Origin of the sequence: Pseudomonas sp. PH1b, assembly GCF_000633395.1 — a bacterium.
Taxonomy (GTDB): Bacteria; Pseudomonadota; Gammaproteobacteria; order Pseudomonadales; family Pseudomonadaceae; genus Aquipseudomonas.
Genome location: NZ_AYMU01000010.1, coordinates 283817 through 332694, shown reverse-complemented (window position 1 = coordinate 332694; position 48878 = coordinate 283817). Strand labels below are relative to the sequence as shown.

Genomic DNA, 48878 nt, shown 5'->3' with positions numbered 1-48878 from the left:
TTCCGCCACCTTCGCCGCCGACGGCTACGACCACACCGGTTCCGCTACTGTTGCTGAAGACGGCTATGACCGTACCGGTTCTGCCACCTTCGCTGCCGACGGCTACGACCGCACCGGTTCCGCTACTGTTGCTGAAGACGGCTACGACCGCACCGGCTCTGCCACCATCAGTTGATCGACCCACGCGACATCACAGCCCGGCTTCGGCCGGGCTTAGTCTTTTCGGGCGGGTGAACCTCTCTTCACCCCGGTGGCAGAGGCTGGAATTCAACGCTCGAGCACTGCACTATGGCGCCCTTCAATCGCCGCCCCCAGCAGGAACCTTGAGCCATGCCTGACGATATCCACTTTTACGAACCTGCCCTGGGCCACGGTCTGCCCCACGACCCGTTCAATGCCATCGTCGGCCCGCGTCCTATCGGCTGGATCTCATCCCAAGACAGTGAAGGCCGCCTGAACCTTGCGCCCTACAGTTTCTTCAATGCCTTCAACTACATTCCGCCGATCATTGGTTTCTCCAGCGTCGGGCGCAAAGACAGCCTGAACAACATCGAACAGACCGGCGAGTTCGCCTGGAACCTGGCCACCCGCCCTCTGGCCGAGCAGATGAACCAGAGTTGCGCCGCCGTGCCCGCCGAAGTCGACGAGTTCGTCTTGGCCGGCCTGACGCCGCTGGCTTCAAAAGTCATCAGCGTGCCCCGGGTCGCCGAGAGCCCGGTGTCCTTCGAGTGCAAGGTCACTCAGATCATTCAACTGCAGCGGGCGGACCAGGCATTGGTGCCAAGCTGGCTGATCCTCGGCGAAGTAGTGGCCGTGCATATTGCCAAGTGGCTGCTCAAGGACGGGATCTACGACACCGCCGCGGCAGAACCCATTCTGCGCGGCGGCGGACCGGCGGATTACTTCCAGTTGGGCCCCGAGGCCCTGTTCAAGATGCACCGCCCGGGGGCGGTCAAATAGTCTTCCAGCTCAACTCGCCGTCCTGGTCGACGTCGTCCAACTGTTCGAGTTGCTGCTCGGCAGCCAGGTCGGCGTCATGAGCGGTCTTGAACTTCTGCTCAGCGAGGACTTTGTGAAAGCGCGGAGCCCCTGAGGCGCCGAGGGCCTTGACGGCGATGGCGGCGCTGTATCCCCCCTCCCCTGGAACCACAGCGGAAACTGCTTCGTAGTGTGCGAATTCTTTGCGTGCCATGTTGCGGGTCCTGGCCTATGGAAAGTCGGCCATTCTAAACCCTCAGCTGGCCAGCTTGTGCAGCGGTGCGCACTGCAGTTGTGCATATTCGCCATGGGCCTCGAGTGCCGACACGGTGTTGAAGGTGTGGAAGTCCAGGCTGTTGACCACCAGGTCCTGGACCAGCTCGGCGAAGATTGCCATGGCCGGCGAGCTGAAATAGGCGGTCATCGCCTGCTGGCTGCTCCAGTAGCCCGACACCAGCCACAGGTCGGCATCGCATTGCGAATGCTGCAGGGCGAAGTGCAGGCAGCCGGCGGCCTGGCGCGAGGGTTCGATCAGGCAGCTCAAGCGCGCTCCAAGCTCGGTGGAGCGCCCGGCCCGGGCCCGGACAAAAGCCATGTGACTGACAGGTATAGGCGTGGACATGTGCAACCCTCCCAGGGTGTTGTCGTGGCAGCCGGGGGACGGGCTGCGACAGGATCAACGATACGGGGGGCGGGTGGGCTGACGTTAGTCGATTCCTGCTGCAGCTTTGCCCAATCCTGCGATCCCGCACCTCGCACCACCACCGATGCTGCGTCATCGGCAGAAGAATCACAGCGGTGTTTCAAGCAAGTGAAACGCCCGACCATCGGCCCGTGTTGTCTATCGCGCGCGCAAGCAGCAGGATCAGGCAAGTTTTACGCAGGAATCGCCTACCCGCCCCGCTTGCACAAACTTAAGCTGTGCCAATCGAAAACACCCGGAGGCTGCCCCCATGTCATCACTGCAGAACCTGCAGGCTCCCCTGGATCCGGAGATGGAACGGCAGCGCGTGGAACTGGCCGCGATCATCGATCGCAACACCGCCGAGGACGGCAGCTACGCCACGGCCATCGACTCGCTGTTCGTCTCCCGCCACAGCAGTTCCCACCAGTTCGCCCCGGTGCTGGCACAACCTGCGCTGTGCATCATGGCCCAGGGCCGCAAGGAAGTGCGCCTGGCCGATGAAACCTACAATTACGACCCGTTGAACTACCTGGTGGTCTCGGTTTCCGTGCCCCTGAGCGGCAAGGTGGCGATGGTTTCTCCGGAGGAGCCGATCCTGGCCCTGCGCCTGGACATCGACCCCGGCGAGATCAACGCACTGATCGCCGATGCCGGCCCCCTGGGCGTGCCCGCCAGGCCCACCGGGCGCGGGCTGTACGTGGAACGCCTGGACCCGGCGATGCTGGACGCGGTGCTGCGCCTGACTCGCCTGCTGGACACCCCGAAAGACATCAACATGCTCGCGCCCCTGGTGCGCCGGGAGATTCTCTATCGCCTGCTACGCAGCCCCCAGGGCCATCGCTTGTATGAAATTGCCACCACCAACAGCCAGAGCCATCGGGTCAACCAGGCGATCAAATGGCTCAACGGCAACTACGTACAGCCATTGCGCATCGATGACCTGGCGCGGGAAGTGAATCTCAGCGTCTCGACCCTGCACCACCGCTTCAAGTCGATGACCGCCATGAGCCCGTTGCAGTACCAGAAGCAGTTGCGCCTGCAGGAAGCCCGGCGGCTGATGCTGGCCGAAGGGCTGGAAGCCTCGGCGGCGGGGTACCGGGTCGGCTATGAAAGCCCCTCGCAGTTCAGCCGCGAGTACAGCCGGCTGTTCGGCGCGCCGCCCTTGCGGGACATGGCGCGCCTGCGGGTAGGCATGTGATGGCCGGCGCCCCTACCGGGCGCGGACCACATGCTTGATTTCCTGAAACGCCTGTAGCCCCCAAGGGCCCAGCTCACGACCGATACTGCTCTGCTTGTAGCCACCCCAGGCAGTCTGGGGAAAGATCACCTGGGGCGCATTGATCCACACCAGGCCGGCCTGCAAGGCGTTGGCCACACGCTCGGCATTGGCGACATCGGCCCCGACCACGCTGGCCACCAGGCCGAACTCGCTGTCATTGGCCAGCTCGATGGCCTGCTGCTCGCTGCTGACGCTACGCACGCACAGCACTGGACCAAAGATCTCCTCGCGCCACAGTGCACTGTCCAGCGGCACCTCGGTGAATACCGTGGGTTGAATGAAGTAACCCTGTTGCAAGGCGGCGGGACGGGAACCACCACAGACCAGCTTGGCGCCGCTGTTCACTCCTCGATCGATGTGCCCCAGCACCCGCTGGTATTGCGCCTGGTTGACCAGCGCGCCCATCTCCACCTCGGGGTCGAAGGGCTCGGCCACGCGTATGGCTTCGGCCCGGGCCTTGAGACGCAGGAGGAACTCATCCGCCAGTTCGTCGGCCACCAGCACCCGGCTGGTGGCGGAACACATTTGCCCGGCATTGAAGAAACCTCCGCCGCAGGCCAGCTCCACCGCCAGGTCCAGGTCGGCGTCCGCCAGCACCAGCAAGGACGACTTGCCTCCCAGTTCCAGGCTCACCCCCTTGACGGTTTCCGCCGCGCGCTGCATCACCTGCACCCCTACCGCGTTGCTGCCGGTGAAGGAAATCTTCGCCACCCGCGGATCGCTCGCCAAGGGCGCGCCCACGGCCAGGCCGGTGCCGCAGACCAGGTTGAACACCCCCTGGGGCAAGCCGCTCTCGGCAATGATCGCCGCCAGTTCCAGCTCGGGCAGCGGCGTGACCTCGGACGGCTTGAGCACCACGCTGCATCCCGCAGCCAGGGCCGGCGCCAGCTTCCAGGCGGTGGTGACCATGGGGAAGTTCCACGGCACGATCAGCCCGACAATGCCCACCGGCTCGCGCCGCAGGCGTGCACAAAAATCTGCGCTGGGCAAGGCAACATTCGCGTCCTGGGCAGCATCCAGCCCCTCGGCCAAACCGGCGTAGTAGTCGAAGGTGGCGATCACATCGTCCACATCCAGGGCGGCTTCGAACTGCGGCTTGCCGTTGTTGCTCGACTGCAAGTGCATCAGCCGTTCACGGCGCTCGGCCACCCCTGCCGCAATCTTGCGCAGCACCTGGGCCCGCTCGGCCCCGGTGCTGCGCGCCCAGCGCCCAAGGCCGGCGCTGGCGGCACGCAGTGCCTGGTCCACCGCCTCGGCACCACCGCCTGCCACCTGGGCCAAGAGGGCCTCGGTGGACGGGTTGATCACTGGCAGGAGTGCGTCGCCGGCGCTCCAGTGGCCGTCGATGTACAGGCCGTTCAACGGTTGCAGCGCGCTCATGCCGGTACTCCCTGGGTCCAGCGGTTCTGGTCGATTTCAATCAGGGTCGGCCCCTGGCGATCCGCAGCCAGGCGCAACGCCGCACGCAATTGCTCGATATCGTCGATGCGCTCGGCGGCGCAACCCAGGCCCTTGGCCACCGCGATGAAGTCCGGGGTGTAGATGTCGACGCCTACCGGCTCGATGGCACGATTGACCATGTACTTCTTGATCTCTTCATAGCCCTGGTTATTCCACAGCAGGACGATGACCGGCGTCTGCGCTTCCACCGCGCAAGCCAGCTCGGACAGGGTGAACTGCAAGCCGCCGTCGCCGATCAGGCAGGCCACCGGCCGGCGCTGGCGGGGCGTCGAGCCGCCACCGAGCCAGGCGCCAATGGCTGCCGGCAAGGCATAGCCCAGGGTGCCGTACCCGGTGGAGGAGTTGAACCAGCGGCGCGGCTGCTCAGGGTTGAAGGTGAGGTTGCCGCTGTACACCGGCTGGGTGGAATCGCCGACCAGGACGATCTCCGGCAGCTCGTCGACCACGGTTTCCAGGAACAGCGTCTGAGCCCGGGTCGGGGCATCCCACAAGGCGTCGAGTTCACTGCGCAGGAGCGCCGCACGGGGCGCCCCCCAGTCGCTGCAGCGCTCGGCCAGCGGCTCGCGGGACAGCTCGCTCAACAGTGCCTGGGCAGCGATCCGGGCATCGGCCACCAGGGCCACTTTCGGCGGGTAGTTGCGCACGGTCTGGTCGGCATCGATATCAATGCGCAGCAGGGTGCCGGGAAGCTCGAACCCACCGGCGAAGGTCACGTCGTAGTCGGTTTCCGCCAGCTCGGTGCCGATGGCCAATACCACGTCGGCCTCCGCCACCAGGGCCCGGGTCGCCACCATCGACTGGGTGGAACCGATCAGCAGCGGGTGCGCCGAGGGCAGCATGCCCTTGGCGTTGATGGTCAGGGCCACCGGCGCCTGCAGCCGTTCCGCCAACAGGGTCAAGGGCTCGGCGGCATCGATGGCCCCGCCACCGGCAAGAATCAGCGGGCGCTTGGCGCCTGCCAGCCACTGGCTCATCTGGACCACCGCGGCCGGTGCGGCACCGGCCCGGGCAACCTCGACCGGCTCGCTGACCAGCAGGTGGTCGGCTTCCTGAACCAGCACGTCGAGGGGAATCTCGATATGCACCGGGCGTGGACGACCGGCCTGGAACAGGGCGAAGGCCCGGGCCAGCACCGCCGGTAGTTCATCAGCACACATCAGAGTGTGGGAAAACGCCGCGACGCCACTGACCAGGGCATTCTGGTTGGGCAACTCGTGGAGCTTGCCGCGCCCGCCGCCCAACTGGCTGCGAGTCTGCACGCTGGAGATCACCAGCATGGGAATCGAATCGGCGTAGGCCTGGCCCATGGCGGTGGTGATGTTGGTCATGCCGGGACCGGTGATGATGAAGCATACGCCCGGCTTGCCGCTGGTCCGGGCATAGCCGTCGGCCATGAAGCCGGCGCCTTGCTCATGGCGCGGGGTGACATGGTTGATGGGCGAGCGGGCCAGGCCGCGATACAACTCGACGGTGTGCACCCCGGGAATGCCGAACACCTGCTCGACCCCATAACCTTCGAGTAACTTGACCAGCACTTCGCCGCACGTCGCCATCTCATCGCCCTTCTTATTGGTTGAAATCCGCACGCTTGAGCACTGGCCGAAAACCGCCATCAAGCGCCGAGAAGGGGGTATTGGAACGGGGGGCCTGTAGCCGGAACAATGGATAAAAAGTCATACTAGCCATGTCCTCACGTCATGCCTTGGCTCCCCATGAAACGCTTGCCTCCCCTGCCCGCGCTGCACACGTTCCTGATCACCGCCCAGTGCTGCAATTTCACCCGGGCCGCCGAACAGCTGCACATCACCCAAGGCGCGGTGAGCCGGCAGATTGCCGGGCTGGAAAGTCACCTGGGCTACCCCCTGTTCCAGCGTCAGGCCCGGGGCCTGAGCCTCACCGCCGAAGGGCTGCAATGGCTGCCCCGGGTGCAGCAGGTATTCGAGCTGATCAATGGCGCCGTGGACGAGATCGGCGGCCAGAATCGCAACCTGCGCCTCAAGGCCCCGACCTGTGTGATGCGCTGGCTATTGCCCCGGCTGCTGCGATGGCAGAAGGAGCGCCCGGACGTCCCGGTGCAACTGACCACGACCATTCAGCATGGCGTGGACTTCAGCCGCGAGCCCTTCGACGCCGCAGTCATGTACGGTGCCCCGCCCCCCCCGACCCTGGGCTCGCGCTACCTGTTCAACGAGCAACTGACGCCGGTCTGCTCGCGACCGCTGCTTGAGGGGCCGATCCCTCTCAAGGTCCCGGCGGACCTGCAACAACACCTGCTGTTGCACCCCTCCCATGACCAGCGCGACTGGCAGACCTGGCTCAAGGCCGCAGGCACGCCGCTCAATACCCTGGGCAAGGGCCAGCACTTCGAGACCCTGGACCTGGCGATGTCCGTGGCCTCCCAGGGGACCGGGGTGGCGATTGGTGATTGGGCGTTGATTGGCGACGACCTGAGTGCCGGGCGGCTGGTCATGCCCTTTGAATTGAAGGTCCCGACGGGGCAGGCGTATTACCTGGTGTACCCGGAGCAATCGGGGCCCTCGGTGCAATTGCAGCAATTGCTGGACTGGCTGGTGGAGCAGGCGCAGGAGCGCTGAGCGAAGGCTGCGCGGTACGCCGATGAGTCGGCAGTACCGCGGCCCGAGGGTCTATCAGTAACCGACGGTGAAACGCTGGCGAATGTGGGCCGGTTTTTCCACTTCATCGATCAAGGCAATGGCGTAGTCGGCGAAGGTGATCCAGCTGCGCCCTTCTGCGCTGACCAGCAAGTCGTCCTGGCCCAGGCGGAAGTGCCCGGTGCGCTCACCCTCGACGAACTCCGCCGAGGGCGAGAGGAAGGTCCAATCCAGATCCTGCTCCTTGCGCAGGGTGTCCAGGTAGACGCCACCGGCGCTGGCTTCGGCCTTGTATTCCTCGGGGAAACCGGGGCTGTCGATGACCTTGGTGCCACCGGGCAACAGCAGCGAACCGGCACCGCCCACCACCAGCAGGCGTTTGACCCCGGCCTTTTTCACCGGATCGATGATGGCGCTGGCAGGGATGGTGGAAAAGTGCGCGGCGCTGATCACCACATCGTGACCGGCCACCGCGGCGTGCAGCGCGGCACTGTCGGCCACATCCACCTCGCGGCTGACCACGCCGGCACGGGAACCGATCTTCGCCGTGTTGCGGGCGATGGCGGTCACGCTGTGGCCGCGACGCAGGGCTTCTTCGAGCAATTGGCTACCGGCCCGGCCGGTGGCACCAATGATTGCGATCTTGCTCATGACAATTCTCCAGTTGGCTAAGAGAGTACAGAGACGCCCGCTCCCGGTACGGGAGCGGGTCAAACCGGTTTCACCACTTCATTTCGCCCTTGGCGACCTTGGCGCTCAGCTCCAGGGAGCTGTCTTCGCCCAGGTCCGGGTAACGCTTTTTCATGGCCGCGATCAGTTCGGCAGAATCCTTGGCCTTGGCGGTTTCCTCGTCGAAGGCCTTGATGTAATCCGCGGTGAAGTGCACCGGGGCCAGGGTACGGACGCTGTCGCCGAGGAAATGCCCCGGGATCACGGTCTTGGGTTTCAGGCCCTCGATGGTCTTCAGGGTGCTCAACCAGTCCTGGTGGGACTGTGGGGTCTGGGTATCGGCCATCCACACGTGGATGTTCTCCGCCACGACCACACCGCCGACCACCGCCTTGATCGACGGGATCCAGACGAAGCTGCGGTCCGGCTGCTTGCCATCCAGGCCGATGACCTCGAGCTTCTGCCCTTCCAAGGTCAGGCTGTGGCCCTTGAGTGCGCTGGGAACGATGGTCTTGGCCGGTACGTCAGCGCCCATTTTCGGGCCCCAGAAGGCCAGCTTGCCGTCCACGGTGGACTTGATGTGATCGATCGTCGGCTGCGAGGCCACGACCTTGGCGTCGGGGAACGCGGTGGTCAGGGTGTCGAGGCCGAAGTAGTAGTCCGGGTCACCGTGGCTGATGTAGATGGTGGTCAGGCGCTTGCCGCTGGCGCGGATCTTGTCCACCAATTGCTGGGCCTGGGACTTGCCGAACTGGGCATCCACCAGGATCGCGTCCTGCTTGCCGCTGACCAGTACCGAGGTCACCGGGAAGATGGCGTTGGCGCCCGGGTTGTAGACGTCCAGCTTGAGGCTGGGCTCGGCGGCCGCGGCATGGGCGGCAAAACCCAGGGTGGCAGTGGCCAGCAGCAGGCGTTTGAGTGAAGTAAGTCCGATCATGAAGGCAGCTCCAGCATCTGTTGGCTTGGTTGGGAATGGACAAAGCTTAGTTGCCAGACTCGTTACAAAAAATGCGATGCTTGAACATAGTTTGTTTCTGAAAGCGGGCAAATCATGGATCGTCTCCAAGCAATGCAGGTCTTCGTCACTGTCGTCGACCTGGGCAGCCAATCGGCCGCCGCTGACCACCTGGACCTGTCACGACCGGTGGTGTCCCGGTATCTGGCGGAGCTGGAAGATTGGGTCGGCGCGCGCCTGATGCACCGCACCACCCGCAAGCTCAGCCTGACCGCCGCCGGTGGCGAGCTCCTGCCGCGCTGCCGGCAGATGCTGGAACTGTCCAACGACATGCAAGCCGCCGTCGGCGAACCGGATGACGCGCCCCGCGGACTGCTGCGCATCAGCGTCAGTACCTCGTTCGGCCAGTCGCAACTGGCCGATGCCATGGCCGACTACGTCAAGCGCTATCCGGGGGTCAGCATCGACCTGCAAATGCTCGACCGCACAGTGAACCTGGTGGACGAGCGCATCGACCTGGCGATCCGCACCAGCAACGATCTGGACCCGAACCTGATCGCCCGGCGCCTGACCGTCTGCCGCTCGGTGATCTGCGCGTCACCGGCGTACCTGCTGGAGCACCCGGCGCCCCAGCGGGTGGAAGAGCTGAGCCGGCACAACTGCCTGACCCACTCCTACTTCGGCAAGAGCTTGTGGCATTTCGAACAGGATGGCGAACAGGTGGCGGTTCCGGTGCAGGGCAACATCAGTGCCAACGAAGCCAGCACCTTGTTGCGTACCACCATGGCCGGGGCCGGCATCGCCATGCTGCCCAGCTATCAGGCCGGGGAATACATCAAGCGCGGAGAGCTGGTACGCCTGCTGGCCAACGCCGAGCCACGGAAAATGAACATGTACGCCGTCTATGCCTCGCGCAAGCACATGCCCGCCACCTTGCGCAGCATGCTGGATTTCCTGGTCCTCAGGTTTCCCCAGGCGCCCGACTGGGACCGCGGTCTATAGAGCGTGCAACGCCGTTGCTCAGGCCTCGATCCAACTGCTGAATACCCTGTCAAACAGCTTGGGGCACAACCTGGCAAGCCCCGGTAACTGACCTATGCTAAAGACAGTACCCATTGAAACCAAGGGGGTATTGTTCAGAGGTCATTGCCATGAACGTCAAGACAAGAAGGTACCTAGCCATTTTCATGACCTGCACCGTGACCCTGGCGCTTTACGGGACCGCGGCCTACCGCGTCGAGCAGGCCCGCATGCAACCGCGCAACTACGCCAGTTGCAACCTGGAGCGCTGCATTCCCCACAATGCCAGTCTGAATGCCCTCAGGTGAACGACGAAGCCCCGCGATCCCCGGTCTGATCGGCTTTGAGCCGGTCCCGGAATACCTTGGGCGACACACCTTCCCGGCGCCGAAACAGCCGGGTGAAGTTGGTGGGATCGGAAAACCCCAGGTCACCGGAAATCTCGTAGATGGTCATCCCGGTGTAGGTCAGCAGCCGCTTGGCTTCCAGCAACTGGCGGTCGTGGATGATCTGCAGTGCCGGCTGCCCCGCCAGCTCACGGCAAGTGCCATTGAGGTGTGACACGGAAATGCCCAGCTTATGGGCCAGATCCTCCACCTTCACATGCTCGCGATAGTGGGCCTCGACCAACTGCATGAAACCGTTGAAGTATTCCCGGGCACGCTGGGGCCGCTGGCTGGCGCTGCTGCGTTGCAACGCCTGGCGACCGAGCCAGACCACGATCATGCTGACCAGCGCATGCATGAGCATTTCCCGGGCCGGCTGCTGTCCCTGGTATTCGTTCTGCAAGGCCTCGAACAAACTGTTCAGGTGCTCCTCATCGCTCCGTGCCGGATAGCTTGCGGACTTCGCCAGCATCCGTTCCGAATGCCCCAGTTGAGCTTGCAGGTGGCTGACCAGGGGAGCCGCCAGGGTCACCACATACCCTTCGATGTCTTCGGAAAAACGAAAGCCATGGACCGATAACGCCGGCAGCACCTGGACCGCCGGCTCGCCCAGCAGCGTTCGCCGGCCTTCGACCTCGAGCTCGGCCTGCCCACGACGAATAAACAGCAATTGGCACAGGTCGGCGTGTCGATGGGGCTTGATTTCCCAGTGGTGCTCGCGGCTGCGCTGGCTGATGGGCTCACAATGGAGCAAATCCGGGGTGGGCCACTCCAGGCTTTCACCATAAAGCTTGAACACGGGGATGGCAGCGAGGGCGGGCTTGTTCATCGCGACAGTCCAGGTCTCAAAGTGGCGGGCAATAGGGGTGGCTGTGGCTGAATGACCGGGCAACCGCAGCGCTTCATCCCTCAGTTGACGGGTTCCTGCAGAAACAATTCAAGCACCGGCAACATGAATCAGCACTCGTTCGGCTGGTTTTCCGAGCGTCGGTACAGGTAGCCACTATACAGAATGCGTCCCATTACTAATCAATAGCCGATGTCACAATCTGTTTCACCTTGCCGCCCACGAGACTTTGGGGCCCTCATAAAAAGTCCCCATGGACTTGCTTGTTTAGCTATCTGATAGGTCCCTATCCAGTACACTGGAGCGCATTCCCGCCGGCCTTGCCCCGGCCGGTCAATCACTGCCCACAGGTTTTTCCGTGACTCACCTCCAACAGCCTGCCCCGCCCAAACCGGCCATCCGCAGCGTGCTGATCGCCCTGATGCTGGCGATCTTTCTCGGCGCCCTGGACCAGACCATCGTCGCCGTCTCCATGCCGGCCATTTCCGCCCAGTTCAAGGATGTCAGCCTGTTGGCCTGGGTCATCTCCGGCTACATGGTGGCGATGACCGTGGCTGTCCCGATCTACGGCAAGCTGGGCGATCTCTACGGTCGTCGCCGGCTGATGCTGTTCGGCATGGGCCTGTTCACCCTGGCCTCCCTGTTTTGCGGCCTGGCACAGAACATGGAGCAACTGGTGCTGGCGCGGATTGTCCAGGGCATCGGTGCCGGCGGCATGATCTCGGTCAGCCAGGCGATCATCGGCGACATCGTCCCGCCCCGGGAGCGCGGCCGCTACCAGGGCTACTTCAGCAGCATGTATGCGGTGGCCAGCGTCGCCGGGCCGGTACTAGGCGGCTACATGACCGAGTTCCTGTCCTGGCGCTGGGTATTTTTGATCAACCTGCCCCTGGGCCTGGGCGCCTGGTGGGTGGCCCACCGCACCCTGGTGGGCCTGCCCGTGCCACAGCGCAAGCCGATCATCGACTACCTCGGCACCCTGCTGCTGATTGTTGGCTTGAGCGCCCTGCTGCTGGGCATTACCCAAGTGGGCCAGGGGCATTCCTGGCGCAGTGCCGAAGTGCTCGACCTGCTGGCCATCGCCGTGATTGTCCTGGCGCTGTTCGTCTGGCATGAACGCCGGACCCGTGAACCCCTGCTACCGATGCACCTGTTCGCTAATCGCAATGCGCTGCTGTGCTGGTGCACGATCTTCTTCACCAGCTTCCAGGCCATCTCGCTGATCGTGCTGATGCCCTTGCGCTTCCAGAGCATCACTGGCGCCGGTGCCGACAGCGCCGCCCTGCATTTGTTGCCGCTGGCCATGGGCTTGCCCATGGGCGCCTACTGTGCCGGACGCCTGACCTCGGTGACCGGACGCTACAAGCCGATGATCCTCGGTGGTGCGCTGCTGATGCCCCTGGCGATTCTCGGCATGGCCCTGGCCCCACCTCAGGCGCAGTGGCTCAGCGGCTTGTTCATGCTGCTCTGCGGGATCGCCGGTGGCATGCAGTTCCCCACCTCGCTGGTGGGTACCCAGAACTCGGTGGAGCAACGGGACATCGGCGTCGCCACCAGCACCACCAACCTGTTTCGCGCCCTGGGTGGCGCGGTGGGCGTGGCCCTGATGTCGGCGCTGTTGCTGGCCTTGCTGCAGGACTCGAGCCTGGCGCACTTGAGCGCCGCTGGGCTGATGGGCGAAGGACAATCCAACGCTCTGCTGGAAGGATTGAACGCGGCTCCCGGCCCTGCTCGGGACGCCTTGCGGGGCGAACTGCTGCTGACCTTCCGCCACTTGCTGCTGGTCAGCGCCGGGGTTTCCCTGCTGGGATTGGCCGCGGCGATTGCCATGCCCAATCGCCTGCTGCGTGGCCGTGAAGACAAGGCTCGCTGATCGCCGCCCCCTATCCTCCCTCCACGGACGATAGGGGGGTGCTCGAGCTTGCAGCCCGCGGCCATGACGAGGGGCCTGGATCCAGGCCCGGTACTCAGGGGCTGTAGTAACCCACTGCAACCAGCAGCTTGCCTGCCTTGCGCAGATAAGCGTGCTTGTCTTCGACCTTGCCGGTTACCGGGTTCTTCCAGCGGTACTCGTATTCCCCCTGGTCTTGCTGGGCCATGAGTTCCAGTATCGGCTCACCAACCGGTTTGCCTTCGGGATCCTTGATCTTGCTGAAGTCGGTATTGATCAAGCGCAGGTTGGTGCCGTGGGCCAGGTAGCGCCGGCTATCGAGATCCACCACGAACACGTACAGATCATCTTCGAGATACCCGCCCTGCAAATCGTTGATGGCCTTGAGCGTACCCGCCTGGTCCGTACTCAGGGCCGTGGCCGCCCGTTCCAGCAGCGCCTTGGCCTGCTCGGCGGACGCTCGGGGCAAGTAGTACCCCACCGCCAGGATGCGTTCACCGATGCGCTGGAAGTACACACGCTTGCGCTCGATCTTGCCGTCGGCCCAGTTCTGCCAGCGGTACTCGGCCTGCTGTATGCCATTGCCTTCCGGAATCTTCAGGGCGTCCTTGAACGCCTTGCGCAGGTCCGGCCCCAGGACCTCGGACACATCGCGACCGATCAGCGCCGAGGACGGGCCGCCACTGGCCAGCATCACCCCCCGGGTATCCACAACGAACACATAACGGTCGCGGTCGACAAACTCGCCCTGGCGACTGAAGGCGGCAAACGCCTTGTCGCCCTGATCGTGGTAATAGCGCAGGGCCTTTTCCAGCAGTGCCCGGGCCGCCGCGCCATCGTCCACTGCCGGCACTGCCCCATGCAGCGGACCGATACAGAGCAACAGCAGCCAGCCCAGCCAGGTGTTCCTATGCAACAGCTTCATCGCCCGCTCCTTGTTCTTGTTGGCGTTTGAAGAGCGTAGACGGCTGCAGGAGATGGGTGAACATTCAGCGGGCTTTGGCCGGGGCGCCCTCCCTTACAGCAGGCGGGAGGGCGTGCCCCATCAAGGGCGGGCGTTGAGTTGCTGCTGCAGGTTCTGGATCTGGCTTTGCAGCGTGTTGATGTTGCGAGTGACCTGACCGCGGAACGCATCGAACTCGGCGGTGCTGGCACCGTTCTGCGCACCAGTGGGGCGATTGTCCTGCTGGCTCTTGAGCACGATCATGTCCTGTTCCAGGCGCTCGATGGCGGCGCCCGGATTGCCCTGTTTTTTCAACGCGGCGAGGTCGGCGCTCAGGCTCTTGAGCTGGGCATCGACCTTGCCGCCCTCGGCCTGGGTCGACTTGAGGCTTGCCAACTCGCCGCTCAAGGCCTTCACCTGAGCTTGCAGTAGGGCGTTGGCAGCCTGTTGCTCGGTGGCTTGTGCAGTCATCTGCTCCAGGCGCTTGTCCAGGTCCGTGGCCTGCCCTGCCACCCCCTGCTGCTGCCGGCTCTGGTCCTGCAGGCGGCTTTCCAGCTGTTTGATCTGCAGCTTCAATGCCTCGCTGTCGGTCGTGACATTGGTCTGGCTGGCCACCACCTTGCCGGAGATGTCCTGCAGGCGCCCGGCAGCTTCCTCGCTGATCCTGGCAAAGCTTTCCTGGGTCGCCACCAGCTGCTGCTCCATCAGCGAAATCTGCTGGAAGCTCCACCAGGCAAGGCCGATGAAGGCAAAGAACAAGGCGCCAACCAGCGCCCACAGCGGGCCGGTGCCAGGGCCCTTGGCCTTGACCCGCGGTGTGCTGCGCGAATGCACCGTGGTGCGTTCGCGCGCCGCGCTGCTGGTGGGGAAGACATCGTCGTCGAGGGGATCGGCGCGCAGACTGGGAACGTCATCGAAGTCATCGTTTGCATCGTTACGCATGGGGCAACCCTTCTGGACCGCGGTGATGGCTGAGTGCGGCGAGTATAAACCGCTAATTCACCCAGCCAATGCAGAGCACCGGGCAAACTCGCTTCAGTCTTTGGTTTCAGCGGATGTCCTGGGCCTTCCACCAACTGCAGAATTCATCCAGGGCCGTCCACAGGCTGACCTTGGGCTCATAGCCGAGGTAATGCCGGGCACGGCTGATGTCGAGGGTGAAATTCTTGTGCATGACCTGCATGCCCAGGCGCGACAGGGTCGGTTCCGGACGTCCCGGCCAGAGCTTGCAGAAACCTTCGTTGAGCGCCGCCACGCTGTAGGCCAGGCCGTAGGAGCGGTAACGGGTGACTTGCGGCACCTGCATCTGGCGCATCACGTAATTGACCACATCCCACAGCGGCACCGGCGCACCGTTACTGATGTTGTAGACCTTGCCCAGGGCCGAGCCGCTGGCGTGCAGGCTGGCAAACAGGGCGTCGTTGAGGTTGTGCACACTGGTGAAGTCGACCTTGTTCAAGCCATTGCCGACGATGGCCAGGCGTCCCTTGCGCTGCATCCTCAACAGCCGTGGGAAGATGCTCATGTCGCCGGCGCCGGTGACGAAGCGCGGGCGCAATGCAATCACTTCAAGGCCGAACTCCTGGGCACCAAAGACCTTCTGCTCGGCCAGGTACTTGGTGGCGGCATAAGGGTGCTTGAAACGCTTGGGCACTTGTTCTTCGGTCAACCCCAAATGATCCCGGCCATCGAAGTAGATCGACGGCGAGGACAGGTGCACCAGGCGCTGCACCCGCTGTTTGAGGCAGGCCTCGACCACATTCTCGGTGACCAGCACATTGCCCTGGTGGAAGTCCTGATAGCGGCCCCACAGGCCCACGGCGCCGGCGCAATGCACCACGCTGTCGACGTCGCGGCAGAGCTCGCGCACCAGGCCGGCATCGCTCAAGTCGCCCGGGACAAATTCGGCGCCACGGCGCACCAGATGCTCCACGGCTTCGGCACGACGTCCGTTGACCCGCACCTCCAGGCCCTGCTCAAGGGCAAAACGAGCGAAACGCCCGCCGATGAAGCCGCTTGCGCCGGTAACCAGAATTTTCATGAATATTCCTAAGAAAGCAGTGACGAGCTACGCGCTACAAGCTGCAAGTTAAAAATCAGTGCGCAAGCTGTCTAGTTGCAGCTTGTGGCTTGACGCTTACGGCTGCCCCCAGGGCACCAGCCATTGTGCAGATAAACGTGCCAGGTGCTCGGTCAACAGGCCCAGCAATTGTCCGCCATTGCGCCAATGATGCCAGTACAGCGGCACATCGATGGGTTTATCCGGTAAAAGCTCCACCAGCAAGCCCCGCTGCAACTGCTCGCGAACCTGCAGTTCGGGCACCAGTCCCCAGCCCAGGCCGGCTTCGGTCAGGCGGATGAAGCCTTCGGAGGACGGGCACAGATGATGCTCGAACCCGCCATCAACTCCCAGGGACGCCAGGTAGCGATGCTGCAGAAAATCATCGGGGCCGAACACCAGGGCCGGCGTCCGGGCCAATTGCTCGGCACGCACGCCCTGGGGGAAATGCCGGGCAATGAACGCTGGGCTGGCCAGGGCCCTGTAGCGCATGGCCCCCAGCAGCAGGCTGCGAGCGCCGGCCACGGGACGCTCGCTGGCACAGACACAGGCCGCCACCTCCCCGGCACGCATGCGTTTGAGACCTACCGTCTGGTCCTCGACTACCAGGTCCAGGAGCAACTGATGCTCGGCGCAGAAGTCGCCCACGGCCTGGGCCCACCAGGTGGCCAGGCTGTCGGCGTTGAGGGCGATGCGCAGGCGCTCCGGCAAGCCCTCCTCATCCAGGGCCGGCACCAGGCTTTGCAGGTCCCGCTCCAGCAGGCGCACCTGCTGCACATGGTTGAGCAGGCGCCGGCCGATTTCGGTGGGCGCCGGCGGCGTCACCCGCACCAGCACCGGCTGGCCGACCCGGGCCTCCAGCAGTTTGATGCGCTGGGAAATCGCCGATTGCGACAACCCCAGCACCTGGGCCGCGCGTTCGAATCCTGCCTGCTCGATCACTGCGGCCAGCGCCGAGAGCAACTTGTAGTCGAACATCAGTTTTCCTAATGAGTGATCAGCACTATTGGTTTTTCTTATACCGCCTGAAACCTGAAAATAGCCAGCATCAAGCGTTCGTTCATGCCTCTTCGTTCAAGGATTTTCTTCATGGCTGGTGAAACCTCCCTCGCAACCCTGCTGCGCAGCATGAGCCCGCAGCTCAATGACGGCGAGTATGTGTTCTGCTCCATCACCGACCGCAGTCTGCTGCGCGATTGCGATGTGCTGGGCAGCTTTCACGAGCGCGAGGGGCTGACCGTGATCATCCTGCGCGAACAGGCCGAGCGCCTGGGGCTGAGCTACGACTACGTCGCCGCCTGGATCACCCTCAACGTGCATTCGGCCCTGGAAGCCGTGGGCCTGACCGCGGCCTTTGCCGGGGCCCTGGGCCAGGCCGGGATCAGCTGCAACGTGATCGCCGGCTACTACCACGACCACCTGTTTGTCGGCCAGGCGGATGCCGCGCGAGCCATGCAGGTGCTGCAACAACTGGCCGCCGGCGAGGAGCAGTGATCATGTGGCAAAGCTATGTAAACGGCCTGTTGGTGGCCGCCGGCCTGATCATGGCGATCGGCACTCAGAATGCCTTCGTCCTGGCCCAGAGCCTGCGCCGTGAACATCATTTGCCGGTGGCGGCGCTGTGCGTCACCTGCGATGCGCTGCTGGTGGCCGCCGGGGTGTTCGGCCTGGCCACCGTGCTGACCCAGAGCCCGATGCTGCTGGCGGTGGCACGCTGGGGAGGCGCCGCGTTCCTGATCTGGTACGGCGCCCAGGCCTTGCGTCGGGCCTGCTCCAGACAGAGCCTGCAGCAGGGCGAGGGACAGGCCGTGCGCTCCCTGCGTGCGGTGATGCTCAGCGCCCTGGCGGTGACCCTGCTCAACCCTCACGTGTACCTGGACACCGTGCTGCTGATCGGCTCGCTGGGGGCGCAGCAGACCGAGCCCGGCGCCTACGTGGTGGGGGCTGCCAGCGCTTCGCTGCTGTGGTTCTTCACCCTGGCCCTGGGGGCCGCGTGGCTGGCTCCGTGGCTGGCACGCCCGAGTACCTGGCGGATCCTCGACCTGCTGGTGGCGGTGATGATGTTCAGCGTCGCCTGGCAGTTGATCAGCGCCGCGTAACTTATTCCAAAAGGCTCTGGAACCTCTATCCCACACAGTTGTTGCGTGGTTATGCCGCACCCCCGGTGCTATGATCCGAACCCTGCGCCGCAAAGAGTACAAACTCCCCGGCGCTTGTCTGGCCGCCCGTGATTGGCCTTGCGCTCACCGCAACTGACCTGATTAGGAGAATCATCATGGCTTTCGAATTGCCGCCGCTGCCCTATGCACACGACGCTCTGCAGCCGCACATTTCCAAGGAAACCCTGGAATACCACCACGACAAGCACCACAACACCTACGTCGTGAACCTGAACAACCTGGTGCCAGGCACCGAGTTCGAAGGCAAGACTCTGGAAGAGATCGTCAAGACTTCGTCGGGCGGCATCTTCAACAACGCGGCACAGGTCTGGAACCACACCTTCTACTGGAACTGCCTGGCGCCAAACGCCGGCGGCCAACCTACCGGTGCACTGGCTGAAGCCATCAACGCAGCCTTCGGTTCGTTCGACAAGTTCAAAGAAGAATTCACCAAGACTTCGGTTGGCACCTTCGGTTCCGGCTGGGGCTGGCTGGTGAAAAAGGCTGACGGCTCCCTGGCCCTGGCCAGCACCATCGGCGCCGGCAACCCGCTGACCAGCGGCGACACTCCGCTGCTGACCTGCGACGTCTGGGAACACGCCTACTACATCGACTACCGCAACGTTCGTCCTAAGTACGTCGAAGCGTTCTGGAACCTGGTCAACTGGAAATTCGTGGCCGAGCAGTTCGAAGGCAAGAACTTCGTCGCTTAAGCCCGTTTGCAGTACAAAAAACCCGGCCTGGCCGGGTTTTTTTTGCCTGAAGCAAAGCCGGGATCTTGTCCCGCCCACCTGACGCGCTAAGATTCATTGCAGGTAAAAACAACGCCGCCCCTCAAGTTGCAAGGCGTCGCTACCGACACACTATCCACAGCTGACGCAATCCTGATTCTGATCACCCGGGCCTGGCCCGCAGACGTCCTGTCCTCGGCATTAATGTCACTTTGACGGCCATCACGGGATTGCCAATACTCATGGCAACTTGACGCTACACGCACGGAACAAGGAATAGCCCTTTGAAGCTGGAACTCAAAAACAGCTTGTCGGTGAAGTTGCTCCGGGTTGTGCTGCTGTCGGCACTCATAGTGGGCGTGGTTCTGAGCTGCGCCCAGATCGTCTTCGATGCCTACAAGACTCGGCAGGCGGTCGCTAACGATGCCCAGCGCATTCTCGATATGTTTCGCGACCCATCGACACAGGCGGTCTACAGCCTGGACCGGGAAATGGGCATGCAAGTCATCGAAGGCCTGTTCCAGGATGATGCGGTGCGCATGGCCTCCATTGGCCATCCCAATGAAACCATGCTCGCGGAGAAATCCCGCGACCTGCAAAAATCCTCCAGCCGCTGGCTGACCGACCTGATCCTCGGCCAGGAACGCACCTTCACCACGCAACTGGTGGGGAGGGGCCCCTACAGCGAGTATTACGGCGACCTGAGCATCACGCTCGACACCGCCACCTACGGCCAGGGATTCATCGTCAGTTCGGTGATCATCTTCGTTTCCGGAGTCCTGCGCGCCCTGGCCATGGGCCTGGTGCTGTACCTGGTCTATCACTGGCTGCTGACCAAGCCGCTGTCACGGATCATCGAACACCTGACCACCATCAACCCCGACCGCCCCAGCGAGCACCAACTGCCCCTGCTCAAGGGCCACGAGAAGAACGAACTGGGGATCTGGATCAATACCGCCAACCAGTTGCTGGCCTCCATCGAGCGCAACACCCATCTGCGTCATGAAGCGGAGAACAGCCTGCTGCGCATGGCCCAGTACGACTTTCTGACCGGCCTGCCGAACCGCCAGCAACTGCAACAGCAACTGGACAAGATCCTGGTGGACGCCGGGCGCCTGCAGCGTCGGGTCGCGGTGCTGTGTGTCGGTCTGGATGATTTCAAGGGCATCAACGAACAATTCAGCTATCAGACCGGCGACCAGTTGCTGCTGGCCCTGGCCGACCGCCTGCGTGGCCACAGCGGCCGCCTCGGTGCCCTGGCACGCCTGGGGGGCGATCAGTTCGCCCTGGTCCAGGCCGATATCGAACAGCCTTATGAGGCCGCGGAACTGGCCCAGAGCATTCTCGATGACCTGGAGGCCACCTTCGCCCTCGACCACCAGGAAATCCGCCTGCGCGCCACCATCGGCATCACCCTGTTCCCGGAAGACGGCGACAGCACGGAAAAACTCCTGCAGAAAGCCGAGCAGACCATGACCCTGGCCAAGAGCCGATCGCGCAATCGCTATCAGTTCTACATCGCCAGCGTCGACAGTGAGATGCGCCGCCGCCGGGAACTGGAAAAGGACCTGCGCGAGGCCCTGGCCCGGGAACAGTTCTTCCTCGTCTACCAGCCACAGATCAGCTACCGCGACCACCGGGTGGTGGGTGTCGAGGCGCTGCTGCGCTGGCAGCACCCGGAACACGGCCTGGTGCCGCCGGACCTGTTCATACCGCTGGCGGAGCAGAACGGCACCATCATCGCCATCGGCGAATGGGTGCTGGACCAGGCCTGCCGTCAATTGCGCGAATGGCACGACATGGGCTTCAGCGACCTGCGCATGGCCGTCAACCTGTCCACCGTGCAGTTGCACCACGCCGAACTGCCGCGGGTGGTCAACAACCTGCTGCAGATCTACCGCCTGCCACCGCGCAGCCTGGAGCTGGAGGTCACCGAGACCGGCCTGATGGAAGACATCAGCACCGCTGCCCAGCACCTGCTGAGCCTGCGTCGCTCCGGTGCGCTGATCGCCATCGACGACTTCGGCACCGGCTATTCGTCCCTGAGCTACCTGAAAAGCCTGCCCCTGGACAAGATCAAGATCGACAAAAGCTTCGTCCAGGACCTGCTCGACGACGATGACGATGCAACCATCGTGCGGGCCATTATCCAACTGGGTAAAAGCCTGGGCATGCAGGTGATCGCCGAGGGCGTGGAAACCGTCGAGCAGGAGGCCTACATCATCGCCGAAGGCTGCCATGAAGGTCAGGGCTACCACTACAGCAAACCCCTGCCTGCACGGGAGCTGAGCGCCTACTTGAAACAGGCGCAGCGCAGCAATGCAGCGATCCTCTGACAGTGGCCTTGCGCTGATCGCCTTGACCCAGCGCAGCCCCCTGTTGAATAAGAAATATTTACAAGCACAACCCTTTACACATAATGCAAATCTTTCGCATTATGTCGCAGTTTTTGCGCGCCCCCGCGCCGTCCACTCCCCTCTCGAAGCAGGATGTTCGCCATGATTCGTATGCCTCTGGCTACCGCCAGTCTGTTGGCCATCGCTATTTCCCTCGCCGGCTGTGGCGAAGGCAAAGACGACAAGGCTGCCGCTCAAGCGCCGACCCCGGCTGCCAGCACTGCCACCCCAGCCACTGACGCTGCCGGCAAGGTCGACGAAACCGCGGCCAAGGCCGTAGTCGCGCATTACGCCGACATGGTATTCGCCGTTTACAGCGACTCCGAATCCACCGCGAAAACCCTGCAAACCGCCATCGATGCCTTCCTCGCCAAGCCCAACGACGACACCCTGAAGGCCGCCAAGGCCGCCTGGGTCGCCGCTCGTGTGCCTTACCTGCAGAGTGAAGTGTTCCGCTTCGGCAACACCATCATCGACGACTGGGAAGGCCAGGTGAACTCCTGGCCCCTGGACGAAGGCCTGATCGACTACGTCGACAAGAGCTACGAGCATGCCCTGGGCAACCCCGGCGCCACCGCCAACATCATCGCCAACACCGAGATCCAGGTCGGCGAAGACAAGGTCGACGTGAAAGACATCACCCCGGAAAAACTCGCCAGCCTCAATGAGCTGGGCGGTGCCGAGGCCAACGTCGCCACGGGCTACCACGCCATCGAATTCCTGCTCTGGGGCCAGGACCTCAACGGTACCGGTCCTGGTGCCGGCGCCCGTCCGGCGTCCGACTACCTGGAAGGCGCCGGCGCCACCGGCGGCCACAACGATCGTCGTCGTGCCTACTTGAAGGCGGTGACTCAACTGCTGGTCAACGACCTGGAAGAAATGGTCGGCAACTGGAAGCCCGACGTGGCCGACAACTATCGCGCCACCCTGGAAGCCGAACCGGCTGAAACCGGCCTGCGCAAGATGCTGTTCGGCATGGGCAGCCTGTCCCTGGGCGAACTGGCGGGCGAGCGGATGAAGGTGTCCCTGGAAGCCAACTCCCCAGAAGACGAGCAGGACTGCTTCAGCGACAACACCCACAACTCGCACTTCTACGATGCCAAGGGCATTCGCAACGTCTACCTGGGCGAATACACCCGTACCGACGGCAGCAAGATGACCGGCGCCAGCCTGTCGTCCCTGGTGGCCAAGGCCGACCCGGCCGCCGATGCCGCCCTGAAAGCCGATCTGGCCGCTACCGAAGCCAAGATCCAGGTCATGGTCGACCACGCCAACAAGGGTGAGCACTACGACCAGCTGATCGCCGCCGGCAACGAATCGGGCAACCAGATCGTGCGCGACGCCATCGCCGCCCTGGTCAAGCAGACCGGTTCGATCGAACAGGCCGCAGGCAAGCTGGGCATCAGCGACCTGAACCCGGACAACGCCGATCACGAGTTCTGATCCCCATCGCTGCACTTGAAAAGGCGACCTTCGGGTCGCCTTTTTCATGGCCGGCGCACTCCTTTCCCGGGGCTGGGAAACGCCCTCGCGCTTGAAAATACCAGCCAACTGCCGCTGTCAAAGCGCCTGGCCCGGCCATCGCGCCACGGTCGATTGGACCTGTGACTCAAGGCCCGTCGAAAGCCCTTGTCGCCGCCGCCACAAACCACCACAGGCACTGTCAGGGAGCATCATGACCACCGCGGCAAGCTTGTCCTGGGTCAAACCAAACGATAATTCCTCTTATTCAATCCAGGCCGCCCTGTTAGACTTTGCGCCCTTGTTTTGCTCGTCTTGCAGGATGTCCGATGCCTTCGTTGCCGCTGCGCTGGTCCGCTCTGTTCATGGCCCTGGGCCTGAGTGCCTGCGATGACGCTCCGCGCTTTACCCAGGCCGAACCTGGAGAAGCCCGCGCAGGTGGCGCAACCACGGTCAACAAGACCGACCGCAATGCCTTTTCCCTGCCCTCGGCCAACCTGGCGCCCACTCGCCGCCTGGATTTCAGCGTCGGCAACAGTTTCTTTCGCAATCCCTGGGTGATCGCCCCGTCCACCACCACTGCCCGTGACGGCCTCGGCCCGCTGTTCAACACCAACGCCTGCCAGAACTGCCATATCAAGGACGGTCGCGGCCATCCGCCCGCGCCAGATGCGTTGAATGCAGTGTCGATGCTGGTTCGCCTGTCGATCCCCGATACGCCGGACTACGCCCGGCTCATCGAACAGGTCGGCGTGGTACCGGAGCCGGTGTACGGCGGCCAGTTGCAAGACATGGCGGTACCCGGGGTCGCTCCCGAAGGCCGGGTACGGGTGGACTACCAGCCGGTGCCGGTGCAGTTCAAGGACGGCACCCGGGTGGAATTGCGCAAGCCCATACTGCAGATCACCGACCTGGGCTACGGCCCGATGCACCCGGACACCCGCTTCTCGGCCCGAATAGCCCCGCCGATGATCGGCCTGGGCCTGCTGGAGGCCATCCCCGAAGAGGCGATCCTGGCCAACGCCCAGCCCGCCGCCGGGGCCGCAAATCCCATTGCCGGACGCCCCAACTGGGTCTGGGACGACGCCCAGCAAAAGACTGTACTCGGGCGTTTTGGCTGGAAAGCCGGGCAACCCAACCTCAATCAACAAAATGTTCACGCGTTTTCTGGTGATATGGGCCTGACCACCAGCCTGAGGCCCTTCGATGACTGCACCGACGCACAAACCGCCTGCAAGCAGGCCCCCAACGGCAATGGCCCGGACGGTGAGCCTGAGGTCAGCGACAACATCCTGCGCCTGGTGCTGTTCTATACCCGTAACCTGGCCGTTCCTGCGCGCCGCGACGTCGATTCGCCCCAGGTCCTGGCCGGCAAGAACCTGTTTTTCCAGGCCGGCTGCCAGTCTTGCCACACCCCAAGCTTCACCACCGCGGCCAACGCCGCCGAACCCGAGCAGGCCAATCAAGTGATCCGCCCCTACAGCGACCTGCTGCTGCACGACATGGGCGAAGGCCTGGCCGACCAGCGCAGCGAATTCAAGGCCAGCGGCCGCGACTGGCGCACGGCGCCGCTGTGGGGCATCGGCCTGACCGAAACGGTCAGCGGCCATACCCAGTTCCTGCATGACGGCCGTGCCCGCAACCTGATGGAAGCGGTGCTCTGGCACGGCGGTGAAGCCGAAGGCGCGAAACAGCAGGTGCTGGCCTTCAATGCCGAGCAGCGTGCTGCGCTGCTGGCATTCCTGAATTCTCTCTAAACCTCGACTCACACGCTTCTCCACAATAAAGGGAGCCCGAACATGTTCCGCCCCAAACTGCTATTCACCAGCCTTGCCGCACTCGCCCTGGGCGCCTGCTCGCCCCAGGACCCACAAGCCGTGACCTCGGCCGCCATCGCCACGCAGGTGATCCTGCCGACCTACAGCCGCTGGGTCGAGGCCGACCGCCAACTGGCCGTCAGCGCCCTGGCCTTCTGTGAAGGCAAGGAGAGCCTGGACACTGCCCGCGCCGACTTCCTCCATGCACAAAAAGCCTGGGCTGAACTGCAGCCGCTGCTGATCGGCCCGCTGGCCGAGGGCAACCGCTCCTGGCAGGTGCAGTTCTGGCCGGACAAGAAGAACCTGGTGGGCCGTCAGGTTGAGCAACTGGTCACTGCCAACCCGCAGATCGATGCCGCTGCGCTGGCCAAGTCCAGTGTCGTGGTCCAGGGCCTGTCGGCCTACGAATACATCCTCTTCGACAGCAAGATCGACATGGCCGACAGCGCGCAGAAAGCCCGCTATTGCCCGCTGCTGACCGCCATCGGCGAACGCCAGAAGCAACTGGCGGAAGAGATCCTCGCCGGCTGGAATACCACCGACGGCATGCTGGCGCAGATGAGCAAGTTCCCCAACCAGCGCTACGCCGACTCCCACGAGGCCATCGCCGACCTGCTACGGGTCCAGGTCACCGCTCTGGATACCCTGAAGAAAAAGCTCGGCACCCCGATGGGTCGCCAGACCAAGGGCATTCCCCAGCCATTCCAGGCCGATGCCTGGCGTAGCCAGTCCTCCCTGCAGGGCCTGGAAGCCAGCCTCAGCGCGGCCCAGACCGTATGGGCCGGGGTCGACAACAAGGGCCTGCGCGGCCTGCTGCCAGCCGACCAGAAACCATTGGCCGACAAGATCGACGCGGCCTACGCGGCCTCGTTGAAACTCTTTGCCAGCACCCAGCGCTCGCTGAGTGAAATGCTCGGTGACGATGCCGGTCGCCAGCAACTCAACGACCTGTACGACAGCCTCAACGTGGTCCATCGCCTGCACGAAGGCGAGCTGGCCAAGGCGCTGGGGATCCAACTGGGCTTCAACGCCAACGACGGTGACTGATGATGCTGCGACGTCAGGCTTTGGCGCTGGGCAGCCTGCTGCTCAGCGCGGTGACCTTGGGCGGCTGGACGCTGTTCAGGCAAAAGGGCAAGCAGCCCTTGCTGCTTTCGGCCAGGGACGATGGTGACGGCAAGCATTACGCCGTCGGTTATCAGTTGGACGGTAAACAGGTGTTTGCCACCCAGGTCGGCCAGCGTTGCCATGACATCATCAATCACCCGCAGTTGCCGATCGCCCTGTTCGTGGCCCGGCGCCCGGGCACCGAGAGCTACCTGATCGACCTGCGCAACGGCACCCTGCTGCAGACCGTCACCTCGCAAGCCGACCGGCATTTCTACGGGCATGCGGTGATCCACAAAGACGGCGAATGGCTGTACGCCACCGAGAACGATACCCGGGACCCGGGCCGCGGCCTGCTGGGTGTCTATCGCTTTGAAGGCGAGCGCCTGGTGCACAGCGGCGAGTTGTCGACCCACGGCATCGGCCCCCACCAGGTGTCATGGATGCCTGACGGTGAAACCCTGGTGGTGGCCAACGGTGGTATCCGTACCGAAGCAGAAAGCCGGGTGGAGATGAACCTCGATGCCATGGAACCGAGCCTGGTACTGATGCAGCGCGACGGCACCCTGCTGAGCAAGGAAACCCTGGCCCAGCAGATGAACAGCGTGCGCCACATGGGCATCGCCAGCGACGGCACCATCGTCACCGGCCAGCAGTTCATGGGCGCCGCCCACGAATCCTCGGAGCTCTTGGCGATCAAGCGCCCGGGGCAACCTTTCACCGCCTTCCCGGTGCCCGAGCAGCAGTTGCAGGCCATGGGGCACTACACCGCCAGCGTGGCAGTGCACAGCGACCTGCGGCTGGTGGCGCTGACCGCCCCACGGGGCAACCGCTTCTTCATCTGGGACCTGGACAGCGGCGCCGTGCGAGTCGACGCGCCACTGCCGGACTGTGCCGGGGTCGGCGCCGTGGCCGACGGCTTTGTGGTGACCTCGGGACAAGGTCGCTGCCGCTTCTACGATTGCCGCCAGGCACAGATTGCAGCCCAGCCTCTGGACCTGCCCGCCGGCCTCTGGGACAACCACCTGCACCTGATCTGAAGTCGGCGGCTCTTCACCCTGCCGGTATCGTGACCCTGCCGGGCAAAGTGGACAGCCGCACTGCGGACAAGCAAAAGGCCTCGCAGTGCGAGGCCTTCGGATGGTGGAGCATGCAATTCAACTCTGAGGTTTCAACCCCTGGGTCAGGCCGAACATGAACAACAGCAGGTCATGATCGGGCTTGGCCGCCGCCGAGACTTTCGCCACTCGTGGCAGCGGGCAATGCTCGCCCTCAGCAGCGCTGAGAACCTGCGTTCGCGGTTGCTCCCAGACAACCAGGGCCAAGGAAGCAACTGCCAAGGCTCCTGCCAGGAATAAACCTCGTGCAATTTCTAGCTTCATAGCTATAAACCTTTGATAGAGCTGCCAAACGCCGTTTTGTAAAAGTAGTAGAGCTTTTGCCAGTCCGTGTCATTCCACGACGAATGGCGACGCAGTTGCTTGAGGTCATGGGCGGCTGCGCGGCGACGGCTCAAACGCTGCCGGCACTTCTCGAAATCCAGCAAGGCAATCTTCACCTGGGCCTGCTCACCCTCGCCGTCCACCCGCACGAACACATGCTTGGCGTACAGGCAGCCATGCTGCCAACGACCTCTGTGCATGCGTGCCAGCGTCTCGGCCAAGGCCTGCAGTACTTTCTGGTGAAACGCCTCACCGTGGCGCTCGCGCCCACCGGCGGCATACCAGTTGTCGATCTCGGTGTAGCCCTCAAGCGCAGCCGTGACCAGCAGCGCCTGCCATTGATTCTCGGGGCCGCGCCGGGCACCGCAGAACACCAGTTCCGGGACCTTGATCTCCAACAGGCGCAGGCCCTGCAGCGCAGCATGCTCGCGCAGAACTGTCGGTCGCCCAAACGGATGCAGCCAACTGCGGTGAATATGCCCCACCTGACGCTTGGCATAGAGCAGTTGCCCTTTGCTGTTCAGAATGCGTTGTACGCCGCTCTCCCCGCCTCGACGCTGATTGGGTTCCTCGACCCATTCACCCTGTTTGTTCCAGAAGTATTCGAAGCAATCTGTGGGCGCGGCGTCCATTTCCGAAGCACATTCAACAGCCATCCTCTTACCTCTTACGTAGTACGTACACTCGCCACATGGCGTAGAGCGGAAAGAAGTCCAGGTGCTCCTGGACACGAAAACCGGCTTGCCTGAATTCTTCTTCAACCGTAGCCGCCGGTAACACGAAACGATTCTGGTAACCCTCCTGCCCAACCTCGGACAATCGCTTGCGCTCCATGCGCTTGCGTTTCCAGGCCTTGAAGTTGCCATCGACCCACAACGAGATGATCACACTGTCCCGGGTAACCCGCTGGAACTCCCGTAACAGGGCCACCCGGTGTTCGGCCTTGCCGATGTGGTGCAACAAGCGCATGGAAAAAATGCAGTCCACTGCGTTATCCGGCAAATCAATGGCAAACGCGGACGTTTGCAAAGGTTGTACCCGTTTCACCACGTCGGAAGGTTGCGCCACCGTGGCGGTGCTCAGCATAGCTGCTGAATTGTCGGCGCCAATGATCACCCGATTGGTTTTTTCCGCCAGCAGCGGCCAGAAGCGCCCGGCACCGCATGGAAGGTCCAGGACCAGCCCTGGTTCTCCCGCCAGGTTCAGCGCAGTGCGGGCCAGCTGTTCATCTCGTTTGTGGGACAACTGGCGTGCCAGGCCATCCTGGTGCTTGAGCAGGTATTCCTGCGCGTGCTGGGCATCGTACTTGTCGGAAAATTCCAGCTTGATCGGGGTCGCCATCATCAAAGTCTCCTGTATCTGATGGCGCCACCTTAGGCAGCGGCGTGTCAGCGACAGGTCATCCCTTTGTGAAAACTTCGTACCGTCCAACGAGGAAATATTTCAGAGTTTTACAGGGCACCGACAGTGGCCTGGGGCCACTTCAGAAGAGAAATCGACAAGCAGCAGGCCCCGAAGAACAGGGCCCGGAAAGAATAATCAGGCCTTGGCCGGTTGCAACTGGACGTAAAAACGACAGCCATTGGGCGCCATGGTGCTGAGGCTGACACTCCAGCCCTGGTTCTCGCAGATCCGCTGGACCAGGGACAAGCCCAGCCCCAATCCTTCACCACGCTTTTCGTCACCGCGCACAAAGGGTTGGAACATCGCCTCGCGCTTTTCTTCGGGAATCCCTACGCCGCTGTCCTCTACCACAAAACCATCGGTTGTCAGGCTGAGCCGGATAAACCCCTGCTCGGTGTAGTGCAGGGCATTGCGCAACAGGTTGCCCATGACCGCGTGCAGGAAGGTTGCGTTATAACGCGTATCGCCGGGTTGACCGGGCTCAAAGATCAGCTGGATACCCTTGTCCTGTATCGGTCCACTCCACACCCCCAGCAGATCGTTGGCGACCTGGGTCAAGGTCAGTTGTGGCGACATGCTCGCGTCTTCGCGCTGGGCTCTGGCCAGCATCAGGAAGGTCTGCACCAGCTCGCGCATCTCCTCGCAGGCCCGGGCAATACGCTCGACCTGGGCTCGCCCGCGCGGGTCCAGCCCGGGATTCTCCAGCAGCAGTTCGCAGGAAGTGGCCAGGACCATCAACGGCGTGCGCAACTCGTGGCTGACATCGCTGGTGAACAACCGCTCGCGGCTCAAGGCCTGGCGCAGGCGTCCCAAGGTCGCATCGAAGGCAATGGCCAGCTCACCCACTTCATCGGCGGCGTAATCCGGAGCCAGGGGCGGCGCCAACCCCAACAACTGGTCACGGTGACGCACCTGGCGCGCCAGGCGCACCACCGGAGCCATCACACGTCGCGCCAGGACCCAGCCGAGGAATACCGCCAGGGCCAGGCTGAGGACGAACCCCACCAGCACCACGGCAAACAGGATGCGCTCGCGCTCCTCGAAATCGCTCTGGTCCTGCAGCAACACATAGCGCCGGCCATCCACGACCTCGACCATGGCGTGGTAGGACAACTGTTCGCGGAACACTTCGTGGAAGCCCGGATCCAGGTGACGCAGGTCCTTGGGCAGTTCGAAATCGCCGCGTCCGCCACTGAAATAGAACAGTTGATCCGGCTCGGGGCGGTGATTCCAATCGTTGACGTCGTCCATCAGCAACAGACGCTGAAGATCGCCCCCCAACCCGGCGGAAATGAGTTTTTCCTCCACCAGGTGCACGGTCGCCACAATGCCCATGGCGAAGGCACCTGCCACCAATGCGCTCATCAAGGCAAAGGCGATGATGATGCGCTGGGCAAGGCTCTGCTTAAACTCCATCACGGCCCTCGGCCAGGCGGTAGCCGACACCATGCACGGTGTGCAGCAACGGCTTGGCGAACGGTTTGTCGATCACCTGGCGCAGTTGGTGGACGTGGCTGCGCAGGCTGTCGCTGTCCGGGCAGTCATCGCCCCACAAGGCTTCTTCGAGGATCTCCCGCCGCAGGACATGGGGGCTTTTCTGCATCAATACCGCCAGCAGCTTGAGGCCCACCGGGTTGAGCTTGAGCAGGCGCCCTTCGCGGGTGACCTCCAGGGTATCGAGGTCGTAAGCCAAGTCGCCGACCTGCAGCGATCGCCGGCCACCGCCCTGGGTGCGGCGCATCACCGCTTCGATCCGTGCAGCCAGCTCCGAGAGGGCGAAAGGCTTGAGCAGGTAGTCATCGGCACCGGACTTGAAGCCCTGCAGCCGATCATCCAACTGATCGCGAGCCGTGAGCATGATCACCGGGGTGTCACGCCGGGCGTCTTCGCGCAGGCGCTTGCACAGGGTATAGCCGTCGATCCCTGGCAGCATGATGTCGAGCACGATCAGGTCGTAATGCTCGGTGGCGGCCAGGTGCAACCCAGACAGGCCATCCTGGGCACAGTCCACGGTGTAGCCCTTGAGCCCCAGGTAGTCAGCCAGGTTGGCGAGAATATCGCGGTTGTCTTCAACCAGTAGAATTCGCATCGGCACTCTCTCCGTACACAGTTACGGCCGTCTTGGCTCGCGCAGCTTAAGGCCAAGTCCGGCTCGCCGCCAGCCTTGTCGGGGGGGTCCGGGAGTACTTGTCGCACCTTCCCGGGCTTAACAAGTTTTTCACCAGAGGTTCACAACCTGACTACAGGGACAAGCTCAGACTGCCGGCCGTTTGCCCACAAGGAACACCCCCCGATGGATCTTCTCAAGACCGCGCCAGCACGCTTCGTGCTGCTGCTGACCAGCACCTGGCTGGCGATTTTCCTGCTGACCCGCAGCCTCCTGCTGATCACCCACCTCGACGAAGCCGGCAGCGGCTGGCTGCCGGTGTTTGGCGTCGGCCTGCTCTATGACCTCGGCTTTCTGGCCTACGCGGCCCTGCCCCTGGGCCTCGGCCTGCTGCTCTGCCCCCCGGCCCTGTGGCATCGGCGCGGGTTTCGCTGGCTGCTGCAGGGCCTGTTCAGCCTGAGCCTGTTCGCCATGCTCTTCACTGCCGTGGCCGAGTGGCTGTTCTGGGATGAGTTCGGTGTGCGCTTCAACTTCATCGCCGTGGACTACCTGGTGTATTCGGACGAGGTGCTCAACAACATTCTCGAGTCCTACCCCATCGCTCTGCTGATGAGCCTGCTGGCCCTGGCGGCCATTCTTCTCAGCCTGGTGCTGCGCAAACCGCTCAAAGCGGCCCTGGATGCCCCGCTGCCGACGCTGAGCAGCCGCCTGGTCAGTGCCTTGGGACTGTTGCTGGTAACCGGCGCCAGCCTGCAATTGCTCAGCCAGGACAGCCCGCACAGCCAGGGCGGCAACGCCTATCAGAATGAACTGGCGAGCAATGGCCCGTACCAGTTCTTTGCCGCCTTTCGCAATAACGAGCTGGACTACCAGCAGTTCTACCGCAGCCTGCCCGCCGAGGTGGTGGCCCGTCAGATGCGTGCCGAGCTGAATGAGCCCAACGCCCGCTTCATCGGCAAGGACCCGCTGGACATCCGTCGCGCCATCGACAACCCGGGCATTGCGCGCACACCGAATATCGTCCTGGTGACCATAGAAAGCTTCAGCGCCAAATACATGGGCAGCAACGGCGATGATCGCAACCTGACCCCCAACCTGGATGCATTGCGCCAGCAGAGCCTGTACTTCAACAACTTCTATGCCACCGGCACCCGTACCGACCGCGGCCTGGAAGCCATCACCCTGGCGATCCCGCCAACGCCGGGACGTTCGATCGTCAAGCGCATTGGCCGTGAAAGCGGCTTTGCCAGCCTCGGCCAGCAACTGCGCGCCGTCGGCTATGACAGCGTGTTCGTCTATGGCGGGCGCGGTTACTTCGACAACATGAACGCCTTCTTCAGCGGCAACGGCTACCGGGTGGTGGACCAGAGCAGCGTCGAAGAATCCGAGATCCACTTCAAGAATGCCTGGGGCATGGCCGACGAGGACCTCTATACCCAGACCCTGAAGCTGGCGGACGCCGACTACGCCCAACAGCGCCCTTTCCTGCTGCAGTTGATGACCACGTCCAACCATCGCCCTTACACCTATCCCCAGGGTCGAATCGACATCAAGTCCGGTAATGGTCGCGACGGCGCGGTGAAGTACACCGACTACGCCATTGGCGAGTTCCTCAAGGCCGCGCGCCAGAAGCCCTGGTTCGACAACACCATTTTCGTGTTTGTCGCCGACCACACGGCCGGCAGCGCGGGCAAGGAAGACCTGCCCATCAGCAACTACCAGATTCCACTGTTCATCTATGCGCCCAAGCTGATCCCGGCACGAGAAACTGCCCAGCTGGCCAGCCAGATCGACCTGGCGCCGACCCTCCTGGGCTTGCTGAACCTGGACTACGAATCGACCTTCTTCGGCCGCAACCTGTTGCAGGACAACCCGCTGCCGCCGCGGGTGCTGGTGGGCAACTATCAGCACCTGGGGCTGTTCGATGGCCAGGACCTGGCGATTCTCAGCCCGCGCCAGGGCTTGCGCCGGCACGACCAGGCGCTGGGGGCCAGCCAGGAATCCCGGGTACAGGACAGCGACCCCTTGATTCAGCGCGGCATCAGCTACTACCAGAGCGCCAGTTATGGCTTCAAGCAACAGTTGCTGGGCTGGAAGGCTCCCAAGGCCTCGGCTGCCGAGCTGAGCCAGCGCTGAGGCCTTTCGCGGGCAAGCCCGCTCCTACACCAGTTGCATCGCTGTAGGAGCGGGCTTGCCCGCGAAGGAGCTGCCCCCATATCCCAGGCATAAAAAAGCCCCGCCGGTTTTCACCGGCGGGGCTTTTTCAGTACGGGGGTAAGGCTGGCTTACATCATGCCGCCCATGCCACCCATGCCGCCCATGTCTGGCATGCCGCCAGCTGCAGGCTTGTCTTCCACGATTTCAGCAACAGCCGCTTCGGTGGTCAGGATCAGGCCGCCGATGGAGGATGCTGCTTGCAGCGCGGAACGGGTTACCTTGGTTGGATCCAGGATGCCCATTTCGATCATGTCGCCGTATTCGCTGGTGGCAGCGTTGTAACCGAAGTTACCGGAACCCTGCTTGACCTTGTCCACAACCACGCTTGGCTCGTCACCGGAGTTGGCAACGATCTGGCGCAGTGGGGCTTCGATAGCGCGACGCAGTACAGCGATACCCACGTCCTGGTCGGCGTTGTCGCCTTTCAGGTCGTTGATGCCTTGCAGAGCACGGATCAGGGCTACGCCACCGCCAGGTACCACGCCTTCTTCAACGGCTGCACGGGTAGCGTGCAGGGCGTCTTCAACGCGGGCTTTCTTCTCTTTCATTTCAACTTCGGAGCCAGCGCCAACCTTGATCACTGCAACGCCGCCGGACAGCTTGGCCAGACGCTCTTGCAGTTTTTCACGGTCGTAGTCGGACGAAGTGTCGGCCACTTGTTGACGGATCTGGGTCACACGAGCCTGGATGTCCGCTTCAACGCCAGCACCGTCGATGATGGTGGTGTTTTCTTTGGACAGGATCACGCGCTTGGCGTTACCCAGGTGCTCCAGGGTGGTGCTTTCCAGGCTCAGGCCGATCTCTTCGGAGATCACGGTACCGCCGGTCAGAACGGCGATGTCCTGCAGCATGGCCTTGCGACGGTCGCCGAAGCCCGGTGCCTTGACGGCAGCGACTTTGACGATGCCACGCATGTTGTTCACAACCAGAGTCGCCAGGGCTTCGCCTTCAACGTCTTCAGCCACGATCAGCAGTGGGCGGCCGGCTTTGGCAACGGCTTCCAGCACTGGCAGCATTTCGCGGATGTTGGAGATCTTCTTGTCCACCAGCAGGATCAGCGGGCCGTCGAGTTCGGCGACCATGGTGTCCGGCTTGTTGATGAAGTAAGGGGACAGGTAGCCACGGTCGAACTGCATGCCTTCAACAACCGACAGTTCGTTTTCCAGGCCCGAGCCTTCTTCAACGGTGATCACGCCTTCTTTACCGACTTTTTCCATGGCTTCGGCAATGATGTCGCCGATGGAGTTGTCGGAGTTGGCGGAGATGGTGCCGACCTGAGCGATGGCTTTGGAATCAGCGCATGGCTTGGACAGACCTTTCAGCTCTTTGACGATGGCGATGGTGGCCTTGTCGATGCCGCGTTTCAGGTCCATCGGGTTCATGCCGGCAGCGACGGCTTTCAGGCCTTCGTTGACGATCGACTGAGCCAGAACGGTGGCGGTGGTGGTGCCGTCGCCAGCGTCATCGTTGGCACGGGAGGCAACGTCTTTGACCAGCTGCGCGCCCATGTTTTCGAAGCGATCTTTGAGCTCGATTTCTTTGGCTACGGATACGCCGTCCTTGGTGATGGTCGGAGCGCCGAAGCTCTTCTCGATGATCACGTTACGGCCTTTCGGGCCCAGGGTCGCTTTTACTGCGTCAGCCAGGACGTTGACACCGGTGAGCATTTTCTTGCGGGCGGAATCGCCGAATTTAACTTCTTTAGCAGCCATGATCGATATTCCTTAAATACTTTGTAGTAACGGGAAAATGAGCGGGAAATCAGCCTTCGATAACAGCGAGAATCTCGTTCTCAGCCATTACCAGCAGGTCTTCGCCGTCTACTTTCACAGTGTTGCTGCCGGAGTACGGGCCAAACACCACTTTGTCACCCACTTTCACGGCCAGCGCACGTACTTCACCGTTGTCCAGCACGCGGCCGGTACCTACAGCGACGATTTCGCCACGGTTAGGTTTTTCAGCGGCCGAACCAGGCAGAACGATACCGCCGGCAGTTTTCGATTCTTCTTCGCTGCGACGGATGACGACGCGGTCATGCAGAGGACGAAGCTTCATTGTCGATCTCTCCTAATTGTGGTTTTCAGCGGCCGGTGTCGATACCGGCGGGTTAACAAATCCGGCGTGGCCGGTTGCGGCTCGACGAGCGAGCCGCGGAAGTCTGTCTGGTGCCTGCACCAGAAACCTTGCGGTGACCGTTACATAAGGGCGCATAAGGTTATTACAAGGGCAGCCTGATGAAATTTTTTACATCGCTGACGTCAAAACGAACACGGCACCCGAAGGTGCCGTGTGTTTACCCCAGAGCCTTATGAATCGCGGTGCTCGAATTCACCCTCGATCACGTTGGGTTCACGCCCCAGCGGCTGTTGGGGTGCCGGGCCGCCACGGGCGGCGCGCATGTCGTCGGCAAAGGCGCGCTGGCGCAGGGCCTGCTCCTCGGCGCGCTGGCGCATTTTGTTGGCCAGCAGGCGGCGACTGATCGGCAGCAGCATCAGCAGGCCGAACACGTCACTGATAAAGCCCGGCAGGATCAACAGGCCGCCGCCCAAGGCCAGCATCAGCCCCTCGAGCATTTGCTGGGCCGGCAGTTCGCCGCGGTTGAGACTTTCACGGGCACGCAGTGCCGTGGCCAGACCGGCCACACGCAATACCAGCACACCGAGCATCGAACCGAGAATGATCAGCAGCAGGGCCGGGAAAAACCCGATCGCCGCGCTGACCTTGACGAAGACGAACAGCTCCAGCACCGGGAACAACAAAAAGAGCAACAGAAAAGGGCGCATCAAATGATTTCCTCTACGGAAGAATGCCTTCCAGTAGACCGTAAATGACGTCGCCAATTCGTGAATTCAAGCATCCGCAGGCGTTTTTTTCGGCCATTGATCGGCGTGGGCCAGGAAAACCAGGGCTTCGCGAACCTGTGTCGGCGTATTGCAAAGGCTTGGGAAAGGCAACCAGAAAAGCTCCTGGCCGATGCGCAGGTGCATGCCCTCCGGATCTATCCCGACCAGTTGCGCCGGCTCCTGGCTCGGCAACCCGGTGAGTTCGACGTAATGGGCGATGGCCTTGGCGTGGTCACTGTTCATGTGCTCGATCATGCTCTGCTCGGCCTTGCCGGCGAAGGGATTGGCCAGGGTCACCTGATCGACCCAGTGAATCGCGCCAAAACCGCCGATGTAACGGTGACGCACCGGCTTGAGCACCCAGAAATCGAAGTCGTGGGCCTTGTGGTAATTCTGCGACTCGGGGAAATAACGGTAGTAGCGCTCGGCAGCAGCCTCGATCGCGGCACTGTCCTCGAGCTTTTCGGCTTCGGCCAGGTAGGTCAGGCGCCCCACCGCCTGCACATCTTCGGCACCGCGCTCGCCCACCAGCAGCGAACACTTGGGGTCCTTCTGCAGGTTGTGGGTGTGCTGGGCAATACGGCTGATCAGGATCAGCGGCCGTCCTTCGGCGTCCAGGCAATAGGGCACCACGGAACCGAAGGGGAAACCCGGCATGGCCTTGGAGTGCGTCGCCAGCGCGCCGCGGTATTCCTTGAGCAGTAGTTCTCGTGCATTCTTGGCAGCTTCAACGCTCACATTGTGACTCCTTCTGTAAAATCCGTCGGAAACGGACGGGCGCCTGGAGCATTGTTCCAGCTACGCCAATGGGGCAATTCTCATCTGCAGCCAGGCCAGATCCTGCCGCCGGTCGAGGTTCCCCGCAAAGGACAACCTTCAAAGACCTGCTAGCGGGACATGCGAATGCAACTCACTGACAAAGTAATCATTATCACTGGCGGTTGCCAAGGTCTGGGCCGCTCCATGGCCGAGTATTTCGCCGCCAAGGGCGCGAAGCTGGCCCTGGTGGATCTGAACCAGGAAAAGCTCGACCAGGCCGTCGCCGCCTGCAAGACCCATGGCAGCGACGCTCGTGCCTACCTGTGCAATGTCGCCGATGAAGAACAGGTCACCCAGATGGTGGCCCGGGTCGCCGAGGACTTTGGTGCCATCCACGGCCTGATCAACAACGCCGGGATCCTGCGCGATGGCCTGCTGGTCAAGGTCAAGGACGGCGAGATGAGCAAGATGAGCCTGGCCCAATGGCAGGCGGTAATCGACGTCAACCTCACCGGGGTGTTCCTCTGCACCCGGGAAGTGGCAGCAAAGATGATCGAGTTGCAGAACAGCGGCGTGATCATCAACATCTCGTCGATCTCGCGCGCCGGCAATGTCGGCCAGACCAACTACTCGGCCGCCAAGGCCGGCGTGGCGGCAGCCACCGTGACCTGGGCCAAGGAACTGGCGCGCTACGGCATCCGCGTCGCGGGCATTGCTCCAGGCTTCATCGAGACCGAGATGACCCTGGGCATGAAGCCCGAGGCGCTGGAGAAGATGACCGCCGGCATTCCGCTCAAGCGCATGGGCAGGCCGGAAGAGATCGCCCACTCGGCGGCCTATATCTTCGAGAACGACTACTACACCGGGCGCATCCTGGAGATGGACGGCGGTTTGCGGGTCTGATCCTGGCGCACCTGCCGTAAGAGCCGGCTTGCCGGCGAAAGCGATCTCGCGGACGCCTTCGCCGGCAAGCCGGCTCCTACATACAAGCAGCGGTCTCGGGTTTCAGTCGTCGCTGATGGTGATGTTGGGCATCGCCGGCGCAGCGGCTTCCTGCAATACGATGCGTGCTCCAACGTGCCGGGCCAGTTCCTGGTAGACCATGGCAATCTGGCTTTCAGGCTCGGCGATCACTGTCGGCTTGCCACCATCGGCCTGCTCGCGGATCAGCATCGACAGCGGCAACGAAGCCAGCAGTTCGACATCGTACTGGCTGGCCAGCTTCTCGCCGCCGCCTTCGCCGAACAAGTGCTCGGCATGGCCGCAGTTGGAGCAGATGTGCACCGCCATGTTTTCCACCACGCCCAGCACCGGGATGTTGACCTTGCGGAACATCTCCACGCCCTTGCGCGCATCCAGCAGCGCCAGGTCCTGCGGTGTGGTGACGATCACCGCGCCGGCCACCGGGACTTTCTGCGCCAGGGTCAGTTGGATATCGCCAGTGCCCGGCGGCATGTCGATCACCAGGTAGTCGAGGTTGCCCCAGTCGGTCTGGGTCACCAATTGCAGCAGGGCCCCGGAAACCATCGGGCCACGCCAGACCATCGGCGTGTTGTCGTCGGTAAGGAAGGCCATGGACATGACCTCGACCCCATGAGACTCGATCGGCACGAACCACTTCTGGTCCTTGATCTTCGGCCGGGTGCCTTCGGCGATGCCGAACATGATGCCCTGGCTCGGACCGTAGATATCGGCGTCGAGAATCCCCACCTTGGCGCCTTCGCGGGCCAGGGCCAGGGCCAGGTTGGCGGCGGTGGTGGACTTGCCCACGCCGCCCTTGCCGGACGCCACGGCCACCACGTTCTTCACGTTGGCCAGGCCCGGGATCTGCGCCTGGGCCTTGTGCGCGGCAATCACGCTGGTAATCTCGACCTTGGCCGAAGCGACCCCGTCCAGGCCCTCGATGGCCAGTTGCAGCATCTGCGCCCAGCCGCTCTTGAACAGGCCGGCGGCATAACCCAGCTCCAGCTGGACCGTGACCCGGTCGCCCTGGACCTCGATGGCCCGCACGCAACCGGCGCTGACCGGGTCCTGGTTCAGATAAGGGTCGGTGTATTGGCGAAGAACGGCTTCCACCGCTGCGCGATTGACGGCGCTCATGGGCAACTCCGATAACAAGACTGGAAAATCAGCCGGCTATCCTACGCCGCCGACTCCTTCGTGGCGAGGGAGCTTGCTCCCGATGGGCTGGCCGGCCCGCGCCAGTGCCTGCCGACCGCTCTTCTGGGCAGATGACCGGCTCAGGCGCCGTGGTGGTCGCACAGCCGGGCGGGAGCCGGGGCCGGTGTCAGCAAGCCTCGACCCGCCTCCAGGCCAGAAGGACGCCCCGAAGGGTGAAAAATCCGCGCCGGCGCTTTATAGTGGCCGACCTCCGTTTCATCAAGTAGCCGAGCCCCATGTCCGAGCCACGCAAGATCCTCGTCACCAGCGCCCTGCCCTATGCCAATGGTTCCATCCACCTTGGCCACATGCTTGAGTACATCCAGACCGACATGTGGGTGCGCTTCCAGAAGCTACGCGGCAACCAATGCATCTATGTCTGCGCCGACGACGCACACGGCTCGGCCATCATGTTGCGCGCGGAAAAGGAAGGCATCACCCCGGAACAGCTGATCGCCAACGTCCAGGCTGAACATTGCGCCGACTTTGCCGAGTTCCTGGTGGACTTCGACAACTTCCACTCCACTCACGCCGAAGAAAACCGTGAGCTGTCGAGCCAGATCTATCTCAAGCTGCGGGATGCCGGGCACATCGCCACGCGCTCCATCACTCAGTATTTCGACCCGGAAAAGAAAATGTTCCTGGCCGACCGCTTCATCAAGGGCACCTGCCCGAAATGCGGCACTGAGGACCAGTACGGCGACAACTGCGAAAAATGCGGCGCCACCTATGCCCCCACCGATCTGAAGGATCCGAAGTCGGCGATCTCCGGCGCCACTCCGGTGCTCAAGGATTCCCAGCACTTCTTCTTCAAGCTGCCGGACTTCCAGCAGATGCTGCAGACCTGGACCCGCAGCGGTACCCTGCAAGACGCCGTGGCCAACAAGATCGCCGAGTGGCTGGACGCCGGCCTGCAGCAGTGGGACATCTCCCGCGATGCGCCGTACTTCGGCTTCGAGATCCCGGACGAGCCGGGCAAGTACTTCTACGTGTGGCTGGACGCGCCGATCGGCTACATGGCCAGTTTCAAGAACCTCTGCGCCCGTCGTCCGGAACTGGACTTCGACGCGTTCTGGGCCAAGGACTCCAGCGCCGAGCTGTACCACTTCATCGGCAAGGACATCGTCAACTTCCACGCCCTGTTCTGGCCCGCGATGCTCGAAGGCGCCGGCTACCGCAAGCCCACCGGCATCAACGTTCACGGCTACCTGACCGTCAACGGCCAGAAGATGTCCAAGTCCCGCGGCACCTTCATCAAGGCGCGGACTTACCTCGAGCACCTGGCACCGGAGTACCTGCGCTACTACTACGCCTCCAAGCTGGGCCGTGGTGTCGACGACCTGGACCTGAACCTCGAAGACTTCGTGCAGAAGGTCAACTCCGACCTGGTGGGCAAGGTGGTCAACATTGCCAGCCGTTGCGCCGGTTTCATCCACAAGGGCAACGCCGGGCTGATGGTTGACAGCAACGCCGCTCCCGAGCTGACCGAGGCTTTCCTGGCCGCCGCACCGAGCATCGCCGACGCCTATGAAGCCCGCGATTTCGCCCGCGCCATGCGCGAGACCATGGCCCTGGCCGACCGTGCCAACGCCTGGATCGCCGACAAGGCGCCTTGGGCGCTGAACAAGCAGGAAGGCAAGCAGGATGAAGTCCAGGCCATCTGCGCCACCGGTATCAACCTGTTCCGCCAACTGGTGGTTTTCCTCAAGCCGGTGCTGCCGCTGCTGGCCGCCGACGCCGAGGCGTTCCTCAACGTTGCGCCGCTGACCTGGAACGATCACCAGCAACTGCTGGCCAACCATCAGCTCAATGAATTCAAGCCGCTGATGACGCGGATCGACCCGGTAAAAGTGCAAGCCATGACTGACGCCTCGAAAGAAGACCTCGCCGCCAGCCAGACCGACACCGGCGGCCCTAAAGGCAACGGTGAACTGCTGAAGGACCCGCTGTCGGCGGAAATCGACTTCGATGCCTTTGCCGCCATCGACCTGCGTGTCGCCTTGATCGTCAAGGCCGAAGCCGTGGAAGGTGCCGACAAGCTGCTGCGCCTGACCCTGGATATCGGCGACGAACAGCGCAACGTGTTCTCCGGCATCAAGAGCGCCTACCCTGATCCGTCCAAGCTCGATGGTCGCCTGACCATGATGATCGCCAACCTCAAGCCACGGAAAATGAAGTTCGGCATCTCCGAAGGCATGGTGATGGCCGCCGGCCCTGGCGGTGAAGAGATCTACCTGCTGAGCCCGGACAGCGGCGCCAAGCCTGGCCAGCGGATCAAGTAACCCATCATGCTGGACCCGGTCCCCCCGTTGCGCCTTGGCGTAACGGGGGGATTTGCATATCTGCCCCCCCTGCGCCCGCGTGGGAGTTTGCCTATTCTTGAGGAACAGCCTGCTCGCCCCGGCACCGATCATGACCCATCTCCTGCTCACCCTTGTCAGCACCGCCCTGATCAACAATTTCGTGTTGCAGTGGCCGCTGGGCGTCGATCCACTGCTGCAAACGCCTGCTGGCACGGCTCGGCAGCGGGTCCACGCCCTGGGCCTGGCCACCACGGTGTTGATGCTGATCAGCGGTGTCCTCGGCCATGCCCTTTATCGTGGGCTGCTGCTGCAATGGGGGCTGGAATCCCTGCAGTTGTTCGTCTGGCTGCCTTTGAGTGTCCTGTTGATCAAGCCACTGCTGGGGTTGCTGGCCCGGGCCTTGCCCAAGCTGGCGTTCGACGGACTCTGGCCGCTGCTGCTGGGGAATGCCGGAATGCTCGGGCTGTTGCTGTTCGCCGCTCGGGACAACCTTGACCTGGCCACCGTCGCCGCCATGAGCCTGGGGGCGGGGCTGGGTTTCTGGCTGGTACTGAGCCTGTTCAGCGATCTGCGCCAGCGTATTTCCAACAACGATGTTCCGCTGCCCTGGCGCGGCCTGCCGATCGACCTGATCAGCGCTGGCCTGCTGGCAGTGGCGTTCCTCGGTTTCAACGGACTGATCAAAACATGAGTCTGATTCAACGCATCGATGCGCTCCTGCCCCAGACCCAGTGCGGCAAGTGCGGCCATCCCGGATGCAAGCCCTACGCCCAGGGCATCGCCAACGGCGAGGCCATCAACAAGTGCCCGCCCGGCGGCCGGGAAACCATCGCCGGGCTGGCCCAACTGCTCAAGCTGCCCGTGCTGGAACTGGATCACAGCCGCGGCGAAGCCCCGGCGCAGATCGCCCATATCCGCGAAGCCGAATGCATCGGCTGTACCAAGTGCATTCAGGCCTGTCCGGTGGACGCCATTGTCGGCGCGGCCAAACTGATGCACACCGTACTCATCGACGAGTGCACCGGCTGCGACCTGTGCGTGGCGCCCTGCCCGGTGGACTGCATCGACATGCTTCCCCTGCCTGCCGCTTCCAAGGTAATGCCAATTGTCGGCGGCCTCGCCAACAGCACCGAGCAGTTGCAGGCCCGAGCCGCCAAACGCGATCACGCCCGACGTCGCTTCGAGCAACGCAATGACCGCCTGCAACGGGAAGAAGCCCGGCGCCTGGCCGAACGCCAGGCCCGAGCGCAACGTGCCACGCAGACGGACAACAACAGCCACAACCCGGTCCAGGCGGCTATTGAGCGGGTTCGCGCTCAGAAAGCCGCAGCAGCCGATGCGGCGTTGAAAAAAGCCAAGATCGAAGTGGCCATGAGCCGAGCGCAGTTGAACAAGTCCCTCAAGGCCTTTGGTCACCCCCCCACCTTCGAACAGCAGACGCAACTGGTCAGCCTGCAACGCCAGTTTGAAGCCGCCGAGGCTGCGTTGGCCCAGCTCGAGGCCGAGGCGCCCCCTGCACCGCCACCAACAGCCGGCGATGCCAATCTCAAGCGCGCGAAGATCCAGCTGGCAACGCGCCGCGCCGAGCTGAAAAAAGCCCAGGCCACCGAGGCTTCGAGTACCGAACTGGAGGTCCTGAGCACTGCCTTGGCTGCGGCCGAGCAGGCGCTGCACGCCGCCGAGGCCGCCAGTGGAAAACCGGCACCGGTACTCACCCGGATCGACAAGCGCCCGATCGATCCACACTTGCGGCAGTTGAAAACCCAACTGGCCTATGCCCGCGCCGACCTGAACAAGCTTCAGCGTCAGGCTGACACCAGTGCCGAGCAACTGGCCCAGGCCCAGGCCCGCCTGAGTGAAATCGAGCGCCAGGTAAATGACCATGCTCCTAGCTGACGGAGTCGACCCACGCCTGCGCCAGGCCATGCAGCGAGTGCTGCTGGCCACCACGCCAGGGCTGTTGATACTCCTGTGGCTGTACGCTTGGGGCCCCTTGCTCAACCTGCTGCTGGCAATCAGTGGCGCCCTGGCCATGGAGGCGCTGATCCTGGTCCTGCGTCAACGCCCGCTGCTGCCCAGCCTTGGCGATGGCAGTGCGCTGGTCAGCGCCACCCTGCTGGCCTTGGCCTTGCCCCCCTACTGCCCCTGGTGGCTACCACTGAGCGCCGCCGCCAGCGCCATCCTCTTCGGCAAACAGCTGTACGGCGGTGTCGGCCAGAACCCCTTCAATCCGGCAATGCTCGGCTACGCCCTGGCCTTGCTGTGCTTCCCGCAATCGATGACCCACTGGCCCAGCGCTCATGCCCTGGACCTGTTCGCAGGCCTGCAGCAGGTCTTCGGCTTCGGCAGCGACCTGCAACCGGATGCCTGGGTCCAGGCCACGGCCCTGGACAGTCTGCGGATCAACAAGAGCCTGACCATCGACGAGCTTTTTGCCAGCAACGCCGCCTTCGGCCATCTCGGTGGCCGCGGTGCCGAATGGGTCAACCTCGGTTTCCTCGCGGGTGGACTGTTCCTGCTGCAACAACGGGTCATCAGTTGGCAGGCGCCAGTGGGCATGCTTGCCAGCCTGGCGCTGGTCAGCCTGCTGTGCTGGAACGGCTCGGGCTCCGACTCCCATGGCTCACCGCTGTTTCACCTGCTCAGTGGTGCCAGCATGCTCGGGGCATTCTTTATCGTCACCGAGCCGGTGTCCGGCCCCCGAGCGGCGAAGGCCCGCTTGCTGTTTGGCATGGGAGTCGGCCTGATCACCTACCTGATTCGCACCTGGGGCGGCTACCCGGACGGCGTTGCATTTGCCGTGGTACTGATGAACCTGGCGGTGCCTGCATTGGAGCGCCTCTGTGCAACGGACCAGGAAGGCACCCTTTCATGAAAAACCTGCGCGGCCTGATCCTGCTGCTGATGCTCGCCGCCCTCGGGGCGGGTGCCACCCTGTGGCTGGATCACGCCGCCGCGCCGCGGATCGCCGCCGAGCAAAGGGCCTTGCAGGCCCGCAAGTTCCTGGATCTGCTGCCCCCCGGCAGCTATGACAACCAGCCACTGGATCATCCGCTGCCCCTGGCCGATGTGCAGTTGGCCAACAGCCGCCTGCTCGATGGCTACCTGGCCACGCGCAGGGGCCAGCCCAGTGCATGGCTGTTGCGTAGCCAGGTCACCGGCTACGCCGGCCCTATCGAGCTGCTGATCGCCATTGACGGCAACGGGCGCCTGCTGGGCAGCAAGACCCTGAGGCAGGATGAAACCCCGGGACTCGGCGCGCGCATCGCCGAACAGCCCAATGCCTGGCTGCAAGGCTTTCTCGGCAAGTCCCGCAATGACCCGGGCGATACCGGCTGGGCCTTGAAAAAAGACAGCGGTCAATTCGATCAGATTGCCGGCGCCACCATCACTTCCCGCGCCGTGATCAGCGCCCTGCACGATGCCCTGCGCTACTTCGACGAGCACCACGAGCAACAGCTCCCGGGAGCACTCCATGAATAAGCCGCTGGCATTGCCTGGCCTGCTGATGCTTGCCCCGCTGATCGGGGCCACGGACACCTGGGTCAAGGCTCTGGGCATGACCCTGGCCTTTATCCTGATGATCTGCGCCTTCGGGGCCGGCATGCAGTTGCTGCGTGCGCATCTCGAAGTGCGCCGCCAAGGGCTCGCCAGCCTGCTGCTCAGCGCCACCCTCGGCAGTTGCCTGTGGCTGGCCATGCAGGCCTGGAGTTATGAATTGCATCAGCAACTCAGCCTGTATCTCGGCCTGCTGGCCCTGCAATGCGTGATAGTGGAGCAGGCGGGGTTGTTCCAGCACCCAGACCGTCTGCGCCTGGCCAGCGGCTTCTGTAGTGCGTTGATCCTGCTCGGAGCCCTGCGCGAACTACTGGGTACAGGCGCCCTGGGCAGCCACCTGGGTTGGCTCGCCGGCCTGCCTGGTGATGGCAGCGGCTGGGTCCTGCTGCCGGAAGGCGGATTGCGCCTGCTGACCCTGGCCCCCGGGGGTTTTATCCTGTTGGGCCTGATAGTGGCCGCCAAGCAGGCTTGGGCCCCCTCATCGCCCCTCAACCGACCGCCTTCGAGGAAATGAACCACCCATGAATGCTGCCAAACGCCTGGAAATCTTTCGTCGGCTTCACGAAGACAACCCCGAACCGAAAACCGAACTGGCCTATTCCTCGCCGTTCGAGCTGCTGATCGCGGTGATTCTCTCGGCGCAATCGACCGACGTCGGGGTCAACAAGGCGACCGCCAAACTCTTCCCCGTGGCCAACACCCCTTCGGCAATCTACGCCCTGGGCGTCGAAGGCCTGTCCGAGTACATCAAGACCATCGGCCTGTACAACAGCAAGGCGAAAAACGTCATCGAGACCTGCCGCCTGCTGGTGGAGCGCCACAACAGCGAAGTGCCCCAGACCCGAGAGGAGCTCGAAGCCCTGCCAGGGGTCGGCCGCAAGACCGCCAACGTGGTGCTCAACACCGCATTCCGGCAACTGACCATGGCGGTGGACACCCATATTTTCCGGGTCAGCAACCGCACCGGGCTGGCGCCGGGAAAGAACGTGGTGGAAGTTGAAAACAAACTGATGAAGTTCGTGCCCAAGGAGTTTTTGCTGGATTCCCATCATTGGCTGATCCTGCACGGACGTTATGTCTGCCTGGCCCGCAAGCCCCGCTGTGGCAGCTGTCGAATCGAAGACCTGTGCGAATACAAGCAGAAGACTTCTGACGATTGACGGAGCATTGATTTTATTGATGAGTCGATTGAAAAAATCTTTTTTACCCGCCAGGAGAATATCGATATAAGGAGCGCCAATGGCAGTCTTAGCCTGGAGTTGAACCTATGAGCACTGGCAAAGAACAACTGGACGCGGAAGACGACTTCGTAGCGGCTGAAACTGATGACGCCGAACCGGTAGTCGAAGTGGCAAAGACCAATCTGAGCAAACGCCGAACCATCGACAATCTCTTGGAAGAGCGGCGCTTGCAAAAGCAACTGGCCGACTACGACTTTGATCTCTAGTCGCAAAAAAACCTCCCAGTGGAGGTTTTTTTGTACCTTGTGTTCCTTGGAGCCTGGCCGGTCGGCGCGCTTGCCTGACCGACCATAAAGCCACTGAAACGGCCCGCTCCTATCACCGTTTCAGTGCGGCCCCAGACTAGCGACTCAGACCAATTGATGCCGCTGGGCAAACTCGATCAGATCGACCAATGAACGAGCATTGAGCTTGGCCAACAACCGGCGCTTGTAGGTACTGACGGTCTTGTTGCTCAGGCACAGCCCCTCGGCAATTTCCTTGTTGCTCATGCCATTGGTGAGCTGCTTCAAGACAATCAACTCACGTCCCGAAAGAAGTTCAATCATTTCTGCCTCGCTACTGACGCCCTGGCTTGAACGAAACGTGTGCAGGGCTTCATTGGGAAAGTAGCTGTACCCCGCCAGTACCGCGCGTACGGCACTGATCAGCTCGGTGATGTCCTGCTGCTTGCACACATAACCGGCGGCTCCGGCCTGCATGCAACGCATGGAAAAAGGCCCCGGAACTTGCAAGGTCAGCACCAGGATCTTGATCGGCAATCCCCTTTGCATCAGCCGCGTTATAACTTCAAGCCCGTCGAGTTGTGGCAACCCGATATCCAGGATCAAGATATCGGGAACGTATTCAAGAGCCAACTTCAGTGCATCCGTGCCGTTGTCTGCCTCGGCAACTACTTCGAAACCATGACGCTCCATCAACATGCGCACAGCCAACCGAATAACCGGGTGATCATCCACGATCAATACTCTTTTCATAGGTCCATCCAAGTCCTGAGAGTTATTTTTAGAGCCAGCACAATACCCCAGGGAAATGACCCTGGCACCGTTAAACACTGGGCTACGGCCCTACGAGGACTATCCTTACAAACAATACCGAATTGCCTTACAAAATAATTTAGGCAATGGCCATTCAACTTGATTAGCGCTTAGGATTAATCGCCTAGCAAACTACTTTCCGTACTAAAAACCCAACCATCAATAATAACTTTCAGTAATCGACCCGACTATCTAAGTAGCCGGCAGGCCAACTCCCTTTCGACTTTCACAAACAACTCACTGGGCAATGAAAACCGTGAATGCAGTTAACGCGGGCAAAAAAAAGCCCCGCTGCTAGCGGGGCTTCCTTGAATCACTCAACGCATCAGACCAGGGTCCGACCCTTGTTCGCAGCAATACGCATGCGCAGGGCATTCAGCTTGATGAAGCCCGCTGCGTCCGCCTGGTTGTAGGCGCCGCCGTCTTCTTCAAAGGTGGCGATGTTGGCATCAAACAGCGACTGATCGGACTTGCGACCGGTAACGATCACGTTGCCTTTATACAGCTTCAGGCGGACCACGCCGTTCACATGGGCCTGGGAGGCGTCGATCATCTGCTGCAGCATCAGACGCTCCGGGCTCCACCAGTAGCCGGTGTAGATCAGGCTGGCGTACTTGGGCATCAACTCATCTTTGAGGTGAGCCACTTCACGGTCCAGGGTGATGGATTCAATGGCACGGTGAGCGCGCAGCATGATAGTGCCGCCTGGGGTTTCGTAGCAGCCACGGGACTTCATGCCCACGTAACGGTTCTCGACGATGTCGAGACGGCCGATACCGTGTTCACCACCGATACGGTTCAGGGTCGCCAGCACGGTGGCCGGGGTCATTTCGACACCGTCCAGTGCGACGATGTCGCCGTTGCGGTAGGTCAGTTCCAGGTACTGCGGGGTGTCAGGCGCGTTCTCCGGAGAGACGGTCCAACGCCACATGTCTTCTTCGTGCTCGGTCCAGGTGTCTTCCAGCACGCCACCTTCATAGGAGATGTGCAGCAGGTTGGCATCCATCGAGTACGGGGATTTCTTCTTGCCGTGACGCTCGATCGGGATCGCGTGCTTCTCGGCATAGTCCATCAGCTTCTCGCGGGACAGCAGGTCCCACTCGCGCCATGGAGCAATGACCTTGACGCCTGGCTTCAAGGCATAGGCGCCCAGTTCGAAACGAACCTGGTCGTTGCCCTTGCCGGTCGCGCCATGGGAAATGGCGTCAGCGCCAGTTTCGTTGGCAATCTCGATCAAACGCTTGGCGATCAGCGGGCGAGCGATGGAGGTACCCAGCAGGTACTCGCCTTCATAAACGGTGTTGGCACGGAACATCGGGAAAACGAAATCGCGCACGAATTCTTCGCGCAGGTCGTCAATGTAGATCTCTTTCACGCCCATGGCTTGCGCCTTGGCACGTGCAGGCTCGACTTCTTCGCCCTGACCCAGGTCAGCGGTGAAGGTCACCACTTCACAGTTATAAGTATCCTGCAGCCACTTGAGGATCACCGAAGTGTCCAGGCCGCCGGAATACGCGAGAACGACCTTGTTTACGTCGGCCATGCCATCACTCCACGGGGTTGTACGGAAAGCCGCCAAGTCTACCGATCCACGCGGATAATTTACAGAGGCGCGACAGCTTAAGACGACCAGGCGACAGATTATGTCGAACGCGCGACGACGACCGCCTTGTCAGGAAGTCGCCGCGGCACTGGAACCGGAGGCAGCCTGAGGCGCGGGAGCCGGTTTTTCGGTTGGGGCGACCCGCTCCAGATGCACATTGACCCGGCGGTTCTTCGCCCGGTTCGCAGCATTGGTATTGGGCGCCAGGGGATAGCGCTCGCCATGAAAGCGCACCACGATCTGATTTTCCGTCAGGCCATTGGCCTTGAAGAACTCCATCACTGCCAGGGCGCGTCGACGAGACAGGTCGCGATTGGTCAGGCGGTTGCCACTGTTGTCCGAGTGGCCGTCCAACTCGACGTGATTGACCGTCGGGTCTGCCTTGATGAAGTCCACCATCACCTGCAACTTGGCCTTGGCCCGGGCATCCAGGTCAATGCCGCCTCCCGGGAAGCCGATCTCGGCCTGTTTGACCTGCTCGTAGTTCATCGGCAGCAGCTTGGCCATGCATCCTTGATAGTCGCTATAGGCCTTGCTGAACTTCACTGGCAGCAGGCGCACCTCGGAAATGCCACCCTCACGGGAGTAGTGACGAACAACCGGGCTGCGCCCCTCCAGCAGCCCCATAATCAAGCGTCCCGCCTGCATCTGGCTGCTGTTGAACAACACCCCGTCGGTACCGGCCTTGACCGCTCCGAGGTTGATATCACTACGCCCCGGCTGCCAGGGCGCCGCCGCCGCCAGCAGC

Annotated in this window: 48 protein-coding genes (1 of these 48 cut by a window edge); 24 read left to right on the top strand and 24 right to left on the bottom strand. The window is 62.6% G+C overall.

From position 1 onward, the window contains the following. Nucleotides 1–330: 330 nt before the first annotated feature. Nucleotides 331–960: a flavin reductase family protein gene (locus tag U873_RS0118740; protein ID WP_025129694.1), complete on the top strand. Its 630-nt coding sequence runs from the start codon at nucleotides 331–333 to the stop codon at nucleotides 958–960. Here U873_RS0118740 and U873_RS0118735 read toward each other — a convergent pair. Beyond that, on the bottom strand, nucleotides 953–1192 hold the full coding sequence (locus tag U873_RS0118735) for a hypothetical protein (RefSeq protein WP_025129693.1): 240 nt from the start codon (nucleotides 1190–1192) through the stop codon (nucleotides 953–955). The genes U873_RS0118740 and U873_RS0118735 overlap by 8 nt on opposite strands. Before the next feature lie 42 nt (nucleotides 1193–1234). Continuing rightward, nucleotides 1235–1600 carry a putative quinol monooxygenase gene (locus tag U873_RS0118730; protein ID WP_025129692.1) on the bottom strand — a complete coding sequence of 122 codons (366 nt, stop codon included), beginning with the start codon at nucleotides 1598–1600 and terminating at the stop codon, nucleotides 1235–1237. A gap of 331 nt (nucleotides 1601–1931) precedes the next feature. On the opposite strand from U873_RS0118730, the gene U873_RS0118725 reads away from it, so the two are divergent. Continuing rightward, nucleotides 1932–2861 (top strand): AraC family transcriptional regulator, encoded by a 930-nt coding sequence (locus U873_RS0118725; protein ID WP_025129691.1) that lies wholly within the window; start codon nucleotides 1932–1934, stop codon nucleotides 2859–2861. Nucleotides 2862–2873: 12 nt separating this feature from the next. Here U873_RS0118725 and U873_RS0118720 read toward each other — a convergent pair whose 3' ends face one another. Next, nucleotides 2874–4322, bottom strand: coding sequence for an aldehyde dehydrogenase family protein (locus tag U873_RS0118720; protein WP_025129690.1), 1449 nt, complete (start codon nucleotides 4320–4322; stop codon nucleotides 2874–2876). Beyond that, nucleotides 4319–5956 carry a 5-guanidino-2-oxopentanoate decarboxylase gene (locus tag U873_RS0118715; protein ID WP_025129689.1) on the bottom strand — a complete coding sequence of 546 codons (1638 nt, stop codon included), beginning with the start codon at nucleotides 5954–5956 and terminating at the stop codon, nucleotides 4319–4321. Before U873_RS0118715 ends, U873_RS0118720 begins: the two co-directional genes overlap by 4 nt. Nucleotides 5957–6115: 159 nt before the next feature. Here U873_RS0118715 and U873_RS0118710 point away from each other — a divergent pair, with 159 nt between their 5' ends. Then, nucleotides 6116–6997 carry a LysR substrate-binding domain-containing protein gene (locus U873_RS0118710; protein WP_025129688.1) on the top strand — a complete coding sequence of 294 codons (882 nt, stop codon included), beginning with the start codon at nucleotides 6116–6118 and terminating at the stop codon, nucleotides 6995–6997. Between the two features lie 54 nt (nucleotides 6998–7051). On the opposite strand, the gene U873_RS0118705 is transcribed toward U873_RS0118710, so the two are convergent. Together U873_RS0118705 and U873_RS0118700 are read right to left on the bottom strand one after the other, a co-directional pair. Beyond that, nucleotides 7052–7666 carry an NAD(P)-dependent oxidoreductase gene (locus tag U873_RS0118705; RefSeq protein ID WP_025129687.1) on the bottom strand — a complete coding sequence of 205 codons (615 nt, stop codon included), beginning with the start codon at nucleotides 7664–7666 and terminating at the stop codon, nucleotides 7052–7054. Nucleotides 7667–7736: 70 nt separating this feature from the next. Next, nucleotides 7737–8621 carry an MBL fold metallo-hydrolase gene (locus U873_RS0118700; protein WP_025129686.1) on the bottom strand — a complete coding sequence of 295 codons (885 nt, stop codon included), beginning with the start codon at nucleotides 8619–8621 and terminating at the stop codon, nucleotides 7737–7739. A 114-nt stretch (nucleotides 8622–8735) separates the two neighbouring features. On the opposite strand from U873_RS0118700, the gene U873_RS0118695 reads away from it, so the two are divergent. Continuing rightward, nucleotides 8736–9641 carry a LysR family transcriptional regulator gene (locus tag U873_RS0118695; protein WP_025129685.1) on the top strand — a complete coding sequence of 302 codons (906 nt, stop codon included), beginning with the start codon at nucleotides 8736–8738 and terminating at the stop codon, nucleotides 9639–9641. 149 nt (nucleotides 9642–9790) lie between these two features. After that, entirely contained in the window at nucleotides 9791–9967 is a 177-nt protein-coding gene (locus tag U873_RS36960; RefSeq protein WP_177330282.1) for a hypothetical protein, read from the top strand. Here the strand turns inward: U873_RS36960 and U873_RS0118685 are convergent. Then, nucleotides 9960–10874: a helix-turn-helix domain-containing protein gene (locus U873_RS0118685; protein WP_025129684.1), complete on the bottom strand. Its 915-nt coding sequence runs from the start codon at nucleotides 10872–10874 to the stop codon at nucleotides 9960–9962. The two genes, U873_RS36960 and U873_RS0118685, sit on opposite strands and share 8 nt — an antisense overlap. A gap of 376 nt (nucleotides 10875–11250) precedes the next feature. Between U873_RS0118685 and U873_RS0118680 the strand changes: the two genes are divergently transcribed. Continuing rightward, a complete protein-coding gene (locus U873_RS0118680; RefSeq protein WP_025129683.1) occupies nucleotides 11251–12765 on the top strand; it encodes an MDR family MFS transporter in 1515 nt (504 codons plus the stop codon). A 94-nt stretch (nucleotides 12766–12859) separates the two neighbouring features. Here the strand turns inward: U873_RS0118680 and U873_RS0118675 are convergent, their stop codons facing one another. The 4 genes from U873_RS0118675 to U873_RS0118660 form a co-directional block, all read right to left on the bottom strand. Next, on the bottom strand, nucleotides 12860–13708 hold the full coding sequence (locus U873_RS0118675) for a cache domain-containing protein (protein ID WP_025129682.1): 849 nt from the start codon (nucleotides 13706–13708) through the stop codon (nucleotides 12860–12862). Nucleotides 13709–13828: 120 nt separating this feature from the next. Beyond that, nucleotides 13829–14668: a hypothetical protein gene (locus tag U873_RS0118670; protein ID WP_025129681.1), complete on the bottom strand. Its 840-nt coding sequence runs from the start codon at nucleotides 14666–14668 to the stop codon at nucleotides 13829–13831. Nucleotides 14669–14774: 106 nt separating this feature from the next. Beyond that, the gene (locus U873_RS0118665) at nucleotides 14775–15767 is read right to left on the bottom strand and encodes an NAD(P)-dependent oxidoreductase (RefSeq protein ID WP_025129680.1); all 993 of its coding nucleotides are present in this window, start codon (nucleotides 15765–15767) and stop codon (nucleotides 14775–14777) included. A gap of 96 nt (nucleotides 15768–15863) precedes the next feature. Continuing rightward, the gene (locus U873_RS0118660) at nucleotides 15864–16763 is read right to left on the bottom strand and encodes a LysR family transcriptional regulator ArgP (protein WP_025129679.1); all 900 of its coding nucleotides are present in this window, start codon (nucleotides 16761–16763) and stop codon (nucleotides 15864–15866) included. Nucleotides 16764–16874: 111 nt separating this feature from the next. On the opposite strand from U873_RS0118660, the gene U873_RS0118655 reads away from it, so the two are divergent. The 8 genes from U873_RS0118655 to U873_RS0118620 all read left to right on the top strand — a co-directional run bounded on the left by U873_RS0118655 (nucleotide 16875) and on the right by U873_RS0118620 (nucleotide 26496). Next, on the top strand, nucleotides 16875–17279 hold the full coding sequence (locus tag U873_RS0118655; protein ID WP_025129678.1) for an ACT domain-containing protein: 405 nt from the start codon (nucleotides 16875–16877) through the stop codon (nucleotides 17277–17279). 2 nt (nucleotides 17280–17281) lie between these two features. After that, a complete protein-coding gene (locus U873_RS0118650; protein WP_025129677.1) occupies nucleotides 17282–17884 on the top strand; it encodes a LysE/ArgO family amino acid transporter in 603 nt (200 codons plus the stop codon). 176 nt (nucleotides 17885–18060) lie between these two features. Continuing rightward, entirely contained in the window at nucleotides 18061–18657 is a 597-nt protein-coding gene (locus U873_RS0118645; RefSeq protein ID WP_011063080.1) for a superoxide dismutase, read from the top strand. 302 nt (nucleotides 18658–18959) lie between these two features. Next, nucleotides 18960–21011 (top strand): bifunctional diguanylate cyclase/phosphodiesterase, encoded by a 2052-nt coding sequence (locus U873_RS0118640; RefSeq protein WP_025129676.1) that lies wholly within the window; start codon nucleotides 18960–18962, stop codon nucleotides 21009–21011. 162 nt (nucleotides 21012–21173) lie between these two features. After that, complete coding sequence (locus U873_RS0118635; protein ID WP_025129675.1) at nucleotides 21174–22514, top strand: imelysin family protein; 1341 nt, start codon at nucleotides 21174–21176, stop codon at nucleotides 22512–22514. A 347-nt stretch (nucleotides 22515–22861) separates the two neighbouring features. Continuing rightward, nucleotides 22862–24289 carry a di-heme oxidoredictase family protein gene (locus U873_RS0118630; protein WP_025129674.1) on the top strand — a complete coding sequence of 476 codons (1428 nt, stop codon included), beginning with the start codon at nucleotides 22862–22864 and terminating at the stop codon, nucleotides 24287–24289. A 42-nt stretch (nucleotides 24290–24331) separates the two neighbouring features. Beyond that, the gene (locus U873_RS0118625; RefSeq protein WP_025129673.1) at nucleotides 24332–25396 is read left to right on the top strand and encodes an imelysin family protein; all 1065 of its coding nucleotides are present in this window, start codon (nucleotides 24332–24334) and stop codon (nucleotides 25394–25396) included. A 2-nt stretch (nucleotides 25397–25398) separates the two neighbouring features. Next, the gene (locus U873_RS0118620; RefSeq protein ID WP_025129672.1) at nucleotides 25399–26496 is read left to right on the top strand and encodes a DUF1513 domain-containing protein; all 1098 of its coding nucleotides are present in this window, start codon (nucleotides 25399–25401) and stop codon (nucleotides 26494–26496) included. Between the two features lie 117 nt (nucleotides 26497–26613). Here U873_RS0118620 and U873_RS0118615 read toward each other — a convergent pair whose 3' ends face one another. The 5 genes from U873_RS0118615 to colR all read right to left on the bottom strand — a co-directional run bounded on the left by U873_RS0118615 (nucleotide 26614) and on the right by colR (nucleotide 30391). Further along, a complete protein-coding gene (locus tag U873_RS0118615) occupies nucleotides 26614–26838 on the bottom strand; it encodes a hypothetical protein (RefSeq protein WP_025129671.1) in 225 nt (74 codons plus the stop codon). Nucleotides 26839–26840: 2 nt separating this feature from the next. Next, nucleotides 26841–27554 carry a lipopolysaccharide kinase InaA family protein gene (locus U873_RS0118610; protein WP_025129670.1) on the bottom strand — a complete coding sequence of 238 codons (714 nt, stop codon included), beginning with the start codon at nucleotides 27552–27554 and terminating at the stop codon, nucleotides 26841–26843. 4 nt (nucleotides 27555–27558) lie between these two features. Further along, nucleotides 27559–28239: a class I SAM-dependent methyltransferase gene (locus U873_RS0118605; RefSeq protein WP_025129669.1), complete on the bottom strand. Its 681-nt coding sequence runs from the start codon at nucleotides 28237–28239 to the stop codon at nucleotides 27559–27561. A 198-nt stretch (nucleotides 28240–28437) separates the two neighbouring features. Beyond that, complete coding sequence (locus U873_RS0118600; RefSeq protein ID WP_025129668.1) at nucleotides 28438–29718, bottom strand: HAMP domain-containing sensor histidine kinase; 1281 nt, start codon at nucleotides 29716–29718, stop codon at nucleotides 28438–28440. Further along, nucleotides 29708–30391 carry a two-component system response regulator ColR gene (gene colR / locus U873_RS0118595; protein ID WP_025129667.1) on the bottom strand — a complete coding sequence of 228 codons (684 nt, stop codon included), beginning with the start codon at nucleotides 30389–30391 and terminating at the stop codon, nucleotides 29708–29710. Before colR ends, U873_RS0118600 begins: the two co-directional genes overlap by 11 nt. Before the next feature lie 204 nt (nucleotides 30392–30595). Here colR and U873_RS0118590 point away from each other — a divergent pair, with 204 nt between their 5' ends. Beyond that, nucleotides 30596–32545 carry an LTA synthase family protein gene (locus tag U873_RS0118590; protein ID WP_025129666.1) on the top strand — a complete coding sequence of 650 codons (1950 nt, stop codon included), beginning with the start codon at nucleotides 30596–30598 and terminating at the stop codon, nucleotides 32543–32545. A gap of 149 nt (nucleotides 32546–32694) precedes the next feature. Here U873_RS0118590 and groL read toward each other — a convergent pair whose 3' ends face one another. From groL to U873_RS0118570, 4 genes are all read right to left on the bottom strand, one after another. Next, nucleotides 32695–34338, bottom strand: coding sequence for a chaperonin GroEL (groL, locus tag U873_RS0118585; protein ID WP_025129665.1), 1644 nt, complete (start codon nucleotides 34336–34338; stop codon nucleotides 32695–32697). A gap of 49 nt (nucleotides 34339–34387) precedes the next feature. Beyond that, a complete protein-coding gene (locus U873_RS0118580; RefSeq protein WP_011063093.1) occupies nucleotides 34388–34681 on the bottom strand; it encodes a co-chaperone GroES in 294 nt (97 codons plus the stop codon). A 251-nt stretch (nucleotides 34682–34932) separates the two neighbouring features. Next, nucleotides 34933–35409, bottom strand: a complete 477-nt coding sequence (locus tag U873_RS0118575; protein ID WP_011063094.1) for an FxsA family protein — start codon at nucleotides 35407–35409, stop codon at nucleotides 34933–34935. A gap of 66 nt (nucleotides 35410–35475) precedes the next feature. Beyond that, nucleotides 35476–36207 carry a HugZ family protein gene (locus U873_RS0118570; protein WP_025129664.1) on the bottom strand — a complete coding sequence of 244 codons (732 nt, stop codon included), beginning with the start codon at nucleotides 36205–36207 and terminating at the stop codon, nucleotides 35476–35478. 165 nt (nucleotides 36208–36372) lie between these two features. Here U873_RS0118570 and U873_RS0118565 point away from each other — a divergent pair, with 165 nt between their 5' ends. Next, nucleotides 36373–37131, top strand: a complete 759-nt coding sequence (locus U873_RS0118565) for an SDR family oxidoreductase (protein WP_025129663.1) — start codon at nucleotides 36373–36375, stop codon at nucleotides 37129–37131. 102 nt (nucleotides 37132–37233) lie between these two features. Here U873_RS0118565 and apbC read toward each other — a convergent pair whose 3' ends face one another. Next, nucleotides 37234–38328 (bottom strand): iron-sulfur cluster carrier protein ApbC, encoded by a 1095-nt coding sequence (apbC, locus tag U873_RS0118560; protein ID WP_025129662.1) that lies wholly within the window; start codon nucleotides 38326–38328, stop codon nucleotides 37234–37236. 296 nt (nucleotides 38329–38624) lie between these two features. Here apbC and metG point away from each other — a divergent pair, with 296 nt between their 5' ends. The 8 genes from metG (at nucleotide 38625) to U873_RS0118520 (ending at nucleotide 45696) form a co-directional block, all read left to right on the top strand. Next, a complete protein-coding gene (gene metG, locus U873_RS0118555) occupies nucleotides 38625–40670 on the top strand; it encodes a methionine--tRNA ligase (protein ID WP_025129661.1) in 2046 nt (681 codons plus the stop codon). Nucleotides 40671–40800: 130 nt separating this feature from the next. Then, complete coding sequence (locus U873_RS0118550; RefSeq protein ID WP_025129660.1) at nucleotides 40801–41382, top strand: Rnf-Nqr domain containing protein; 582 nt, start codon at nucleotides 40801–40803, stop codon at nucleotides 41380–41382. Then, on the top strand, nucleotides 41379–42587 hold the full coding sequence (gene rsxB, locus U873_RS0118545; protein WP_025129659.1) for an electron transport complex subunit RsxB: 1209 nt from the start codon (nucleotides 41379–41381) through the stop codon (nucleotides 42585–42587). The genes U873_RS0118550 and rsxB overlap by 4 nt, the downstream gene beginning before the upstream one ends. Next, nucleotides 42574–43566, top strand: a complete 993-nt coding sequence (locus U873_RS0118540) for an RnfABCDGE type electron transport complex subunit D (RefSeq protein ID WP_025129658.1) — start codon at nucleotides 42574–42576, stop codon at nucleotides 43564–43566. Before rsxB ends, U873_RS0118540 begins: the two co-directional genes overlap by 14 nt. Then, nucleotides 43563–44174: an RnfABCDGE type electron transport complex subunit G gene (locus U873_RS0118535; protein WP_025129657.1), complete on the top strand. Its 612-nt coding sequence runs from the start codon at nucleotides 43563–43565 to the stop codon at nucleotides 44172–44174. Before U873_RS0118540 ends, U873_RS0118535 begins: the two co-directional genes overlap by 4 nt. Next, nucleotides 44167–44763, top strand: a complete 597-nt coding sequence (locus U873_RS0118530; RefSeq protein WP_025129656.1) for an Rnf-Nqr domain containing protein — start codon at nucleotides 44167–44169, stop codon at nucleotides 44761–44763. The genes U873_RS0118535 and U873_RS0118530 overlap by 8 nt, the downstream gene beginning before the upstream one ends. A 7-nt stretch (nucleotides 44764–44770) precedes the next feature. Beyond that, a complete protein-coding gene (gene nth / locus U873_RS0118525) occupies nucleotides 44771–45409 on the top strand; it encodes an endonuclease III (protein ID WP_025129655.1) in 639 nt (212 codons plus the stop codon). Nucleotides 45410–45516: 107 nt separating this feature from the next. Beyond that, complete coding sequence (locus tag U873_RS0118520) at nucleotides 45517–45696, top strand: PA3496 family putative envelope integrity protein (RefSeq protein WP_025129654.1); 180 nt, start codon at nucleotides 45517–45519, stop codon at nucleotides 45694–45696. A 144-nt stretch (nucleotides 45697–45840) separates the two neighbouring features. On the opposite strand, the gene U873_RS0118515 is transcribed toward U873_RS0118520, so the two are convergent. The 3 genes from U873_RS0118515 to U873_RS0118505 form a co-directional block, all read right to left on the bottom strand. Beyond that, complete coding sequence (locus tag U873_RS0118515; protein ID WP_025129653.1) at nucleotides 45841–46467, bottom strand: response regulator transcription factor; 627 nt, start codon at nucleotides 46465–46467, stop codon at nucleotides 45841–45843. A 385-nt stretch (nucleotides 46468–46852) separates the two neighbouring features. Continuing rightward, complete coding sequence (locus U873_RS0118510; protein WP_025129652.1) at nucleotides 46853–48070, bottom strand: argininosuccinate synthase; 1218 nt, start codon at nucleotides 48068–48070, stop codon at nucleotides 46853–46855. A 129-nt stretch (nucleotides 48071–48199) separates the two neighbouring features. After that, nucleotides 48200–48878, bottom strand: partial view of an OmpA family protein gene (locus U873_RS0118505; protein WP_025129651.1) — the 3' portion only. 236 nt of this gene lie beyond the right edge of the window; the window shows 679 of its 915 coding nt (coding positions 237–915); its start codon lies off the right edge, out of view — the gene reads right to left on this strand; its stop codon occupies nucleotides 48200–48202.

Coding starts and splice junctions, on each gene's coding strand:
- U873_RS0118615 (WP_025129671.1), bottom strand. CDS start 26,838: ATGAAGCTAGAAATTGCACGAGGTTTATTCCTGGCAGGAGCCTTGGCA.
- U873_RS0118725 (WP_025129691.1), top strand. CDS start 1,932: ATGTCATCACTGCAGAACCTGCAGGCTCCCCTGGATCCGGAGATGGAA.
- U873_RS0118565 (WP_025129663.1), top strand. CDS start 36,373: ATGCAACTCACTGACAAAGTAATCATTATCACTGGCGGTTGCCAAGGT.
- U873_RS0118625 (WP_025129673.1), top strand. CDS start 24,332: ATGTTCCGCCCCAAACTGCTATTCACCAGCCTTGCCGCACTCGCCCTG.
- U873_RS0118740 (WP_025129694.1), top strand. CDS start 331: ATGCCTGACGATATCCACTTTTACGAACCTGCCCTGGGCCACGGTCTG.
- U873_RS0118575 (WP_011063094.1), bottom strand. CDS start 35,409: ATGCGCCCTTTTCTGTTGCTCTTTTTGTTGTTCCCGGTGCTGGAGCTG.
- U873_RS0118510 (WP_025129652.1), bottom strand. CDS start 48,070: ATGGCCGACGTAAACAAGGTCGTTCTCGCGTATTCCGGCGGCCTGGAC.
- U873_RS0118700 (WP_025129686.1), bottom strand. CDS start 8,621: ATGATCGGACTTACTTCACTCAAACGCCTGCTGCTGGCCACTGCCACC.
- rsxB (WP_025129659.1), top strand. CDS start 41,379: ATGAGTCTGATTCAACGCATCGATGCGCTCCTGCCCCAGACCCAGTGC.
- U873_RS0118600 (WP_025129668.1), bottom strand. CDS start 29,718: ATGGAGTTTAAGCAGAGCCTTGCCCAGCGCATCATCATCGCCTTTGCC.
- U873_RS0118685 (WP_025129684.1), bottom strand. CDS start 10,874: ATGAACAAGCCCGCCCTCGCTGCCATCCCCGTGTTCAAGCTTTATGGT.
- U873_RS0118635 (WP_025129675.1), top strand. CDS start 21,174: ATGATTCGTATGCCTCTGGCTACCGCCAGTCTGTTGGCCATCGCTATT.
- U873_RS0118660 (WP_025129679.1), bottom strand. CDS start 16,763: ATGTTCGACTACAAGTTGCTCTCGGCGCTGGCCGCAGTGATCGAGCAG.
- U873_RS0118665 (WP_025129680.1), bottom strand. CDS start 15,767: ATGAAAATTCTGGTTACCGGCGCAAGCGGCTTCATCGGCGGGCGTTTC.
- U873_RS0118695 (WP_025129685.1), top strand. CDS start 8,736: ATGGATCGTCTCCAAGCAATGCAGGTCTTCGTCACTGTCGTCGACCTG.
- U873_RS0118650 (WP_025129677.1), top strand. CDS start 17,282: ATGTGGCAAAGCTATGTAAACGGCCTGTTGGTGGCCGCCGGCCTGATC.
- U873_RS0118535 (WP_025129657.1), top strand. CDS start 43,563: ATGAAAAACCTGCGCGGCCTGATCCTGCTGCTGATGCTCGCCGCCCTC.
- U873_RS0118515 (WP_025129653.1), bottom strand. CDS start 46,467: ATGAAAAGAGTATTGATCGTGGATGATCACCCGGTTATTCGGTTGGCT.
- U873_RS0118610 (WP_025129670.1), bottom strand. CDS start 27,554: ATGGCTGTTGAATGTGCTTCGGAAATGGACGCCGCGCCCACAGATTGC.
- U873_RS0118620 (WP_025129672.1), top strand. CDS start 25,399: ATGCTGCGACGTCAGGCTTTGGCGCTGGGCAGCCTGCTGCTCAGCGCG.
- U873_RS0118590 (WP_025129666.1), top strand. CDS start 30,596: ATGGATCTTCTCAAGACCGCGCCAGCACGCTTCGTGCTGCTGCTGACC.
- apbC (WP_025129662.1), bottom strand. CDS start 38,328: ATGAGCGCCGTCAATCGCGCAGCGGTGGAAGCCGTTCTTCGCCAATAC.
- U873_RS0118710 (WP_025129688.1), top strand. CDS start 6,116: ATGAAACGCTTGCCTCCCCTGCCCGCGCTGCACACGTTCCTGATCACC.
- U873_RS0118715 (WP_025129689.1), bottom strand. CDS start 5,956: ATGGCGACGTGCGGCGAAGTGCTGGTCAAGTTACTCGAAGGTTATGGG.
- groL (WP_025129665.1), bottom strand. CDS start 34,338: ATGGCTGCTAAAGAAGTTAAATTCGGCGATTCCGCCCGCAAGAAAATG.
- U873_RS0118645 (WP_011063080.1), top strand. CDS start 18,061: ATGGCTTTCGAATTGCCGCCGCTGCCCTATGCACACGACGCTCTGCAG.
- U873_RS0118720 (WP_025129690.1), bottom strand. CDS start 4,322: ATGAGCGCGCTGCAACCGTTGAACGGCCTGTACATCGACGGCCACTGG.
- U873_RS0118675 (WP_025129682.1), bottom strand. CDS start 13,708: ATGAAGCTGTTGCATAGGAACACCTGGCTGGGCTGGCTGCTGTTGCTC.
- U873_RS0118630 (WP_025129674.1), top strand. CDS start 22,862: ATGCCTTCGTTGCCGCTGCGCTGGTCCGCTCTGTTCATGGCCCTGGGC.
- U873_RS0118580 (WP_011063093.1), bottom strand. CDS start 34,681: ATGAAGCTTCGTCCTCTGCATGACCGCGTCGTCATCCGTCGCAGCGAA.
- U873_RS0118540 (WP_025129658.1), top strand. CDS start 42,574: ATGCTCCTAGCTGACGGAGTCGACCCACGCCTGCGCCAGGCCATGCAG.
- U873_RS0118705 (WP_025129687.1), bottom strand. CDS start 7,666: ATGAGCAAGATCGCAATCATTGGTGCCACCGGCCGGGCCGGTAGCCAA.
- nth (WP_025129655.1), top strand. CDS start 44,771: ATGAATGCTGCCAAACGCCTGGAAATCTTTCGTCGGCTTCACGAAGAC.
- U873_RS0118655 (WP_025129678.1), top strand. CDS start 16,875: ATGGCTGGTGAAACCTCCCTCGCAACCCTGCTGCGCAGCATGAGCCCG.
- U873_RS0118550 (WP_025129660.1), top strand. CDS start 40,801: ATGACCCATCTCCTGCTCACCCTTGTCAGCACCGCCCTGATCAACAAT.
- U873_RS0118730 (WP_025129692.1), bottom strand. CDS start 1,600: ATGTCCACGCCTATACCTGTCAGTCACATGGCTTTTGTCCGGGCCCGG.
- U873_RS0118520 (WP_025129654.1), top strand. CDS start 45,517: ATGAGCACTGGCAAAGAACAACTGGACGCGGAAGACGACTTCGTAGCG.
- U873_RS0118735 (WP_025129693.1), bottom strand. CDS start 1,192: ATGGCACGCAAAGAATTCGCACACTACGAAGCAGTTTCCGCTGTGGTT.
- U873_RS36960 (WP_177330282.1), top strand. CDS start 9,791: ATGAACGTCAAGACAAGAAGGTACCTAGCCATTTTCATGACCTGCACC.
- metG (WP_025129661.1), top strand. CDS start 38,625: ATGTCCGAGCCACGCAAGATCCTCGTCACCAGCGCCCTGCCCTATGCC.
- U873_RS0118605 (WP_025129669.1), bottom strand. CDS start 28,239: ATGGCGACCCCGATCAAGCTGGAATTTTCCGACAAGTACGATGCCCAG.
- U873_RS0118670 (WP_025129681.1), bottom strand. CDS start 14,668: ATGCGTAACGATGCAAACGATGACTTCGATGACGTTCCCAGTCTGCGC.
- U873_RS0118530 (WP_025129656.1), top strand. CDS start 44,167: ATGAATAAGCCGCTGGCATTGCCTGGCCTGCTGATGCTTGCCCCGCTG.
- colR (WP_025129667.1), bottom strand. CDS start 30,391: ATGCGAATTCTACTGGTTGAAGACAACCGCGATATTCTCGCCAACCTG.